Here is a 56453-nt window from a genome sequence, read left to right on the forward strand (position 1 = left end):
AGATGAGCCGCCAGCAACCGTCAATGAAAAGGGCGCTCGCTGATTCCTCACTTCTCCTGCAGTAGGCCGCTGTCCACCAGCCACTCGGTGAAGCGGGTGGGCCAGCGGGAGGCGGCGGTGGGTTTGGCGTCGTGTTTATAGCCGAAGCCGTGGCCGGCGTTGGCGAAGAGGTGGAGCTCGGCCTTCACACCGGCGGCCTTGTATTTGAGGTAGAGGGTGGCCATGCCTTCGGAGATGTCCGGGCGGTCGCTGTAGCCGGCGGCGATGAAGAGCGGGGGCATGCCTTTTTTAGCGTCAAAGAGGCCGGAGGTGCCGGGGTAGATGAGGCCCTGGAAATCCGGGCGGCTGCTCTGCTGCTCGATGGGGTCAGCGGATTCTTTGCTGCCGGGGTCGTTCGTCATGGCGGCAAAGGCGGCGAGTTCGCCGCCGGCGGAAAAGCCCAGGATGCCGATGCGGTCTGGCTGGATGTGCCATTCGGCGGCGCGGCTGCGCACGGTGCGGAGGGCGCGGCGGGCATCTGCCATGGCGTGGTCCTGGATGGTGTAGGTGCTGCCTTTTTCCCGAGCCAGGCGGTATTTCAGCACAAAGGCGGCGATGCCGTGGTCGCGGAACCATTCGCCCAGGGCGAAGCCCTCGTGGCCCAGGCAGAGCTTTGAGTGGCCGCCGCCGGGGCAGATGATGACGGCGGTGCCGGTGGCTTTGTCCGCGGCGGGAACAAAGGGCGTGATGGAGGGGTTGTGGACGTTGCAGACGTTGCTGCCCTCGGTTTTCTCCGGCTCGGCGGCACGGGCCTCGGAGCCGGGAGCGCCTTTGGGCCAGAGGGGCAGGGAGGCGGGGGTGTCTGCGGCGGTGGAGAGGGCCGGGGGCAGGAAAAGGAGGCAGGCGAGGAGGGCGCGGTTCATGGGCGAAATGTAACGCTGAGAAAGCCGAACTTTACGCGAAATGATCGCCTCATTGACAAATCGCAGAGTCCCGCTAGTTTCGCGCCCCCCTTTCCTGGGGAGGCCGTGACTTGTCCGGTCTGTCTGCTTCTCTCCTCCGACTTTCACCACCCCACACGCCCATGCCAAAGACATTCAGGACCTACCAGCCTTCCAAGCGCACGCGCAAGCAGCAGTTTGGTTTCCGCGCCCGCACGAAGACCGCGAATGGACGCGACATCCTGCGCCGCCGCCGCCGTGCCGGACGCAAGCGTCTCCTGCCGAAGGGTGTGGAAATCCACTTCAAGCGTCACACCCAGCAGCACGCTTAGTCCTGCTGCGGCGCGCTCCTCATCATGCGCCTTCCATCCAGCCTGCGGATGAAACTCGCGTGCGATTTTGCACGCGTGAAGTCCCAGGGCAGCAGCCAGGCCGGAAAATATCTGGTGCTGGGTGTCCTGCGGGTGGAAGCCCTGGAGGAGTTCCAGTTTGGCCTCATCACCGGGGGAAAGCTGGGCAATGCCGTGGTGCGCAACCGCATCCGCCGTCTGCTGCGCGAGATCGTGCGCGCCCACCGGGCGGAGATCGCCCCGGGCTGGCAGATGGTGATCATCGCCCGCTGGCGCGCCCCCCAGGCCACGCTGGCCGAACTGGAAAATGACTGGCTGCGGCTGGCGCGGCGCCTGGGCCTGCTGACTCAGAAGCCTTCTGCCCCGCCCGCACCATGAAATGGCTCATCCGAATTTTCATCCGCGGCTACCAAGTGTTCATCTCCCCCGTCATTCACGCCATTGGCGGTCCCGGCTCCGGATGCCGCTACACCCCGACCTGCTCGCGCTATTTCCTCGAGGCGGTGGAAACCCACGGCGTGCTGCGCGGCTCCTGGCTGGGGATCTGCCGCATCTGCCGCTGCCACCCCTGGGGCGGCCACGGGCATGATCCGGTGCCGGGGAAGAAATGACGAAACCCGAATGAGGAATGACGAATTTTTTCCAACAGTGTAATCGCGTGCCGGGCATCCTTCGTCATTGCTGCATTCTCCCTTCGTCACTGTTTACAGACCCCGCCTTTGCCCTGACTGTGAAGGCCCGCCTTCACAAAAAACCCCCTCTCACCCAAAGCTAAAATTTCATGGACCGCAAAAGTTGGATCGCCGTGACGCTGTGCGTCATCCTCATTGGAGTGAACTGGCACTACATGCAGGAAAACCAGAAGCTGGCGCAGGCCGAGACGGCGCGCAAAAAGCAGGAGGAAGCCGCGAAGAAAGCCACTGAGAAACCGGCCCCTGCCGCGACGGCAAATGCCGCCACCGGCACCACCCCCGGAGCTGGCACATCTCCCGCCGCGCCCGCAGCCCCGGTGCTGCCGGAAGAGACCCACACCCTGAAAGTCGGCACCGTCACGTATGAGCTCACGTCGAAGGGCGGCGGCATCGCCCGTGCGGCGCTGGCGGGTACGGACCAGGTGACCCTGAACAAGAACGGCCTGGAGCCGGTGGGCGCTCTGCGGCGCGAGCCCGGCGGGCTGGACGCGGTCGCTTACAAGCTGACCGCGAAGAGCGACAAGAGCGCGACGTTTGAAGGAACCACTGCGGAGGGCATCCAGGTCACGAAGACCTACACCCTGACCGAAGGCGCGGAAGGCGACGAGCACCTTGTTGATCTCGCGATCACCCTGAAGAACACCGGCACCGCGCAGCACCGTTCCGAGGAGTATTACCTCTACGCCGGCGCCGCCACCGCGCTGAAACATGACGAAGGCCGCTACGACGGCTTCTTCTGGAACAACTCCGGCGATGCCGACTACCAGCTCTCCAAGTACTACGGCAAGGGCTTCTTCAGCGATGCGCCGACGGAGTACAAGCACCCCTACAATGCACTGCGCTGGTCCGGGGTGATGACGCGCTTTTACACCCACATCCTCACCCGCATGGCGGCGAAGGACGCGCCGGCCAAGTTCTGGTCCTCACGCCGCAAGCTCGCGCAGCCGATCGATGCGGCGAATGTGGGCAAGTCTGGGATCGACGACTACACCTATGATGCCGCCATGAGCCTGCCGGTGGTGGATCTCGCGCCGGGCGCCTCGGTCACAGAGAACTACCAGATCTACCTGGGCCCGAAGGAGTACGACCGCCTCAGCAAGATCGGCCATCAGCGCAGCTATGCGATGTTCTACGGTTACTTCAGGTGGGTGAGCATCGGCTTGTCCAAGGTCATGCGCTGGATGCACGATCTCAGCGGGAGCTGGGGGCTGGCGGTCATCCTGCTCACCATCTTTGTGCGCCTTTGCCTGTGGCCCATCCATGCCAAGTCCACCATGACCATGAAGCGCATGGGCCTGCTGGGTCCGAAGATGAAGGAGCTGCAGGCAAAGTACAAGGACAATCCGCAGCAGCAGCAGATGGAGACGATGAAGCTCTACAAGGACTACGGCGTGAATCCGCTGGGCGGCTGCCTGCCGCTGTTCCTGCAGTTCCCCATCTTCATCGGCCTCTACAGCGTGCTGGAAGTGGCGGCGGAGCTGCGCGGCCAGTCCTTCTGGTGGGTGCGTGACCTCGCCGCCGCAGACACCCAGGGCAGCGTCCTGGGCTTCAACATCAACCCCCTGCCGCTCATCATGGGACTGACGATGGTGGCGCAGATGAAGCTGACGCCGCAGCCCGCCACGGTGGACAAGACGCAGCAGCGCATCTTCATGCTCATGCCGCTGTTCTTCCTGTGGATCAGCTATGACTTCGCCGCCGCGCTGGCGCTGTACTGGTCCACGCAAAACATCTTCAGCATCTTCCAGACCCGCATCATGAAGCTCTACATGCCGGAGCCCAAGCTGGAGAAAGTGGTGCAAAAACCCGTGTCCAGAGTCGCCCCGGCCCAGGGCAATCCGTTCTTCAATTCGGGAGCGCCGCAAAAGGACAAGAAAAAAGGCCCGAAGCCGCCGCGCCTCGGAGGCTAGCGGGGAGAAATGACGAAATCAGAATGAGGAATGACGAATGACGAATGAATGTAGAATGACGAAGCCCGGAGGACAGTTCGAACTTGTTCATTCGTTCCTCATTCGGCATTGATTCGCTTCGTTCGATTCTGGTTTTGTCATTGACCCATACCGCCACCCTCATTGTCCCAGCAACCGAGCCCCATGACCCCTCTCGAACACGCCCGCCAAATTCTCGACACCATGCTCGGTTATCTGGGCTTTGTGGTCCAGATCGAGGAGGACAACGGTCCGGACGGCCCCACGCTGCAGGTGCTGACGGATGATTCAGATGCGCTCATCGGCCGCCGGGGGGAGACGCTGGAGGACATCCAGTACCTGGTGAACCGCGTGCTGCAGCGGCACCTCAAGGACGCCCCGCGCATCCGGGTGGACGTGGAGTTTTACCGCTCCATGAGGGAGGACAAGATGGTGGCCCGCGCCAAGGAACTGGGAGACCGCGTGCGCGCCACCGGGCAGAGCGCCGACCTGCCGCCGATGAACAGCTACTACCGCCGGCTGATTCACAACGTCTTTGTGAACGACGCGGAAGTGATGAGCGTAAGCCAGGAGGGCGGCGCCCGCTTCAAGCGCATTGTGCTGAAATTGCGCCCCCGCTGAAGCTTTCCGACCCCGCGAGAGGAGGAAAATCAGCTTCGTTCTTTACTCGCGGCGCGGTTTTGAGTTATTTCTCGAAACCCGCGCAAATTGCCGCGCCGCCGTCAGCTCCGTTCCTTCCTCTTCATCCAACCCCGCATCCCCATGAAATTGAGTCGCACCCCGTCCGTCGTCCTTGCACTTGCCTGCAGCGTCGGATTTCTGAACGCCGACACCGTGACCCTCAAGAATGGCACCAAGCTGGAGGGCACCATCCTCTCCGAGACGCCGCAGTCCATCCGCATGAAGTACCGCGTGACGGGGAAGATCATGGATGACAAAGAAATCCCGCGGAGCGAGATCGCCGAAGGCGGCATCATCAAGCAGAAGCCGGAGGAGGTGGAGCTGCTGGCGCTGAAAAAGCTCGTTCCGGCGCCGGACCTGCTTTCGGCGGAGGGCTACGAGACGCTCATTCAGGACAGCCTGCGTCCCTTCCTGAACCGCTACCCCGGGACCAAGGAGGCCGCGGAGGTGGAGGAAATGATGAAGCAGGTGCAGGAGGAGAAGGAAAAGGTGGTGGGCGGTGGTGTGAAGCTGGAGGGCAAATGGCTCACCCGTGAAGAGGCAAAGGCCGAGGAGCTCAACATCAAGGCCCACGTGATTTTTACCGCGCTCCAGGAGAAGGCGGAGGCCAAGGACTACTCCGGCGCGCTGAGGGAATTCGACAAGCTGGAGGACCCGCGGAGCGGCAACCCCGCCGCCGTGGACTACCCGAAGGCCGTCACGATCATTCTCGACGTTTTGAAAAACTACGAATCGCAGGTCACGCAGATGGTCCAGCAGCAGCCCATCTGGCAGAGGACCCGTGAAGAGGGCGTGAAAAAGCTCATCGAGCCCGAGCTGAGCCGTACGAACGAGGCGATCAAAAAGGAGAGGGATAACTGGAAGACCACCTACGACCAGGAGCGCAAGACCACGCGCTGGTTCACCCCTTACAAGTACGACCCGGAGAATCTGAAGCTCCTGGCCAAGACCATCACTGAGGAAACGGACCGGCTGAAGAGTCTGGACCTCGCCGCGATCACCAAGGTCAACGAGGCCATCGCCCGCCTGCTGCGCGCAGACGCCAGGGCTGGGAAGGACAAGGCCGAGCTGACGAAGATGGGAGAGGCCATCGTGGAAGGTGAAGCGGCGGCGGCACGTGCCGATGCCAAGAGCAAAGAATTCTACAAGGCGGTCTTTACCAGCTACCGTGGGCGTCATGCCTACTGGGCCCAGCAGCTCAGCGCTACGCCTGCGCAGATGCAGGCCGCGCCCACCGGTGCGGCAGGCGGCTCCAGCGCCATCGCCGGCACCGCCACGCCTGGAATGGATGACAAAGTGGCCGCGGCGCTCGCCGCTGCTGGAGCCGGCGGCGCTCCTGCCCCGGGCACCGTGCCCGGGGCCGCGCCTGCTCCTGGTGCCATGCCGGGCCAGCCTGGCGCGTATCCTGCCCAGCCCGGTGCCTATCCGCAGCAGCCTGGCGCTTACCCAGGGCAGCCAGGGGCGTATCCTGCCCAGCCTGGAGCTTATCCGCAGCAGCCAGGCGCGTACCCAGCCCAGCCCGGGGCCTACCCGCAGCAGCCTGGCGCGTATCCGGCGCAGCCAGGTGCTCCTTATCCCGCGCAGCCCGGCGCTTACCCGGCGCAGCCTGGAGCCTACCCGCAGCAGGCAGGTGCTCCGTATCCGGGGCAGCCGGGTGCTTATCCGCAGCAGCGGCCAGGCGGCGCCCCCCAGCCCCCGGCTGCCGCGCCCACTCCGGCTCCCGCTCCTGAGGAAGAAGGCATGAGCACCATGAACATGATCCTCATCGGCATCGGTGTGGTGGTGCTGGTGCTGCTGCTCACCCTCCTGGGCGGCGGCAAGAAGAAGAAAAAATGAGCGGCCGGGAGCCGTGCGAGGACGTGATCGCTGGGTGGGTGTGGCGACAGCCCGCCCGCCCATCCCCGTGCTGTCAGGCCACCGGCCTGCGAACGCCCTCGCCGTCGGACGGTTTGGCGGAGCGGGTGTGGGCATGGAAACATCCTCAACGCCAAACACATCCGGCCAACGGCTGGCAGCGGGCTCGTCGCGTCACTCACCGGCGGCCGAGGCGGTGAACCCGGGGCGGGCGGATGAAAACCTCGGAACACAGGCACGAAAAAAGGGAGGGCCTCGCAACCCTCCCTTTTCGCTTAAGCACACACTGGAAAAAAATCAGCCTTCGCTCTGGGCCTGATCCTTCACGGACATGGCGTCCTTGCCCTGGCGCTGGCGGAGGTAGTGCAGGCGGGCGCGGCGCACGCGGCCGGACTTGGTCACTTCCACCTTGGCCACCTTCGGGCTGTGCAGGGGGAACACACGCTCCACACCTTCGCCATAGGAAATCTTGCGGACGGTGAAAGCTTCGTTGATGCCATGGCCTTTGCGGGCGATGACGATGCCGGCGAAAATCTGGATACGCTCTTTGTCGCCTTCCACCACTCGGGTGTGCACCTTGACGCTGTCACCCACGGTGAAAGCGGCGACTTCCTTCTTCAACTGCTCTTGATTGATCTTTTCGATGATGTTCATGACAGGCTCCTTGGCCACGCTGCGCAAGGCCGTCAAACAGTCAGGCCGGGGGCGAGGGGCGGGGAAGTTGCCGAGTTCCCGTCATTTAGCAACCTGTTTTTCCCCGTACTGGAATCCGCCCGGCTCCCGCCTATCCTCCCCCGCTCATGGAACCCACCGTTTTAGCCCTGATCCGCGCCGCCATCGCTGAAGATGTCGGCAGCGGAGACGTCACCTCCACCTACTTCATTCCCGCCGACTCCCGCTCCAGGGCGGAGGTGGTCGCCCGTGAGCCGGGCGTCGTCTCCGGGGCGGAGGTGGCCGTGGCCGTGTTCAAGGAGATCGACCCCTCTTTGGAGGTGGAGGTCTGCCTGCCGGATGGCAGCCCTTTTGAGCGCGGCAGCGTCCTCATGAAGATCTCCGGCAGCACGCGCTCCCTGCTCACGGCGGAGCGCATCGCCCTGAACTTCCTCCAGCGCCTGTGCGGCGTGGCCACGCAGACGCGGCGCTACGTGGAGGCGGTGAAACCCCACCCCGTGCAGATCTGGGACACGCGGAAAACCACCCCCGGCTGGCGTTTGCTGGAAAAAACGGCGGTGAAGGACGGCGGCGGCACCAACCACCGCATGGGCCTGTATGACCACGCCATGGTCAAGGACAACCACCTCGCCGCCAGCAGCGACCACGCCGCCCTCCAGGCCGCCATCCACAAGCTGCGGGCCGAGCGCCCGGGCGTGCGTGTGCAGCTCGAGGCGGACACACTGACCCAGGTGGCCGATTTCCTCACCCTGGAAGGCGTGGACATGCTGCTGCTGGACAACATGAGCCCTGACCAACTGCGCGAGGCGGTGAAACTGGCGGGCGGCAAACTCTGGCTGGAGGCCAGCGGGGGCATCACGCTTGAGACCATCAAGGATGTGGCTGCCACCGGGGTGAACGCGATCTCCGTGGGGGCGCTGACGCATTCCGCGCGGGCGCTGGATCTGGGGCTGGATTTTAAGTGAGCGGCACGAGGGGCACTCCCGGCCGCCGTTCAGCGCCTTATCACACAAGGAAAAAAACGACGGCCGCTTATTTCACGGGCTCATACTGCCAGGCCCAGTCGCCGAGGTAGTCGCGCTTGTTCAGTTTGGCCGTTCCCTTGCTGTCCAGGCTGACTTTGCCGTCGTCGTCTTTGCCGTCAAAGCCCACGGACCAGAGCTGATAGCGTCCGTCGGGTGTGGTGCGGTAGCGCATGGGCTTCCCATCGCAGGGATCCAGCGGGACCGCGGACAGAAATTCCGGAGCAAGCTCTGCCAGCGTGGCGGGATAGCGCGCGTGCTTCAAAAAGAAACGTTCGAGTGCGAGGGCTGCCAAAGCCTGGCGTTCGCGAGCCTGGGTGAGGAGGGTTTTGTTGGCGACGGTGGTGAAGGCGGGGATCATGAGATTCGCCATGATGCAGTCCGCATGCAGGATCGGGTTGCGTTTTTGCTCCAGTTCCGAAGAGATTTGGTCTCCATTCCGGAACAGTCCCGCGACACCGCCGTCCCTCAGCGGATGAAGGATGTGCTTCCATTCCATTTCGAGGATCGCGCTTTTCCAGTGGTCAAACAGCCCGCCGGGGGTGGAGCGTGATGTAGCGACGGCAAGGGGGGAGGAAGCACCGGCGAGGGAGTCGGCAGACTCCTGTCCGGCTGCTTTTTTTCCGCCGGCGGTGGTCTGAAGGTACTCCAGCGAGGTGATGCTGGCGGCCAGTTCTCCGCGGAACGACTGAAGCAGCGCTTTGTCGAGATCATGGCGTTTGAGGCATTGCTCAAGAAGGCTCAGGTCGGCCTCGGAAAATGCCTTTTCCCGCAGGCCTGTCCAGATCCCTTCCAGCACCGTGTACTCGGCGGTGGCGCCCACCAGGAAACCGATCAGCAGTGGCTCGCCCTCACAAGCCTGGCCGATCTTTTCGGCGGCCAGAAGGCTGCGTGCCGCCTCGGCTCCCTGTCCGGCATGGATGGCCGCGAGGGCACGCAGACCAAGGGCACGTGAGAGCTGCAGCGCCAGGGTGTAGTGAGGCAGCGGCAGCGTGAAAAGCATGCCAGGAAGCTCCCGCTCAGGCAGGCCAGGCGTGAACAGGGCCTCGCTGCGCTGGGGAGACAGATCGGACAACTGCTTTAGCACCGGAAATTTGGCGTCCAGGGCCGCGAGCACCTCCTTGCTGGCGACGGGAGAGGTGGCTGGCAGTTCAAGGAACTTTGTCTCCCGGAGAAACGTGGCCCAGGTTTGCATGTCTGCCGGCTGTCCCGCATCCAATCCCCTTGTGGGCGGGGCGTTGCCGGCCAGCTTCAGGGCCGAGAGCGCCTTGCGTCTGGCACCGGCCTCTCCTTTGGACTCGTCGCTGCCGATCACTTCCGTAATGCCGCGGAGAGGCTCGATGGCCAGGAGGTTCTTCGTCTCCGGCGGTGTCCGGGGCAGCAGTTTGCGGAAGTCGAGGGTTTCGCCTTCGTGTTCGATCATCGCCTTCGCAGCCGCCCAGCGGCGGCGGCCGCTCCAGTTCGTCCAGACATAGAGCAGGGCGATGAGAGTGACGAGGGTGATGAGGATCCACAGGAGGATGCGGGCGGCGCGGCTGGAAAGAAAGTGGCGGATCATGGTATGAAGTGGTAGAAGGGTGGACTGGAAGGAAGGGAGGGAGGAATGAAAGGGGTCAGTTTGCGGCCAGCAGAGCCTCGATCTGCGCGGCGCGCTGCTGCCAGAGCAGGGCCGGGGCGGCGCCGCGGCTCAGGGCGGTGCTTTGCGGTGCCTCCTCAGCAGGCGTGCCGAAGAACAGGATCACCGTGGCGGCCCAGGCCAGGCTCCAGCCGGCCACGAGCCAGCGCGGGGTGCGTGCGGTGCGCGGTGCAGCAGGTGCTGTGGCCGCAGCGGTGGTGGCGGTCTGCAGCATCTCATCCCGCCAGGCCGTGGGCAGCTCGCGTCGGCGCAGGGCGCCCAGCGCGTTTTCAAAGGGGTCGGGGTTCGGGTTCATGAGGGTTTCAGTTCATCGTAAAGGGGGCGCAGTTCGCTGCGCAGCTTCTCCAAAGCGTAGCGGTAGCGGCTGGCGGCGGTGTTCAGCGGGATGCCCTGCACCTCCGCGATCTCTTCAAAGGTCAGGCCGTCCCACAGCTTGAGCTGGGCCACGCTGCGCTGCTCCAGAGGCAGCAGCGCCAGCGCGCGGGAGAGCCGCCGTGCCAGCTCCGCCTGGTCCGGATCCTCCTGGCTGGCAAACATCTCCACCGGCGCGGCGTCCTCGGCATCCCGCCGCACGCGGTGCCGCCGCAGCCAGTCGATGGCATGGTGGTGCGCCAGGCGCAGCAGCCAGGCGCGCATGCTGGCGATGCCCGGGGGTATCTGCTGCCGCGCCAGCTTGATGCAGAGCTCCTGCAGCAGGTCCTTGGCGTCCGCCTCATTCCCGGTGAAGCTGGTGAAATAATGGAACAGGCCCGCCGCGTGGGCGTCATAGAGTTCGGGCAGTGTCGGAGCGGCGGCCATGAGAGGAGGGCAGTTTCATGGACAGGACGAATGGCGGCGAGATTTTTGTCTGTGCGAATTTCCGCCCCCGGCCATTTTCGGTGTGGAACAGCGCAAAATTACCCTTGTAATCCCTGGCGCTGGCAGCATCCTCCCGCCCAACTTTTTTCACGCATGTCACGTCCTCCCAATCGCGGCCCATCACGCAGCGGCCCCCCCAATCGCGGCTCCGGTCCTTCACGCGGTGGCCCGCCCAACCGTGGTTCCGGCCCTCCCCGCACCGGTGGCGGCCCGCCGCGCTACGCCGCCCCGCCGCCGCGCCCGCCGGAGCCGGAAGACACCGGCAAGCAGAAGGAGGAGGCCATCGAGCTGGAAGGCACCATCGCCGCCGTGCTCGCGGGCACCATGTTCCGTGTGAAGCTGCGCAACGGTCACGAAGTGCTCGCCCACATCTCTGGAAAGATGCGCAAAAAATTCATCCGTCTCGTCATCGGCGACGCGGTGAAGATTGAAATGTCGCCCTACGACATGGACAAGGCGCGCATCGTTTATCGCATCGGCTAAGCTGACGCCCAGGCAGGCCCTCGCGATCATGGCTGGAGACATTGTTTACTTCGACCTCGAAACACGGCGCACCGCGAACGACGTGGGCGGCTGGGGCAACAAGCACAAGATGGGCATCTCCGTCGCCTGCACCTTCAGCACGAAGAACAACGAGTACAGCATCTACACGCAGGAGGAGGCGCCCGCGCTCATCCGGCAGCTCAAGGAGGCGGACCTCGTGGTGGGCTTCAACCACATCGGCTTCGACTACGAAGTGCTCAAAGGCCACGACCTGCTGTTTGATCCCGCCGATCTCCCGCACAGCCTGGATCTGCTCATCGATCTGGAAAAAATTCTCGGCCACCGCATCAAGCTCGACGCCGTGGCCGCCGCCACGCTCGGCACCGGCAAGACCGCCGACGGTCTCGACGCCCTCAAATGGTGGCAGCAGGGAGAGGTGGCGAAGATCGCCGAATACTGCTGCTACGACGTGAAGGTGACCAAGTGCGTGCACGAGTACGGCATCGAGCACGGGCATGTGAAGTATCATGACCGCAATGGCCGCGAGCAGATGGCCAAGGTGGGATGGAAGAGCGTATGAAGCCGCTGCTGCGCCTGCTCCTGCGCGCAGGCTGGGCGCCTGTGGCGGTGCTGATTTTTCATCGTGCGATCATGTTCACACCCTGGCGGAAGCCGCTGGATTTTGTGATGCACTACAGCGGCGGCGTGGCCATCGCGTTTTTCCTCTGGCATGCGCTCGACTGCTTCGCGCATTGGTTCGGCCAGCTCACCGCCTTTGCGCGCTATCTCTTCACCTTTGCCCTGGCCTGCACGGTGGGCCTGTTCTGGGAGTTTGCCGAGCTGTATTCCGATGTCTTCCACGGCACGCACATCCAGCAAAGCGTGCGCGAAACCCTGCGCGACCTCATCGCCGACGCCACCGGGGCGCTGACCACGCTGGCGCTGGTGTGGCTGGTGAGATGCCGCCGCGCGAAGCGCCCGGCATAGTGGCCGTCTCGCTCCGCGAGATGAGCCCAGCGCTCACGCCAGGTCTCACGCTGCCGCTATTCGGAAAATGATTTCGCCCTGCGAAGCGCCGGGGTCCTCTCGCGGAGCGAGAGGACTACAGTACTACCCGCCAGCCAGCCACGTTTGGAACGCCGCCTCCACACGCTCCAGCATCTGGGCGCGATTCCGCCGCACATCGCAGAACTGCTGCCAGCGCGAGACATCCTCACCGCCGCCTTCGATCTCCGCAATGAACTCGGCCACCAGCCCTGCCTGATCGCGATGCTGTTCGCGCAGGTAGGCCGTGCAGTCTGCGGCGGTCTGTTGCAGTCGGTTTTTCGTGCCCAAGGCCATGAGGGTATTCATCCGGTGTTCTGCAATCCCCGGCAACTGGGAAAAGTAGTTTAGAAAAGAGGCGCCATTCAGGCTCTTGGAGCTCAGTCTTAATCTCGAAACTTGACCAACATAAGGTGCCAGCCAAGATCATGCATCTAATTATGCAAGACTATGTCTGCCGGACGCGCGCTCAAAAGAAAGCCGAAGCTGACTATGCGGCTTTGATCGCGGACACACAAAAAGCGGACCGATTGTACAACGACCTGCCTGAAACAAAGGGAGGGAGCATCATTAGCACAGATCTGGCACGCCATTTAGACGCACGTTATGCCAGCGATTCCGCCAAGGGCAGGCCCTGCGACCTCGCCCCCTCCTGGGCACATGCATGGCGCTATGCACAGGACAGACTTGACCGCGAGATCTCCCGCCGTGGCAGACGCAGCAGACTTCGTCTGATGTCCGGTGGCTGGGGCTCTGGCAAGACCTATGCACTGGAACGCCTGAAGGAAACAAACACCCAGGCCGATCTCGTCTGGGATGGTACTTTGGGAGATTTCAAATGGGCCAGAGCGACCATGAACAAAGCCCTGGCGCGAGACTGGCAGATTCTGGTCTTCCACGTGCATCGGAATGTGGAGCTGGCACTTTATGGAGCCATTCAGCGCAGTCTGGAAGAAGGGCGCTCCGTACCTCTGGCTGATCTGGCGGGAAACCACCGTAAAGTCCAAAGAGTGGTCAAAAGCCTCTACCGCCTGTTTGGAAATCATCCTCTCATTCATTTCCATCTTGTTCACAACACCGGCACCCGCGAGGTGCCTGGAAATTCACTGCTGCTCGACCTCGAAACTATTGCTTCAGGCGGCGCGCTGCATTATTCTACGAAGTATGAAAGCTACCACGCCCAAGCTGCGAAAGAAATCCACCGCCACGGCTAAGAAGGGGGCAAAGACTGGCGGCAGCGTGAGTGTGACCGTAACGAGCAAGAAGGGGAAGAAGGTGACGCATATCGATCGCATCCCAAACACCACCTTCACTGCCAGGAATTCGGCGACGGGGCAATTTATGGACATCCGTGCTGAGAAGATTCGCGGTAAACGGAATGAGCCGAGCTGGGTCCGCCTGGAAGTTAAAGGCCTCATGGACGCGCTATCGGGGCGCTGAGAACAACCGGAGTTTCGTGCGGCGGGGGTGGTCTGGGCGCATGCTTTCTGCGGAAGATGAAGAGGCACTTCGCGCAATCTCCGCCCACCTCCCGACGTTTCATCCGCTGCCATGACCACCCCCGCCTTTCTTGATGTCTCCCGCCGCCACTTCTTCCGGCAGTCCGGCCTGGGGCTGGGCTCCATGGCGCTGGGGTCCATGCTCGCGCGCGATCTCCCCGCTGCCGCCGGCATTGCGGGGCCGCGCCCGCACTTCGCGCCGAAGGCGAAGCACATCATCTACCTGCACATGATCGGCGCGCCCTCGCAGCTCGATCTGTTTGATTACAAGCCGCGGCTGCAAAAGATGGACGGCCAGAACTGCCCGGAGGAGCTCACCAAGGGCAAGCGCTTTGCCTTCATCGGCGGAGAGATGAAACTGGCGGGCACGGAATTCAAATTCCACCGCCACGGCCAGAGCGGCCTGGAGCTGAGCGAGCTGCTGCCGCACCTCGGCACCGTGGCGGATGACATCTGCGTGGTGAAGTCCCTGCACACCAATGAGATCAATCACGCGCCGGCGCAGATGTTTCTGCACACCGGCTTCGGCCAGGGCGGGCGGCCCAGCATGGGCGCGTGGGTGACCTACGGCCTCGGCACGGAAAACCGCGACCTGCCCGCCTACGTGGTGCTGCTCTCCGGTCCCGCCGGCGGCGCGGGCTCCACGCTGTGGAGCACCGGCTTCCTGCCCAGCGTGTATCAGGGCATCCAGTTCCGCGGCAGCGGCGAGCCCGTGCTCTTTCTTGGCAATCCACCCGGGCACAGTTCCAAAGACCGCCGCTATGTGCTGGATGCGGTGAAGGCGCTGAATGAGCAGCAGCTCGGCGTGGTGGGAGATCCGGAGATCGCCACGCGCATCAGCCAGTATGAAATGGCCTACCGCATGCAGACCAGCGTGCCGGAACTGATGGACATCTCGCGCGAAAACAAGGCGACGCTGGACATGTACGGCGCGCAGCCCGGCAAGGCCTCCTTCGCCAGCAACTGCCTGCTCGCCCGCCGCCTCATCGAGCGCGGCGTGCGCATGGTGCAGCTCTTCGATTCCGACTGGGACCACCACGGCGGTCTCAAGCAACGCCTCACCGCCAAGGCGAAGGACGTGGACCAGCCCATGGCTGCGCTGCTGCGCGATCTCAAGCAGCGCGGTCTGCTGGATGAAACGCTGGTCATCTGGGGGGGCGAATTTGGCCGCACCCCGCTGCGGCAGGGCGCGAACCAGGACGGCACCAAGACCTCTCCCGGTCGCGACCACCACAAAGACGCCTACACCATGTGGATGGCCGGCGGCGGCACCCGGCCCGGCACCGTGTATGGCCGGACGGACGACTTCGGCTTCAACATCGCCGAAAACGGCGTGCACACCCACGACCTCAACGCCACGGTGCTGAACTTACTGGGACTCGACCACGAACGCCTCACCTTCCGCTATCAGGGGCGCGACTTCCGGCTGACGGATGTGCATGGGGAGCTGGTGCCGGGGATTGTGGGGTGAGCAAGACATCCAGGAGCTTCTTATTTCCATGCCATCTCTTCGTGCTTTTTTCATCGCGGCAATCGTACTGGGTTCCTTTGCTCAAGGGCGCGCCCAAGATGCCACTCCAACTCCGGCCCCCATTTCTGTCTGGCCTGAGGGGAAGATGCCAGGCAAAGGCGCCGCCGCGCCCGAAGGTGTGGGCCACAGCACCAATGATGTCCTTCGCATTATCAATGTCAGCAAGCCCACGATGACGATCTACCCGGCACCGGCTTCCAAAACGGCTGAAAAAGCCGCTCCTGCCATGGTGGTATGTCCAGGCGGAGGCTATGGCCTCCTGGCCTACGACAAGGAGGGCGTCGAAATCGCCACATGGCTGAACTCGCTCGGCATCACAGGCGTTGTTTTGAAATATCGCGTCCCCGGAAACCGCGATGGTGCGCTCTGTGATCTTGAGCGGACGATACGGCTTCTGCGCGCGAATGCCGGGGAATGGAAGATCCATCCCGCAAAGATCGGTGTCATTGGTTTTTCCGCCGGAGGCCATTTGTGCGCCCGCCTCAGCACCAACTCCGGCAAGGCCTTTTATGCTGACATCGACGCCGTGGACACGCAGTCCATCCGTCCAGATTTTGCGTTGCTGATCTACCCGGGATTCATGGCGGACGCCTCAGGGAAGCCAGCGCCGGAACTGCCCATCACTCCGGCCGTCCCGCCTCTTTTCATCGCCCAGGCCGAAGACGACAAGCTCGTTGCCGGAACCAAGATTTTTTACGCAGGTCTTCGAGAGGCAAAGCTTCCTGTGGAGGCTTATTTCGTGGCGAAGGGCGGCCATGGTCATGGTCTTCGGGGCTCAGGCCCCCTTGCCGAGTGGCCGCAGCGGGCCGTGGAGTGGCTGAAGAAAAATGGGGTTCTTTGAAGGGCGCCCGCATCTCCCGGCCGCCCGGCGGGCGGTCCTTCGCATGCCACGCGCATCTCTGGAAACAGCGCGCCCCAGAGTGACCTACTACCGCTCGGTTGGAACGCTCTCGCCGTTGTCTGGCATTTGAACCCATGACCTCCACGCCACGGTACTGAATTTATTGGGTCTTGATCATGAGCGGCTGACCGCCGGTATCCGGGGCGCGATTTCCTGCTGACGGAGGCGCATGGGGAGCTGGTGCCGGGGGTTGTGGGATGAAGCTGGTAGAGCCTAATCTCGTACCCATCAAAAAAGTTCCGTTGCTTGTGCTGCGAGTTGTGTGAGGATGCTTGACCCTACGTCAAGTTTAGTTTACATCTCGAGCGAACGTTCAGCTCACGCCCAACGTGCTTCAACCCGGTTCATATGAAGTCCTGATCTTCCGACATGCTTCGGAGGAAAGTCCCTATCTGGACTGGCTGGAAACGCTGGACTGGAAAATGCAGGAACGCATTTTGGCGCGGGTGGCCCGGATGAAAAAGGGCCAGTTTGGCGACTGCAAATCTCTTGATCGAGGCCTGTACGAGCTGCGGCTGTTTTTCGGGCCGGGCTATCGGGTTTACTTTGGCGAACACAAGGGAAAAACCGTCATCATCCTTGGTGGAGGAGACAAGGCCACGCAAAGCAAAGACATCAAGCGAGCCAGGGAATATTGGAAAACGTATCAGGAGGACCATCCATGAAAGCACCGAAGAAAAGCAGCACCGTCTCTCTTGATTCCGTGAGACTGAAGCAGCTCAGCGATCCGAAGCGGGCTAAATACGCCATCAAACTGGCGCTCGAAGAATTCGAACAGGACAATGATGTGGACATGCTGCTGGATACTTTGCGCCTCGTCGCCCAGGCCCAGGGTGGCCTTGCGTCCCTGGCACGCAAGACGGATGTCAGCCGGCAGGCTCTCCACGAGGCGCTCTCACCGCAGGGAAACCCGCGCCTGCGCACCTTTCAGAATGTGCTGGGTTCCCTCGGCCTGCGCATGGCCGTCAAGCCCATGAGGGCGGCAGCCAAAAAGGCAGCGCGTTCTGCCGCCTGAGGTTATTTGATTTGGGGGGCTCTGCGCAGCCCTCCACAGAAGTTGTACCTTCATCCCGGCGTGAACCGACGGCGAATTCATTTCGTGCCGCGGAGCCTATCTCCCTATGTTCAAACCCACAGCGCTATTCTTTGAATCATGAAGCGGAAACAGGAGTTTTATCCGCATTATGAAAGCCTCATCCATCCTTCTGATTTCTTTCGCGGTCCTGGCGTTTGCCTGGCCCGCCGTGGCGCAAACCCCGGCACCGGTGGAAACCATTCGGCCGGCTATCATTCCTGCCAGCCAGACATCCGTGAAAACGCAGAGCGCCACCACTGCTCCCAAGGCTGCTGTCCCTGCACCCGAGCCAGCGAAGGGCGTGGTGACGAACCCCGCTCCGGTCAGTCCCCCGCATGCCACCCTGATCTCTGAAAACAGCGCGCCCCAGCGAGATCTCACCGTGATTTATTACCGCCCGGTGGGTGCGGTCTCGCCGCAGTCTGGCATCCGCACCTACCCTGGCACGACGGCGGCGCACATCACCCATGGCGCCACGCGGACCTCCAGCGGTGTACCTGCAGGCAGCACCTTTGCCAGACTGGCGGGAAGCAATGGATCGAGAGCCACCCGGCCCTCCACCAAGGCGGTCACGGTGGGCACGCGCTGATGCGGCTTCGGACAGCCGAAGATCCATCCACACGGGGACTTCCTTCCAATAAAGAAAAATAACCGATGCGACGAACTGCTGGCGTGGGCCCTGCGAGGAGGTATCGTACCGTCCTGCTGTGTTCCAGTTTTTCTGGCAGGCACTCATATTTCATCGATTTACCCCCCTTTCTCTCTCTTTCCCATGTGCGGCATCGTTGGTTACGTTGGCAGTCGTCAGGCAAGTTCCATCCTTCTCGATGGGTTGCGGCGGCTGGAATATCGTGGTTATGACTCGGCCGGCATGGCGCTCAATGGTGGCGGGGAGACTCTGCGCGTCGTGAAGCGCGCGGGTCGTATCGACAACCTGCGTCAGGCGGTGACGGAGGCCAATCCCCTGGGCACCATGGGCATTTCGCACACCCGCTGGGCCACCCACGGCCCGGCCACCGACGTGAACGCGCATCCGCACCCGGACCAGTCCGGCAAGCTGGTGCTGGTGCATAACGGCGTCATCGAGAACTACCAGACCCTGCGCGATCAGCTTGCGGCCAAGGGCCACACTTTTCAGTCTCAAACCGACACCGAGGTGCTCTCCCATCTCGTGGGCACCTACTTCGATGAATCCACGGAGAAGGACGGCACCCAGCGTCTGGTGAATGCGGTGAAGGCCGCGCTGGCTCGCGTGAAGGGCACCTACGGCATCGCCGTGATGCATGCAGACCTGCCCGGCGTCATTGTCGGTGCCCGTTTGGGCAGCCCGCTCATCGTGGGCCTGGGCGACCATGAGCACTTCCTGGCCAGCGACGTCTCCGCCGTGGTGAACCACACGCGCGATGTGGTCTATCTCAACGACTACGACATCGTCACCATCACCAAGGACCGCTACAATGTGCAGTCCCACCAGGGGGTGCCCGCGGAGGTGAAGGTGAGCCGCGTGGAGTTCAATGCCGACGACGCGGAGAAGGGCGACTTCCCTCACTTCATGCTCAAGGAAATCTACGAGCAGCCGAACTCCCTGCGCAATGCCATGCGCGGCCGCCTTTCCCGCGATGAATGCACCGCCATCCTCGGCGGGCTGAACATGAGCCCGAAGGAGCTGGTGCAGATCGACCGCATCATCCTCGCCGGCTGCGGCACCGCCTACCACGCCGCCATGGTGGGCGAGTATCTCATCGAGTCCCTGGCCCGTGTGCCCACCGAGGTGGAGATCGCCTCCGAGTTCCGCTACCGCAACGTGCCCACGAACAAGAACACGCTGCAGTTTGTGATGAGCCAGAGCGGCGAGACTATCGACACCCTGGCCGCCATGCGCGAAGGCCAGCGCAAAGGCATCCGCTGCCTCGGCATCGTGAACACCGTGGGCAGCACCATCGCGCGCGAGAGTGACGGCGGGGTGTACATCCACGCCGGGCCGGAGATCGGTGTGGCCGCCACGAAGACCTTCACCTCCCAGGTCACCATCCTCACGCTGCTGAGCCTGCTGCTGGGCCGCATTCACCATCTCTCCAGTGTCGATGGTTTGGAAATGATCGACCAGCTCGAGGCCATGCCGGACAAGATCGTGCAGATTCTCAAGCAGGCGGACAAGATCAAGGCCATCGCCGAGAAGCACGCGCACGCCGAGGGCATGCTCTTCATGGGCCGCCAGATGAACTACCCCGTGGCGCTGGAAGGCGCGCTGAAGATGAAGGAAATCAGCTACATCTACGCCAGCGGCCACCCCAGCGCGGAATTGAAGCACGGCGTCATTGCCCTCGTCAAACCGGACATGCCCTCCATCTTCATCGCTCCGGACGACGCGGTGTTTGATAAAAACGTCAGCAACATCGAGGAAGTGCGCGCCCGCAAAGGCCCGGTCATCGCCGTGACCACCGAAGGGCGCACCGAGCTGGAGCGCATCACTGACGACGTCATTTACGTGCCGGACTGCCCGTCCTACCTGACCCCGATTTTGAATGTTGTTCCGCTGCAACTCCTGTCCTATTACACCGCCGTCGCCCGGGGTTGTGATGTGGATAAGCCAAGAAATCTGGCCAAAAGTGTTACAGTAGAGTAAAATATGTCATTCTCTGCCTGTCATGTCCCCTCCTCCGCCACTTTCCCGCCGCACGATTTGCCTCGCTGCGCTCGGGCTGTGCCTGGGCGGAATGACCTCCCGGGCGGCCGTTGAGCCGGCTGTGGATGACGCTGCTCCCACCGTGGCGGATCAGACGCCGGCGGATTTTCTCGACACCGTGGCCTCTCGGGCCAAGGCCCGCTGGCGCCTGCTTTTCCGCCCGCCGCCACCCACTCCGCCCACGGACCGCGGCCGTGCGGCGCTGATTTTGGGCAGCCTGCTGGCAGACAGCTTCCTCATCTGGCAGGCCGGCGACTCCCAGCAGTTCCGCAACAACAACCAGGAAGTGCTCAGCTACTGCCGCATGATGGGCCTGGGAGAGAAGCTGATGCCGCGCCTGATGGCGCAGGGGAAGATGGCCGAAAGCAACGAGTGGAAGGATCTGCGCCACGAGATCGTGGACGGCCACCAGGAGCTGCTGCGCCTGCTGCGGGAGCAGAAGGACGATGATCTGGCGGTGCTGATCGACCTCGGCCTGTGGCTGCGACTTCTGGAAATCTCCTCCAGCGTGGTGGTGGAAACCGGCAGCGTGGAGGCCCGGCCGCTGTGCATCGGCTCTCCCACGATCCTGCAGGACATCCGGGATGACTTCAACCGCCTGAGCATGGCCAAGCACGATGAGGCCCTGATCAAGCGCATCGGCACCGCCATTGAAGAGATCAGCAGCCTCTGGCGCGGCACCCAAGCCGAGCCCACGGAGGAGCAGGTGACCAAGACCAATGACAAGCTGAAGGAAATCGTGCTGGCCCTGGTGGAGAAACAGTCATCCTGACCTCCCGCCCTCCTCTTCCTCCTGGAAGGCCTTGAGAATGAGGCGAAAAGCCACAGCCTGAGGGAAGGGGAAGATTCAAGAAAACAGTCCTGCATGTCCGCTCCCCGCTTCCTCATCATCGGCCAGGGACTCGCCGGTACGGCCCTGGCTTGGCACCTGTGGGAGCGCGGCGTCCCTTTTGTCATCGCGGATCGTGATGAGCCCGTCACCTGCTCCAAGGTCGCGGCAGGATTGATTACGCCGATCACCGGGATGCGGCTAACGGTGAGCTGGAGTTATACAACGTTTTACCGCGAGGCCATTCATTTTTATCGGCGCTGCGGAAAGAAGCTGAAGCAGCACTTCTTCTTCCCACGCGGGTACGTCCGCCTGCTGAAAAACGAGGCGGAAATTGCCAAGTGGCACAAGCGCCGGCGCGATCCGGACATGCAGCCCTTCCTGCACCCCCGGCCGCCGAAGATGGACGCCGAGGTCATCCACGATCCCGCCAACGGTTTCCAGCAGCGCCATGCCGCCTGGCTGGACACCACCGCCTACCTGCAGGCCAGCCGGGACCTCTTCACCACGCTCGGCTCCTGGATTAAGGCCGATGTGCAAGCCACTGATGTTCAGGACGATGCGACTGGGGTGGAGTGGCGGGGCCAGCGCTTCAGCCACGTCATCTGGGCGCAGGGCTGGAGCGCGGAAAAGCATCCCCTGCTGTCCTGGGTGCCTTTTCAGTCCGCCCGCGGCACCATCCTCACCGTGCAGGCCGACTTGCGCGGGGAGCGCCGCATCCTCAACCGCTCCTGCTGGCTCCTTCCACGACCCGATGGCAGCCTGCGCGTCGGCTCCACCTACGAGTGGAAGTTTGACGATCCCCACACCCCCGCTGCCGAACAGGTACAGCAGCTAGAAACCAACCTGCACAGCCTGCTCAAAACCCCCGCGCAGATCACCGGCATGCAGACCGCCGTGCGCCCCATCATCAAGAACCACCAGGCCCTCATGGGCACTCACCCCACGCACCCACGCGTGGCCTTCCTCAACGGCCTCGGCTCCAAAGGCTCCCTCCGCAGCCCCTGGCTGGCGCGGCATCTCCTCGAGCATCTGCTGGACGGCACAGCACTGGACCCTGAACTCGATCTGCAACGCAACGAGGTGTGAGGTGCAGCAGCGCCACCTTTCGTCTTTCCCCTGATCTCGCGGGAGTTGACAGTCACGACCCTTTGCCAGCTAATACGCGGCATGTCAGCGCGCATTCATCTCTCCTTCCGCAGCCTTGTATCCGCCACGGTTTTCATTGGCGCCGCGGCTTCTCTCACCGCCGGCGATTTCGCCACGGCCGTCAGCGAGGCCCGGAAGGAGCACTACAAGTTCGCGCCCATCGCCGCGGAGACGCTGGTCATGGAGGACAAGCTCGACGAGGCCCTGCAAGTGTTTGTCAAAGCCGTGCCCGACGCCCAGCTCACGGCTGCCGACTGCATGGTGCTGGGCGAGTTTTTCGTCCGCCTGGATGACGCGAAGTCGCTGGCCTATTACCGCCGGGCCAATGATCTCCTGCCCGATGAGCCTGAGACCAATCTGGCGCTGGCGCAGAGCGTGCACCGCGCGGGCCGGTACACGGAGGCCAGCATTTATTACAAGCAGTTCCTCGCCGCCGTTCCCGATTCCGGAAGGTTCGCGCCTTATGCGCTGCAGGCGGAGTGCCTCGCGCGGGCCCGGAAGGACAAAGAGGCCGTGGAGCACTGGGAAAAGGCCGCGCCTGCGGACAACGAGACTGGAATTGCCCATGCCATTTTTGAGGTGCATGGCCCTGCCAGCCCCCTCCGCCGCCGGGCCGATCTGCTGAAGGCGGTTGCCGAGGGGCAGACCGCCAAAGTGGAGGACCTCATGGTGCTCTCCGCCACATGGGACCTCGACTGGTGGAACTCCCAGGTCAACCAAGCCTTCCTCCGCCGCGACCTGGAGCTGGCCAAAAAAGTGCTGGCCTCCGAGCCGCAGCGTCTTGCGGAGCTCACCCTCTACGCCAGCACCTACCTGGAGCCAAACATCACGACGGAATGGCTCAAAAAAGAACTGGAGAGCGGTGGCTGGCTCATCGGTGAAAGCGGGAAACTGCCCGCCAGCACCCGTGTGGCGGAGCGCCTCATCAATCTAGCGGTCAAACATCGTTTGACGGATGTCCCCGCACTGACGGCCCGGTTTGAAAAAGAATTGCGCATGCGTTCCTTTGGCGAGGGCGCGAAGGATCCGGCCGCAGTCCACCTGCTGGCGGGTCTCATGATGAACTCCGGCAAAGCACGTCCTGCGGATCTCACCGCCTTGAAGCGCGCCGGATGGCAGTACTACCACGACCCCGTGCTGGCCGGTGGCTACTTGGCGGACAAGCTCAACGAAAACAAACTCACCACGAAGAACTTCGATTTGCGCCACGCCCTCACCGAATTTCCCCAGGACAGTCTGCTCTGCATGCTCGAGGTCATCCTCGCCAAGGAGGAAAGCGAGCCTCTGCGCGATCCCCTGCTGGCCGCCATCCCGGCCGAATTCGCCCAGCTCTCCGCCAGCGTCGGCACAGTACGGGACATCTCCCGGTTGAATGGCCTTTTCAATCTGCTCAAGGAGGACCTGGCTCTGCCAGGCCGGCAAATCAAGTAGCCCTGTTCCTGCGGAACAGGAGAAATGGGGCGGCTCAAGTACCGCAAAACGTCTGGTATTCCCCCGGCTGCGCCCCTGAAGGCGTGGTGTACTCTGCGGGGATCTCCCCGCTCGGGTCGTACGGCCTCGCAAGCACCTCCAGCAGGCGCTGCATCACGCCCAGATCATTGCGTTCCGCCGCGGCGGCCAGCGCCTCTTCCACCTTGTGATTGCGGGGAATCACCGCCGGGTTGTTGGCCCGCATTCGTGCCTGGACTTCCTCCGCCGACTGCGGCTGCTGACCGAGGCGCCGCTGCCATTGCACGTGCCAGTCTTTAAATGCAGCCTCATCGTATAACAAGGTTTTACCATCCTTGCTCAGCTCGCGGAAGGTATTGGTGAAATCCGCTTTCTTCTCCCGCATCCAGAGGAGCAGTCCCTCGGCCAGCGCACGGTCTCCCTCCTCTGCGGTGAAAAGCCCCAGCTTGGCGCGAATGCCGGCCAGCCAGCGCTCTTCAAACAGCGCCTTAAACCTCTCAATCTCAGCATTCGCCAGCTCGATGGCCTGCTTTTCCTCTGCATGCAGCAGGGGCAGCAGGGCCTCCGCCAGCCGGGCCAGATTCCACTGTGCGATTTGAGGCTGATTGCCATATGCGTAACGCCCGTGACGGTCGATGCTGCTGAACACCGTGGCGGGGTCAAAAGCGTCCATGAAAGCGCAGGGACCGTAATCGATCGTTTCGCCGCTCAGGGCCATGTTGTCGGTGTTCATCACGCCGTGGACAAAGCCCACGCACTGCCATTGCGCGATGAGCCGGGCCTGCCGTTCCATCACCGCCCGCAGGAGTGCCAGGGCGGGCACTTCCGCTGCCGCCTGGTCCGGGTAATGACGTCGCAGGGTGTAGTCCACCAGGGCCCGCAGCGCCGCGTGGTCCCCATGCGCCGCCGCCCATTCAAAGGTGCCCACCCGGATATGACTGGCCGCGATGCGCGTGAGCACCGCCCCCGGCTGGACCCCCTGGCGGTACACCGGCTCCCCCGTGGTCACCACCGCCAGACTCCGGGTGGTCGGAATGCCCAGCGCCTCCATGGCCTCGCTGACGATGAACTCTCGCAGCATCGGTCCCAGCGCGGCGCGGCCGTCCCCGCGCCGCGAAAACGGCGTGGGCCCCGAGCCCTTGAGTTGTACGTCCCACCGCTCGCCGTTGGGTGTCACCTGCTCCCCCAGCAGGATGGCGCGGCCATCGCCCAGCCCCGTGAAGTTGCCGTACTGATGCCCCGCATAGGCCTGCGCCAGCGGCTTCGCTCCGTCTGGGAGCACATTTCCCGCAAACACCTCCGGCTGCCGCGCCAGCGCCGAGCCGTTCAGCCCAAGTCGTTTGGCCAGTTCATAGTTAAACACCACCATCCGCGGCTCCTTCACCGGCGTGGGATCGAGGTGCTCATACAACATCCCCGGCAGGCGCGCGTAGGAATGCTCCAGATTCCAGCCCAGGGAGCCGGGCGCGGGCGTGGGGGAGGCGGAGGATGAAATCACAGACTCAGACATGCAGGGAAGGAATACGCCCCTCATCCGCCATGCGGGGCGGCAAGTCCACCGCGCAGGTGCAGTAGCCATCTCGCTCCGCGAGATGAGCCCAACGCCCCCGCCCTGCTTCACAAATTCTCAGTCGTCCGCAGCAGTCTCTCCCCTGCGAAAGCGCTGAGCACCTCTCGCGGAGCGAGAGGGCTACTTTACTCCCAGGACTCCAGCGCTCCGAGTTTCCGCAGATGCAATCCTCCGATTCCTTTCCATGGATGCCCTCCGCTCCATGACACCTCCTCCCGCCAAACCTCTTCTCGCCAGCCCGAATGGCGGCCTCCCCTCCTCCGTGTTGTGGGCGCAGCTCATGCTGAAGGACCGCCTGCGCCCGGGAGATGTTGTCATCGACGCGACCATGGGAAACGGCCACGACACTCTCTTCCTCACGCAGTGCGTCAGTCCCGGCGGCCACGTGTATGCTTTCGACGTGCAGGCCACCGCCCTGGTGGAAACCGCCAAACGCGTGCCTGCGGAGATGACCACGCTCATCCACTCCGGGCATGAAACCATGCGCGAGAAGGTGCCGGCGGAGCAGCATGGGAAAATCAGCGCCATCATGTTCAATCTCGGCTACCTGCCCGGCACGGACAAAACCCTCATCACCCGCACGGAGACCACGATGGTCGCCGTGCAGGCGGCGCTGGAACTGCTGAAGCCGGGCGGGCTGCTCACCATCGCCGTGTATCCCGGGCACGAAGGCGGAGCTGAGGAGGGCCGCAGCATCGCCGCGTGGGCTGCGGGGCTGGAGTCACGACGGTATGAGGTGCAGCACCTGCGGCCGATCAACCGCGCTGCATCTCCGCCGGAGCTGTGGGTGGTTTGGAAGCGCGGATAGACAGTCTTCCTCCTGTTCAACGGCTCCCAATCCAGGGAGGAGGAGTAGGAGGAAGAGGAAGAAAAATACACATACGATTATGCGCGAGGTGCACTCCTCGGCCCCCTCGCACTTGCACAGCGTCCCATCTCCGCCTAGCTGAGGGCAGCCCCCCTTTCGCGCGCGCAATGGCCAACCTCGACTACCTCAACATTCTCTCCGTGGCTGTGCCCGTCTATCTGACGATGGCCGCCGGAGCGATGGCACGGCGCACGGGTCTGCTGAAGCCGGAGGCGGATGTGAGCCTCATGAAGCTCTCCGTGATGCTGCTCACGCCCGCGCTCATCATCGAGCGCGTGGTGGGAAATCCCGCCGTCATGCGGCTGCCGCCGGTGCTCATTGCCGCCGGGTTGGGCTATGCGCTCGTCGCCCTTGGCATCGCCTTCACGTATCTTGTGGCGCCGCTCATCGGTCTGAAAAAAGGCGAGGGCCGCCGCACCTTCAGCGTGGCCTGCGGGCTGCAGAACTACGGCTTTGTGGCCATCCCCATCGTCACCGCGTTGTTTCCGGACAAAGGCACGCTCGGGGTGCTTTTCACCTTCACGCTCGGGGTGGAGCTGGCCTGCTGGACGGCCGGCGTCGGCCTGCTCACGGGCCTGGACAAAGCCCCCTGGCGGCTGGCGCTGAACGCCCCGGTGCTGACCATCCTGACTTCGCTCATGCTCAACTTCACCGGCCTGCATGCCCACGTGCCGCAGGTGGCGCACAACACCTTTGCCATGCTCGGCGCCTGCGCGGTGCCGCTGGCCGTGCTGCTCATCGGCGCCTCCATCGCGGATCTCTGGGGCCAGGGCGCCATGCAGTGGAAGGTGGCCATTTCCAGCCCCGTGCTGCGCCTGGGCATCATCCCGATCGCCTTCCTGCTGGCGGCCTACCATCTGCCGCTCAGCCTGGAGCTGAAACGCGTCATCGTCGTGCAGGCGGCCATGCCCTCCGCAGTGTTTAACATCATGATCGCGCGCCTCTACGGAGGCCATGCCTCCACCGCCGTGCAGGTCGTCATTGCCACCACGGTGGTGAGCTGCATCTCCACGCCGCTGGTGATCGCGTGGGGTTTGAAACTCGTCGGCGCATGACCCTTCCCTGGTACCTCCTCTTCCCGCTCGTCGCCGCCATCGGCTATGCCATCGCGTCGTTGCTGCTGAAAAAGGCCCTGGTGGAAGGCGCGCACCCGATGGCCTGCTTTCACATCAACAACTGGACCAGCACGCTCGCTTTTGTGCCGCTCGTTTTCTTTGAGACGCAGCCGGTCACCTGGCATCTCTGGTATGTCCCCGTGGGGCTCGGCACCCTGTTTTTCATCGGCGGCTGGTTCACCTTCATCGCCATGCAGCGTGGCGATGTCTCCCTCGTCACGCCGGTGCTTGGCTCCAAGGTGGTTTTCGTGGCGGTCGGCGCCAGCCTCTTCATCGCGGACAGCATGAAGCCCCTCATGTGGGTGGCTGCCATCATCACCACCGGCGGCATCTTCCTCATGAGCGCCACGGATTTTAAAACGCCGAAAGGCGCGCGCCTCGCCGGGCCGGTGGTCATGGCGCTCATCAGCGCCGCGCTCTATGCCTTTGCCGATGTCTTTCTGCAAAAGTGGGCGCCCGCATTCGGGCCGAAGACCTTTCTCGCGCTTCTGTCCGCCACCACCGGCGTGCTCTCGCTCATCGCCATGACGCTGCTGCCCAGTCCTCCGCCCATTCCGTGGAATCGTGCCACGCAGTGGTCCCTCGGCGGCAGCACGCTCATTGCCGCGCAGTCGATGACCCTCGGCCTCTCGCTCGCGTATTTCAATGATGCCATCGGCGTGAACGTGGTCTATGCCACGCGTGGCATGTGGAGCCTCGCCGTCGTGGCGCTGCTGGGCCCGCTGCTGGGAAATCGCGAACGCCACGAATCCGGCAAAGCCTACGGCATCCGGGTCGTGGCCGCGCTGCTCCTCATGGTGGGTGTCGTCTGCGCGGTGATTTCCCGCCTGAAGTAGTTTTTTCTGCTGCGGCGCCCCCGCAACAAGGCTGCTCTGACCCGCGTAGAGGTCGCATGCGTCACCTCATCCTCCCGCTCTGGATCTGCGCCACCTCGATCGCCTGCAGTGCCGAAAGCGCCATCGACATCGGCTCGCGCCGCGAATTGTTTATCGATGATTTTCTCATCGGCCAGCTCACCGGAAAGGCGGAGCAGCGCCTGCATCATCCGCAGATTCAGGAGATCGTGCTGACGCATGACGAGCCCTGGGAGGGCAGCGGCAGCGGCTACCACAGCGTCTTCAAAGACGGCGACAAGTACCGCATGTACTACAAGAGCTGGCAGCTCACCGTCACGCCTGGAAAGGTAAACACCAGCGAGCATCCGCTCTTCACCTGCTACGCTGAGAGCGACGACGGCATCCACTGGCGCAAGCCCGCGCTGGGCCTGCATGAGTTCAAAGGCTCGAAGGCCAACAACATCGTCATCCCCAGCGGCATGATGGGCAAGGTGAACCCGGATGGCGGACATCCCGCCGTGTTCAAGGACGAAAATCCCGCCGCCCCAGCCGAGGCGCGCTACAAGGCCCTCGTCCGCTCGAATTCTCCCAAAGGCCTGCTCGCGCTGCAGTCGGCCGACGGCGTGAACTGGTCACCCATGGCCGATGCGCCCGTCATCACGGCCGGCGCGTTTGATTCGCAGAATCTCGCGTTCTGGGATGCGCACAGCGGCCAGTATCGCGCCTACTGGCGCATCTTCACCGGAGGCGTCACGGATGAAAAGAACTGGAAGCCAGCCGGCCACCGCGCCATCCGCACCGCCACTTCCAAAGACTTCCTGCATTGGGAGAATCAGCAGGACCTCAGCTACGTGGACTCCCCCAGCGAGCAGCTTTACACGAACCAGGTGAAGCCCTACCACCGTGCGCCGCACCTGCTCATCGGCTTTCCCACGCGCTACGTGGAGCGCGGCTGGTCCGACAGCACCCGCGCGCTGCCGGAGCGCGAGCACCGGGAGTGGCGCTCCAAGGCCAATGACCGCTACGGCATGGCCGTCACCGAAGGCCTCATCATGGCCAGCCGCGACGGCGTGAAGTTCAAGCGCTGGAACGACGCCTTTCTCCCGCCGGGCATCGAGCGCCCCGGCACCTGGAACTACGGGCATCAATACATCGCCTGGCATCCGGTGGAGACCAGATCCGCGCTGGAAGGCGCGCCCAATGAGCTCAGCTTTTACGCCACCGAAAGCTACTGGACGGACAAGAGCAGCGCCGTGCGCCGCTACACCCTGCGGCTGGACGGCTTCGTCTCCATCCACGCCCCCATGAGCGGCGGCGAGCTCCTCACCAAGCCGCTCACCTTCACCGGCAAAGCGCTCACGCTGAACTGCGCCACCTCCGCCGCCGGCGGCATTCAGGTGGAGATTCAGGATGCGGAGGGGAAAGCGATCCCGGGATTTGCGCTGGCGGATTCCCAGCCTGTGTTTGGGGATTCGATTCAGCGCACGGTGACCTGGAAGAATGGCGCCGATGTGAGCACGCTCTCCGGCAAACCTGTGCGCCTGCGCTTTGTGCTGAACGATGCGGATTTGTACGCGCTGAAGTTTGAATAGAGCAGCCCGCGGAACTGAAAATTCCCTGTCCGGTTCCCCCTGCTCGTGTGAGATACTGCGACGCCCATGAACACGCATGAGACCCAGGCCGCGCAGGTTTTCCTCGCCCATCACGATTTTGTGAAGGGGGTGGCGCTGAAGTATGCGCCCTGGCCCGGGCTGATGGAGGACATCACGCAGCAGGTGTTTTTGGAGTTTCTGGCCAAGGAAGCGCAGTGGGACCTGAGCACAGATGCACGCCCGCTGCTGGCCACCATGACGCGCCACATTGCGCTGCGGCAGTGGCGGGAGCGCACGCGGCAGCAGCCGGAGGTGGTGCAAAAACTCGCCGACCACATCCGCCTCCTCGCCGAAGAGCGTGAGGCCCCGCCGCGCTACGAGGAGGAGATCAGCGTGCTGCGCGGCTGCCTGCAAAAGCTGCCGGAAAAAAGCCGCGAGCTGGTGGAGCTCTACTATTACAACGACATCGGCACCCCGCAGATCGCCGACCAGATCAACATGAAGGCGGACACCGTCTGCCGCGCGCTCTCCCGCGTGCGCGAAAAACTGCGCGAGTGCATCGAGCGCGCCACCGCCACCAGCCAGGGAGGACCCGCGCATGCGTGAGCTAAGTGGCGGCACGTTAAGAACCCAGCGCCCCGGGAGCGCGGGCCTCCGAGCCCGCAGCAGGTCGTCCGCGCATAACGACTGTCTTTTCATGGTACAGACAGCAAACACGCTGGCCCTGTCCGGTGCGGTGTGGCCCAGCGGGGCGCATCCTGCTGGCGGAGTGCTGCGGGCTCGGAGGCTGACCTTTACCCACAAAGTTGAAGATAAAAATTGTACCCCCGCTGTGAGGGGTATCTTCGGGCGGGTGTCCACATCCTCCACTCGCACGCTGCCCGGTCTCTCCAATGCCGTCCAAACCAACGCCCGGTGGGCGGCAGAGGAGCTGGGCTCCATTCAATTGGGTGACGCGCGCAGCAACCGGCGCATGGTCAAGGTCTTCAGCCAAATGCTCAACTCTCCAGGCAAATCCATCCCTCAATGCTCCCGCAGCGTGGCCGAGGCCAAGGCTTTCTACCGTCTGCTCGACGTGGAGGAACTCACCGACACCCTGCTCTTCGACGTCCACCGGCAGGCGGTGCTGCGCCGCGCCCAGCACAGCGGCTGCCGTGTCTTGCTGGCCATCCAGGACACCACGGCGTGCAACTTCAACACCCGTGATTCGCTTGAGGGGCTCGGCTCGATCTCCAGCAACAAGCTCCGGCCAAACATCGCCGGGCTGCACGTCCACAGCACCCTTTTGAGCGCCGCCGATGAGGATGCCGTCTTTGGCCTGCTGGGGGCCAAGCTCTACGCCCGCAAGCCCCCAGGCAAGGAGCGCGGCGCGGGGGCGCGCAACCGGGAACCCATCGAGGCCAAGGAAAGCATACGCTGGCTTGAGAGCCTGGCACTGGCGCGTGAGGCCCGGCAATGGTTTGAGCCCCCTGCGCAGGCATCCGCATCCCAGGCCAAGCCCGCGCAGCCTCCGCTCATTGTCAGCGTTGGAGACCGCGAGGCAGACATTTACGAACTGCTGGTGGAGGCGCAGCAGCACCGTGAGCAAGGTCTCGGGCTGCTGGTGCGCTCACAGCACAACCGCAGCCTCAAGGACGAGGAGGCGCAGCTATGGCAGCACCTTGAGCACAGCAAGCAGGCGGGCAGCCTCACCCTGGAACTCCCGCGCAGCCAGGGGCAGAAAGCGCGGCAGGCCACGCTGAGCGTGCGCTTCACCGCGGTGACCCTCGCCGTTCCGGTGAACCAGGCGAAGTACATGAAAAAGGACACGCCGGTGGAGGCCAGCATCGTGGAACTGCGCGAGCAGGATGCGCCGGAAGGCCAGGGCAAAGGCATCTGCTGGCGGCTGCTGAGCACGCTGAAGGTGGATACACTGGAGGCGGCGCTGCAGATGGCGCGGTGGTATGCGAAACGCTGGCAGATCGAGGAGTTCCACCGCATCCTCAAAACAGGCTGCCGGGTGGAGGCGCGGCAGATGCGCAGCCTGGAGCGGCTCAAGCCGATGATGGCCCTGGACATGCTGGTGGCGTGCCGGATCATGGGCATGAGCGCAGGAGCGCGGCAGAGGCCGCAAGATCCGGCCACAGACTGGCTCGATGAAGACGAGATCAGCGCGCTGGAGGCGTATGAAAGCGAAGGAAAGAAGCCCGTGAAGACTAACAGTGCCCCGCCGATGAGCCTGGGGGCAGCGGTCAAAAGCATCGCCCGTCTCGGTGGACATCTGGGACGCAAGGGCGACGGCCACCCAGGAGCTCAGGTGCTATGGCAGGGACTCAACAAGCTCGACATGATCACCGATGTCTGGCGCAGGCTTCGGCCCCGGCAAACTTATGGGTAAAGATCAGCTCGGAGGCCCGCGCTCCTGCGGTCTTTTCTTCCTCGGATGCCAATGAACGAGGTTCCACCTCCACGGAGTGTCCCCCATGCCTGACACCGACACCCTCATCCAGCATTACCTCGAAGGCACGCTGACCACCGGCGAAGCCGAGGAGCTGCACGAGTTGCTCAAAGCCCGGCCCGAACTTGGCGAGCGCCTGCTGCAGCACCTGGACATGGACGCCATGCTGCGTGCCACGAAGCCGCTGGTGGCAGACAGCCACAGCATCCGCCCCGCGCTGCTGCCGCGGCGCCGCTTCACCTTCGCCACCCTCACCAGCGTGGCCGCCATGGCCGCCTGCATCACCCTGCTGGGCGCCTGGTTGATCAATGAGACCCTGAACCTGCCGCCCGAGGCCGAGGAAGAAACCACCGCCTCCGTGGCCGTGCTCACGCGTGGGGTGAATCTGGAGTGGGACTCCGCCGCCGTCGCCCCCGGCACGCCGCTTTCCCCGGGTTGGCTCAAACTGAAATCCGGCATCGCCCAGATCGAGTTTTATCAAGGCGCGCGCGTTTTGATCGAAGGCCCCGCCGAGCTCCAGCTCGTGTCTTCCGGCGAGGCCACCTGCACGCGTGGCAAGCTCAGCGCCCAGGTGCCGCCTCAGGCCAAGGGCTTCCGCATCAACACGCCCAAAGGCACCATCGTCGATCTCGGCACCGAGTTTGGCCTGGATGTGGGCGCGCAGAATGCCGAGGTGCACGTGTTCAAAGGCGAGGTGGAGCTGCACCAGCCCGCCGTGGACATGAAGTCGCTCAAGGAAGGCCAGGCCATGGCCATCGCGGGGAACACCGCCGTGCTTCCCGCCAACGCCTCCAGCTTCGCCTCGCTCAATGAGATCGACGCCCGCAGCGCCATGTCCCAGCGCTTCCAGTTTGAGAAATGGCTGGCCGCCAGCGCCAGGCTGAACGCCGACGCCGGCCTGCGCCTGCGATTTGATTTTCAGGACGACGAAGGCTCGCGCTCCCTGCGCAATCATGCCGTGAACGGCGCACAAATCGAAGACGGCAGCATCGTCGGCGCTTCCTGGACCACCGGCCGCTGGCCGGGCAAACGCGCCCTCGATTTCCGCAATGTGAGCGACCGTGTGCGCCTCAACATCCCCGGCGAAACCAAGGCTCTCACCCTCGCCGTGTGGGTGCGCGTGAACGGCCTGGACCGCGCCTTCAACTCCCTCTTCATGTCCGAACGCTGGGGCGACCGCAAAGTCCACTGGCAGATCACCCGCGATGGCAAAGTGCGCCTCGGCATCGCCGGCGGCAGCGGGGCAGGGCATGTGGACCACGACACGCCCGTGCTCTTCACCCCCGAGCGCTTTGGCCGCTGGACCCACCTCGCCGTCGTGTATGACCCTGCCGCGAAAGAGGTCCGCCACTATGCCAACGGCGAGCTGCTGACCCGCTCCGCGCTCAACGACACCACCCCGCTGAAGATCGGCATGGCGGAGCTCGGCAACTGGAACGACCGGTCCACCAAAGGCGTGGCCATCCGCCATCTCAGCGGCGCCATGGATGAGTTTGCCCTGTGGGATCGGGCGCTGGGCGGTGAGGAAATCGCTGCGCTGGCGAAGTGAGGCACGCATTGACAAGTCCGGGGTAAAACATAGTTTTACGCCATGCTCAAAACCATCAGCAAGATCGGCAACTCCCAGGGCCTTATCTTCGATTCCGCCCTGCTGCAACTGGCCCGGCTCAAGGTGGGTGACGAGGTAAATGTGGAGGTGCATGCCGGTGGCACGATCACCATCACGCCCATGAATCCCCCGGTCATTGAGGCCGCCAAAGCCGCTGAAACGGTCAAACGCCTGATCCAGAAAAACAGCGAGCTCTTCCGCCGCCTGTCATGAGCACGCCGCTTCTGCATCCCACCCTCGACGCGGTGCTCGCCATTCATGCTGAGGTTCTCGGAAGGCCCGGCAGCAACGCCAGCCTTCGCTCCCACGACCTGCTGGAATCCGCGTTGGCGGCCCCGCACGCAGGGATGCCGGGAGCTCCCCTCCTGTCAGATCCCATCGAAATCGCGGCTGCTTATTTGTTCTATTTGGGCCGCAATGATGCCTTCATGGAAGCGACCAAACCTGCCGCATTGGCCACCTGTCTGGTGTTTCTGAGTGAGAACGGTTTGCTGAAAAGTGAGGAGCTCAATGTGGATGCCTGGGAAAGCCTGACCCTCGAAACCGCTGCTGGTGTGCTGAGGCGGGACGAGGTGACTTGTAAACTTCGCGGCTTGCTGACTTAGCTGATGCGTGTTTGGAAGCACCCGCTCCCAGATGCGTGACCACAGATCAGTTTCGCCGGTCATCCAACCGTTGCCGCAAGTGGATCCCAAACTCGGTTGAACCCGAACCCCTGAAAATCTTTCTCGTTCACCGTGGCAAATTCGGTCACCCCCTGCTGGATCAGACTGAGAGCTATGCGCCAGTCAAAGGCACGGCGACGGGCAAAATTCGGGGTGCGCAGACGAGGCCAGAAGGTATTGTGGAAGAGACGGCTGTCGGGCGGGAAGCCGATGATTTGCCACCTCGGGTGATGCCGAAAAGATTCGCATACGTCCACGGCGGCGCTGGCAGCGAGCGGTTCGCGCATGACCACCGAGTTCCGCAGTAAAATGTAAAGCTCCGTCAGAACCAGTTCGCTGATAGCAATGTCACTGCGGTCTGCCAAGGAGTCGATGAAATCAGCCGCTTGGGAATGCAGGGCATGATCCCCATCCACAGCAGCAAAGAGGATGTTGGTATCGATGGAGATCATCGCCCGCCGAGGCCGCGCATTTCCTCATCCTCGGCGGCTATCCGGTGCAGATCTTCCAACGGAACGTGAGCACCTCCGCTATGCACCTTCGGCAGCTTCCAGGCTCGTTTGCGCGGCTTCTCTTCCGGAAACCGGGCAAGGAAAAGTTCCAGCCCTCTCCGCGTCATTTCAGCCAGGGAGATTTCGCGCTCCGTGGCAAAGGCCTTGGCCCGCTCGTAAAGCTCGTCCGGGAGCTGAATCTGGGTGCGTGTCATGATGTCAATCTTACATCACCTGCATTGGCGATCAATCCGTCTTCCGCCCATTTTTTTATTGTCCGGTTTCACCGCGTCGTGCGGTATAAGCATTCCCCGTCCGTTTTTTCCCAACCATGAAGCATCTCCTGTTCTCCCTCGCACTCCTCGGCTCCGTCGCATCGGCGCATGCCCAGGAATACCTCGAAGTCGCGGCCAATCCGGTCGGTGCCGGCAAAGGCAAAAAGATCGTCCTCGTGGCGGGTGACGAGGAGTACCGCACCGAGGAGAGCATGCCCATGCTGGCGAAGATCCTGGCCAAGACCCACGGCTTCAACTGCATCGTGCTTTTCTCCACGGATGAAAAAGGCGGCTACATCGATCCCAACAACCAGAAGCACATTCGCGGCACCGAGGTGCTGGATGATGCAGACCTGCTCATCATCGGCACGCGCTTCCGCCAGCTTCCGGATGAGAGCCTGGCGCACTTCGCCAAGTTTCTGAACGCGGGCAAACCGGTGATCGGCTTCCGCACCGCCACGCATGCCTTCACCGGCAGTGCGAAAACGGGCGACTTCAAGTGGGGCGAGTTTGGCCTGAAAATTCTCGGCGAGAAATGGGTGAGCCATCATGGCCAGCACAAGAAAGAAGGCACTCGCAGCGTGGTGGTGGAGGCCAATGGCAAAAATGAAATCCTGCGCGGCGTGGGCGAAATTTTCTGCACCACGGATGTGTACGGTGCGCCGGATGTGAAGCCGGAGAGCGACACGATTTTGCTGCGTGGCGCGGTGACCGAATCGCTCGACCCCAAATCCAAAGCCGTGACCGGTCCGAAGAACGACCCCATGCAGCCCATCGCCTGGCTGCATGACTACACGTCCCCAGATGGCAGGGGCAAGGGCCGCTCCTTCTGCACCACGATGGGCGCCTCGATGGATTACACGGACGAAAACCTGCGCCGCCTGATTGTGAACGCGGTGCACTCCCTGCTGAAACTGCCGGTGCCTGCGAAGGCGGATGTGGCCTTCATCGATCCCTTCAAGCCTAGCGCCTACGGTTTCATCAAAGACTCCGCCTACTTCAAGCAGCGCAATCTGAAGCCCGGCGACTTCGCCACCGGCAGCAGCCCCTCCATGGGCACGCCGGATGACAAATCCAAGCAGACCTCCGCCAAGAAAGAAGAACCCAAAGCCCCGCACCAGCCCAGCGCCGAACCTTCCGCAGTCACCTCCGCGCGTTCGCAAGCCGTCGCTCCGCCTAGCAAAGGCGAGCACATTGTGCTCATCGGCAATGGCCTCGCCGAGCGCGACACCTGGTACAGCCAGATCGAAACCGAGCTGCAGCTCCGCTATCCGGACCGCGAGCTGTTCTTCCGCAACATGGGCCATGTGGGCGACACCCCCGGCTTCCGCCCGCATCCTTCGCGCGGCTCGCAGTGGGCCTTCCCCGGCGCGGAGAAGTTCCACCCGGACAAGACCATCCACAACGGCCAGGGCTTCTTCTCCACGCCGGACCAGTGGCTCACCCATCTGCAGGCAGACACCATCGTGGCCTTCTTCGGCTACAACGAGTCCTTCGACGGTGCGAGCAAAGTGGGCAACTTCGAGGCCGAACTGGACGCCTGGGTGGCGCACACGCTGAGCAAAGCCTACAATGGCAAGGCCGCGCCGCGTGTGGTGCTCGTCAGCCCCATCGCCTACGAAAACCAGAGCGCCAAACGCGACCTGCCGAAGGGTGACGTGGAAAACGCCAACCTGCTGCTGTATGCGGCTGCGATTGAAAAGGTGGCCAAGAAACACGGCCTCACCTACATCGACCTCTTCACCCCCACACAGGAGATCGAGGCCAAGGGCGGCGAGTTCTTCACCACCGGCGGCTTCATCCCGACGGAGAAAGGTTATGTAGAGATCGGCAAGCTGCTGGCCACCGGCCTCTATGGCCACGCCAGCCATGAGTCGAAGGCTGACCCCAAGCTGGTGCGCGAGGCGGTGAAGGAGAAGGACTGGTTCTGGAACACGGACTACAACATCCTCAACGGCGTGCACGCACATGGCCGCCGCTACAATCCCTACGGCCCGCAGAACTATCCCGATGAAGTGCAGAAGAGCCGCGAGATGACCGCGCTGCGCGACAACCTCATCCACGCCGTGGCCACCGGCAAAACCACCGAGCTGAAGGTGGACGACAGCAAGACCCACGTGCTGCCGCCCGTGCCGACCAACTACGTGCCGAGCGTGAAGAACGGCAGCGAGAAGTACCTCTACGGCGAAGAAGCGCTGAAGTCCCTCAAGGTGCCCGAAGGCTACAAGGTGGAGATGTTTGCCAGCGAGAAGGAGTTCCCCAATCTGGCGAACCCGATGCAGATGTCCTTTGATAACAAGGGCCGCCTGTGGGTGGCCACCATGCCCACCTACCCGCATTACCGCCCCGGCGATGCGATGCCGGACGACAAGATCCTCATCTACGAAGACACCAACAACGACGGCAAGGCCGACAAGGAAACCGTCTTCGCTGACAAGCTGCACCTGCCCATCGGCTTCGAGTTTGCCACGGAAGGCGTGTATGTGACCCAGGAGCCCAACCTCGTGCTGCTGCGCGACACCAACGGTGACGACAAGGCAGACAGCATGGAGATCGTGCTCGGTGGCTTTGACACGCACGACACGCACCACGCCATCAGCGCCTTCACCGCCGATCCCAGCGGCGCCTTCATCCTCTGCGAGGGTATCTTCCTCCACTCCAACATCGAGACGCCCTACGGCCCGGTGCGCTGCGTGGATGGCGGCTTCTTCCGCTACAGCCCGCAGCGCGGCATGCTGGAGCGCACCATCCAGATGAGCATCCCGAATCCCTGGGGCTTTGTCTTTGATCAGTGGGGCCAGGACTTCCTGCTTCACACCTCCGGCACCACCATGAACTGGGCCCTCCCCGTGGAGGTGAAGCCCTCCTTTGGCAGCAAGACCCCCTCCGCGCCCGACCTCGTGCCGGACGGCCACAAGGTGCGCCCCACCAGCGGTCTGGAGGTCGTCTCCTCCCGCCACTTCCCCGATGAAGTGCAGGGCGACCTCATCTACTGCAACGCCATCGGCTTCCTCGGCATCAAGCAGGTCAAAATCGAAGACAACGGCACCGGTTGGAAGACCGCGCACCGCCACGACCTCCTCGTCAGCACGGACGGCAACTTCCGCCCCGTCGATCTCGAATTCGCGCCCGATGGCTCGCTCTATGTCATCGACTGGCACAACGTCCTCATCGGCCACATGCAGCACAACGCGCGCGATCCGCTGCGCGACCACGTGCATGGCCGCATCTACCGCATCACCTATCCGGGGCGTCCGCTGGTGAAGCCTGTGCCCGTGGCCGGTGCTCCGCTGAAGACGCTGTTTGAAAACCTCAAGGAGCCCGAGCTGCGCACCCGCTACCGCACCCGCCGCGAGATCCGCGCGCACGATGCCAAGGAGGTCCTCCCTGCCGTCAAGGCCTGGGCTGCCGAGCAGAAGGATACGCACGCCAAGCTCGAAGCCCTCTGGGTCACCTGGGGCCTCAACAAGGCCGATGAAGGCCTGCTGCGCGAAATGCTGGCCTCTCCCGACTTCCACGCCCGTGCCGCCGCCGTGCGTGTGCTGCGCTACAACACCCACCGCATCGCCGATCACGTGGCGCTGCTGGAGAAAGCCGCCGCGGACGAGCATGGTCGTGTGCGCCTGGAAGCCGTGGTGGCCGCCTCCTGGCTGCCGAACATTCCCGCGGCGAAGAACATCGTCGCCATCGCTGCCAAGCTGCCGCAGGATGACTGGAACAAAGCCGCCATCAAAACCGCCGCCGACCGCCTCGCCGGTGTGGCAGAAGTCGTCAAGCCCGAGCATCCGGTCGTGCCTGCGCCTGCCTACCTGAGCGACGCCGCCAAGAAGCAGTTCAAGCTGGGCCAGGAGATCTACAACCGCGAAGGCCACTGCGTGACCTGCCACCAGCCGAACGGCGCCGGTCTTGACCCCGCCTTCCCCAGCATCGTGAACAGCCCCTGGGTCACCACCGACCGCGACCGCCTCATCAAGATCGCCATGTACGGCCTGATGGGCCCGATCAAAGTCGGTGGCAAGGAGTACAACGGCCAGGTCCCCATGACCCCCTTCGGAGGCATGCTCAAAGACGAGGAAATCGCCAGCGTCCTCACCTTCGTCCGCAACCACTTCGGCAACAAAGCCGAACCGGTGACCGCCGCCGAAGTCAAAGCCGTGCGAGATGCCAACCCCGGCCGCATGATGCTCTTCACCACCGATGAGCTGCTGAAGCTGCATCCGATGAAGTAGTCTGATTCACGAGAAGGGCGGCAGCAGCCGCCCTTCTTTTTTATGGATGCACGATCTCTGGATCGCCTTTGCGATAGAAGGCTCGGAAGTCCGAGACGTTTAGGGTGTAAAATCGCGCGGCTTTGGCCTTTCGTGCCGCCACGAGATGCAAGAAGTCGAAAATGGCTCCTCCTCTCACTCCGCGTGCCTCCGCTTCGCGCATGGCGCGCAGCATCTCCGTCGGAGTCAACGCTGTGATGGCGAGATCAGGCAAGTAATCTTCCTCAAGCACTGCCGCTGCGACTGACGCAGCCAGACGGAAAGATTTTCTTCCGCCGGTGAGCGTGCTGAAGGTCTCCGTGAGCGCATGCGCATAAACACCAAGTGCTTTACGGTTCAGCAAAGCATCACACTCCATGTGAAAAGGCTCAGTGGCAACCATGGTCGCCACGAGAACGGAGGTATCGATGAAATCGCTCACGAGCCAGATGAGGATTCAAGGCGGGCAACCTGCTCTTCACGCATTTCACGCACAGCTTTGGCAGCATCAAAGCCTTCCCAGCCTACCACCACGCGACGCTTTCCACGCCTTACGATCTTCACCTCGGGCACCTCCTGCGTAAGTTTCATCTCGTCGCCGTTAAGGTCGAGGCGCAGCTTGGAACCTGCACGAAGGTGCAATTGATCCCGCACAGGCTTGGGAAGCACAAGCCTTCCGGCTTTGTCGAGAGTGAGGGTGGCAGTCATGGAAATAAGGATGGCATCACAAATGCCATTTTCAATGGCATTTGTGATGCCATCTGTCCTAAAAGCTTTGAACTGATGAGCCGTGCTCATCCATACACTTGCTGAATCCGACACATCCTTTGCCGGTAGTTTTTGACAGAAGGGTGCGTTTAACCACGCGCCCAACCATGAACCGTCTCCTTCTTTTCTCCCTTCTGTTCTCCTCCATCGCTGCTGCGCAGGAGGGCTTTAAACCGCTCTTCAACGGCAAGGATCTCACCGGCTGGGATGGCAATCCTGAGCTGTGGAGCGTGGAGGACGGCTGCATCACAGGCAAAACCACAGGGCCGGAGCAGCTCAGCTACAACCAGTTCCTCATCTGGCGCGGCGGCAAGGTGAAGAACTTTGAGCTGCACGCGAAGATCAAGCAGAGCGGCAACAACACGGGCATCCAGTACCGCAGCAAGGAGCTGTCGGAGAACGGCAAGTGGTCCATCGGCGGTTATCAGTGCGACATCCACCCGGCCACGCCCAACAACGCCATGGTGTATGAGGAGAAGGGCCGCGGCATCATCGTGCAAAACGGCCAGGGCGTGGTGGTGGATCCTGAGGGCAAGCGCTGGCTGACCTCCGAGCATGAGCCGGTGGTGGTGGACATTGCGGAGTGGCATGAGTACACCGTCATCGCTCAGGGGAATCATTTGATTCATAAGATCGACGGCAAGGTGACGATTGACCTGCTCGACTTCGAGGAGTCGAAGCGCGCGTTTGAAGGCCTGATCGCCTTCCAGATTCATCGCGGCCCGGCCATGAACGTGCAGATCAAAGACGTGATGCTCAAGGAGCTGCCAGACGGCGGCGTGATCTCCTTTGAAAAATCGGCGATCCCCAGCGATGCGCAGATCATCGAGACCAAGGCACCGGCGAAGGGCAAGGGTGCGGGCAAAGCGAAGGCCCAGCCGCCGGCGGCTCCGGCTCCTGCACCAACGCCAGCACCTGCCCCGGCTCCTGCCAAGGGCGATGCGAAAGGCAAGAACGCCGCCAAGGCCAAGCGTCAGGCGGCGGTGGGTCCGGCCATCGGCGCGAACGTGGCCACGCCGGTCAGCAACATCAAAACGTTGCCGGATTTCAAAGTGGAGCTGCTCTACTCCGTGCCCGGCGGTGAGCAGGGCTCATGGGTGAATCTGTGCACGGATGACCAAGGCCGCATCTATGCCAGCGACCAGTATGGCAGCCTCTACCGCTTCAATGCACCCGCCGAAGGCCAGCCGCTGAAGGCTGAGGATGTGCAGAAAGTCCCTGCGGAGATCCGCGGTGTGAACGGCATGCTGTTCGCCTTTGGCGCGCTGTATCTCGGAGTGAATGATTACGAGAAGAAGGTGCCAAACGGGCTCTACCGTGTGACGGACAGCAACAGCGACGACATGCCAGACAAGGTGGAACTGCTGCGCGAGTTTGATGCGGGCAGCGACCACGGCGTGCATGCCGTTTTGAAAACACCCGACGGCAAGGGGCTCTACCTCATCACCGGCAACAACGCCGTGCTCAAAGAAGGCCCGAAGGCCGGCACGCTGGACACCTCGCCCGTGGCTAAGTTTTGGGGAGACGATCACCTGCTGCCCCGCATGCCGGATGGCCGCGGCCACAATCGCCACGTGATGGCTCCCGGAGGTATCGTTTACCGCGTGTCACCGGATGGAAAGCAGTTCGAAATCTTCGCCTCCGGCTTCCGCAACATCTTCGACGGCGGTGTGAACCGCGAGGGCGAGTTGTTCGTGTATGACGCGGACATGGAGTATGACTTCAACACCTCATGGTATCGCCCCACCCGCGTGAATCACGTCGTCAGCGGCGGCGAGTACGGCTGGCGCAATGGCGCGGGCAAATACCCCGAGTTCTACTATGACAACCTGCCCGCCACGCTGAACATCGGCCCGGGCTCGCCCACTGGCACCACCTTCGGCTATGGAGCGAAATTCCCCGCGAAATACCAAGAAGCCTTCTATGTGCTCGACTGGAGCTGGGGCAAGATCTACGCCGTGCATCTCAAGCCCAGCGGCTCCACTTACACCGCCACGAAGGAAGAGTTTGTCACGGGCGGCCCGCTGCCGGTGAGCGATGCGATCATCGGCAAAGATGGCGCGATGTATTTTACCATTGGCGGCCGCCGTGTGCAGAGCGGGCTGTATCGGGTGACATATACGGGGAAAGAGAATGCGGAGCCTCAATGGAAGCTGTCGGGACGCAATGCCCTTCCAAAAACCGACATCGAGAAACTGTTCGACCTGCGCCACGAACTTGCCGCCTTCCACGGCAAAGCAGACCCGAAAGCCGTGGCCTTTGCCTGGCCGCACCTGAGCGACAAGGACCGCTACATCCGCAGCGCGGCGCGCACCGTGCTGGAGCACAACCCCGTCTCCGAATGGGAAGCGAAGGCCCTCAATGAAAAGAACGCCACCGCACAGCTCGAGGCCCTGCTGGCCCTGACCCGCGCCACCGGCGTGTGCCCCACGCACCGTGCCCCGGACCATGTGGTGAACACCGCCATGCGCGACAAGCTTTGGGCCGCACTGCTCAAGCGCGACTTCACCAAGCTGAACAACGAGCAGCGCATGGCCTACGTGCGGCTCTGCGAGATCGTGCTGCACCGTTTTGGCAATCCAGACGATGCCACCGTGGCGGCGATCATTGCCAAGCTGGACCCCGCCTATCCCGCGGACAACTTTGAGCTCAACTGGCTGCTCACGGAAACACTCGGCTATCTGCAGGATCCGAAGGCCGCCGCCAAAGGCATGGCCCTCATCGCCGCCGCAGAAAGCCAGGAGCCGCAGCTCGAGTACGCCCGCAGCCTGCGCTTCTTGAAAACCGGCTGGACCAAGGAGCTGCGCACGCAGCAGCTTGAGTGGTTCCTCAAGGCCGCGAACTACAAGGGCGGCGCCAGCTTCGACAAGTTCATCGAGTTCATCCGCAACGATACCCTGACCACCTTCAAACCGGAGGAAAACACCCAGCTTGCCGAGCTCATCGCCAAGAAGCCCGAGCGCAAGACTGCCATCGAAAACGTCGGCGCCATGTTTGTGGGCCGCACGCCCACGATGTGGACGCTGGAGGAACTCAGCGCTGCAACCAAGACCGGCATGAAGAACCGCAGCTTTGAAAACGGACGCAAAATGTTTTCCGCCGCCGCCTGCTACACGTGCCACCGCTTTGGCAATGCCGGCGGCATGACCGGTCCCGATCTGACTGGCGCCGGCGGTCGTTACAGCCCGCATGACCTGCTCGACAACATCATCAATCCCAGCAAGGTCCTCAATGAACAGTTCATCCCCATCATCGTCACCAAAAACGACGGCACGATCATGAGCGGCGTGGTGGTGAATCTCAGTGGCGACGGCGTGACCCTGAACACCGATCTCACCGACCCCAACCAACGCGTGAATGTGGACCGCAAGGAAGTGAAGAGCATTGAGCTCAGCACTGTCTCCCCCATGCCGCCCATGCTTCTTGCCATGCTCAAGAAGGACGAGATTCTTGATCTTGTGGCCTATGTGCTGAGCGGGGGCGACAAACAGAACAAGATGTTTGGGAAGTGAGCCTTTGCTGAGAGCGGGGGCTTCAAGGCTTCTTCTTTTTCTTCTTCGCTTTCGCGGCCTGCGGAGTTGCATCCGCGGGCAGCCACTTGGCGAGATCTGCCTTCACAGCGGCGTGCTCGGGTTTGTCTGCGAGATTGGTCCATTCGTGTGGATCGGCCTGCTCATCGTAGAGTTCTTCGCCGCCGTTGGCGTAGTGGATGTAGCGCCAGCGTTCGGTGCGGATGGCGTGATTCCCATCGTGCATGGTGCTGATGGCGGGACGATCCCACGCGGCCTGCGGATCGGCCAGCAGGGGCTTGAGGCTCGTGCCTTGCAGGTGCGGCGGCAGCGGGAGTCCGGTGAGATCGCAGAGCGTGGGGTAGATGCCGAGGAAATCGACGGGGCGTGTGCAGACGCCGCCGGGTTTTGTCACGCCGGGCACGCGCCAGATGAGTGGTGCGCGCGTGGCCTCCTCCCAGAGCGTGGATTTGCGCCAGTGCTCCTTTTCGCCGTGATGCCAGCCGTGGTCGCTCCACAGGCAGATGATGGTGTTGTCTTTGTGCGGTGATTTTTCCAGTGCATCCAGCAATCGGCCCACCTGCGCATCCGTGAAGGCGATGCATGCGAGGTAGGCGCGCACGCATTCGCGGTATTTGCCGAGGTCGCGGATGGCGGCGAATTCGCCGGCTTTGGCCATCATCACGCCTTCCTTGGGCAAGTCGGCGAGGTCATCGGCCTTCAGCTCGGGCAGAGTGATGCTTTCCAGTGGAAAGAGGTCGAAGTATTTGCGTGGCACATTCCACGGCAGATGCGGCCGATGGAATCCGCAGGCGAGGAAGAAGGGCTTGCCATGCGTCTTGCCGAGCTGCGCCACGCCGAAGCTCGCGGTCTTGTAGTCAACGAGCTCCTCCTCGGGCGAGTCGAGCGGTGCGATGTCGTTGCTGCCGATGATGAAGCCGCCTTCCGTTTTGCCGGGCCTGAGCGACCAGTCTTTTTTATCGGTGTCCTTTTCCTCACGCTCGCCGTCTTTCGCATACTCGTCCCACTCTTCCTTGCGCACTTTGCTGCCGTGGAAAATTTTGCCCTGCCCAAGCGTGAGGTAGCCCTGCGCATGCAAATAACCTGGCAGCGAAGGCCGCTCCGCAGGCACCGCGACGCGCCAGTCGTCGCCATTGGTGATCACGCCGGTGGTGCTGGGACGAAGGCCGGTCAGCAGGGCGGCACGCGAAGGATTGCACAAGGCATACGCCGTGTAGGCCCGTGTGAAAGCGACGCCGGATTTCGCCAGCCGGTCCAGGTTAGGCGTCTTCGCCTGTGCTGAACCGGAGTAGCCGGTCCAGTCGCGCATGTCATCGATGGCGATGAAAAGGATGTTGGGCTTGTCCGAGGCAGATGCTTTGGCCGCGCAAAGCAGCAAACCGAATGCGGCGAGGAAGATGAGCTTCATGGGGGTGAGGAAGGGTCAGCGCAACAAAGCGAGAATGCCCGCGGTCGGGGCCACGGCATGCACGCCGTCCATGCCTGCGTTGCCAAAGTCAAAATGCTGCAGCGAGGCGTCCATGATCTTGACGCCTTCATCCAAAAAGCCGCCGCCAATCAGCACGATGCCGAGCTGAAAGCCGCGCTTGGGTTCTTCCGCCAGCGTGTAGTGCTTCGGTGTCGAAGGCGTGGTGTGCGCAGCGCCTGCGGTCCCGGTGTTGGGGTCGGTCATGGGCGCGATGCTCTGGAGCGCAAAGCCCTGCGCCTTCTTCAGCGCGGCATCGAGCTTCGGCTCGCGATACGCGGGGTTGAACAACTGCAGCTCCATCAGCTCCTGAATGGTGAGCATGAAGTAGCCGAGGATGTCCTTGTCCTTCGGGTCATTGCCAGAGAGGCTGTAATGCCAGAAACCGTCCTCAAGCTGCGCGGGAATGATCTGCGCGTAGAGGCATTTGTCGGTCTTCTGCTTGAGCCGTGCGGAGAGTCCCGGAGCGACCTCGTGCAGCGCTTCGCTTAGCATGCCTGCGGCCATCGCGACCGCCGCGCTCTTGTTGATGATGGAGGGTTTCGTCAGCGGCTGCTTGGACTCGCCCGTCTTCACATCAATGTCCGCCGACCACCAGCCTTCTTCGCTCCATGGATATTCATCGAGCACCTTGCCAAGATATTTGAGGTCTTCGGCGCGTCCGCCCTCTTTGTGGAGGATGTAGGCGACATTCGCCGTGTAGAAGCCGAATGCCGGCGGCCCACCGCCGATGAAGACTTTGCCCGTGCCCGGTTTTTCCTTCTCCTTGATCGGGAGCACACCAAATTTCATCTCGCGCATGTCATGCAGCACCCGGTCTGCCAGGCTCAGAGCGGCCTTGCGGTAGCGCTGATCTCCGGTGAACTCAAACGCCCGGTAAAATGCCAGCGCCTCCTCGCCATCTCCCCCCTTGCCTTTGAGCTCGGTGACGGTGCCGTCTTCTTTCAGCAACAAGTCCAGGTGCTTCGTCGTCGCCGCGAGCAGGCGGGATTTGAAGGCGGTGACATCGGCTGCAAAAGTATGCCCGCAGAGAACATAAAGAAATAGGATTAAGACGTGGGTTTTCATGCGAAGAGGACTGCGAATCGCCGAACAACCGCTTCAACGCAGCTTTGTGCTCCCGCTTGCGGCAAAATTAAACGGTTTCGGTAGGGTGGACGTGCTGACAAAGGTGATCACCTAGCAAAGTTACAAAGCACGCTCGACGAACAGCCTGATCAAGGCACAGTCATGGTCTGATGACCCTAAATGCTAGGCCATATTTTAGTTACAAGATCGCTGAACTAGAGGCGCTTTTTAAAGCGCATATAGATGATGTGGCAATTCTTGCAGAAGTGCAGCGTGAGCTATCTCATCGCAAAACACCGAGTGCACTGCGGCTTTTGGAGAAAGTGGAAGCTCAACGGGCTCTCAAAAAATCGTCACCAAGTGGGCCTGACGTGATTCCACCGCGCAACGCAATCGACCCTCCACCGGCTTCCAAACCTGACAGCATAGAGGTCTCTCCAAGCCTCAAACCTGTTCGCTACGAGTCGATTAACAGCATTGTTCGTCAATCTCCAGCGCTGCCAATCACGGATACTCCAGACGGGATCTTGTCCAGTTGGATCGCGATGGAGGTGCTCTCACCGCAGGCATTTGTGAAGCCAGAGGAACTAGCTAGTGGTGATCGTTCTCGGATAGCACCAATTACTGGTGCGGTTTTGCCGTGGGAACGCGGCGAGAGGTCACGCCCGAATTATCGTCTCTACTATCAGGTAGTCCTTGGAACAATTGCATTGGAACCGGCAATGGAACAGCTTACTGAACGATATGCCGACTTGCGAATTGAACGGCCAGGAGTGCGTGGGCGCGCTGCGATGGCTTTGGTCGTCCTAGATAGCAAAGGTTGTCTTGTTGAATTAACGGCAATTGGGATTTCGAGTTTTCCTTGGGGAGTAGTGACCGCTTTGCGTGGAGAATTGGGTGATCTTGCAGGCTGGCCCGATGCAGAACCCAAGTTGGTGAAAGCGGTTGAAAAGGCTTTGCTCGATTCGAACTCAGACGGAAAAGATGACGGCCACAAAAAAGTGCCGATCTCGCGGTTATCTCTGAATCGTGCCTATCAAGCCCTCATTGGACAATTGGGTGTCCCAGAAGGGTGGACTGAACCCCCAGAGTTCGCCATCCGTAGCTATGCCTATTTCAAAGATCCGACTGCTCCTGAGCCATTGCTTTTGAACAGCTTCTTCCTTCAAGATCTTGCCGAAGCTCGAAGGTTATGCGCTGAAAACATGGCTCCAGTAAATCTTCTACGCTATTTAGGTGCTGTTCGCCCTTCAAAGGCCGTCGATTTGTTGCACAACCATTCCTCGCTGGAACAAGCCGTTCAGCCGTCGCTTACTCCGCTTGCCAGATGGCCAGGACCAGATCGGCATTCTCTTGTCTTGCTTCAGCAGGCAGCGGTCAATTTAGCCTTTAGCGAAACAATAAACGGCGGAGTGCTTGGCGTGAACGGCCCTCCGGGCACAGGTAAAACGACACTGTTAAGAGATATCGTGGCTGGTGTGGTTGCGGCACGAGCGGAGAAACTGGCCGCTTTCGATGATCCAGAAGTCGCATTTGAACACTCGGGACAAAAGCTCAAAGCTGGAAATGGCTGGTTGCACCTTTACCGGGTTAACGAAGACCTACGAGGCTATGAAATGGTGGTAGCGTCTTCAAACAACAAGGCGGTCGAGAATGTCAGCGCTGAGCTTCCAGAGCTGAACGCGATTGCAGAAGATGCTGATGGGCTGCGATACTTTAAAACATTGTCCGATGCTTTTAGACAAACAAACACTTGGGGTGCCATCGCCGCTGTTCTCGGTAATGCTCAAAATCGAGGTCGATTCAAACAGACCTTTTGGTGGGATGAAGATTCTGGGATGAGCAGTTACCTCTTCGCGGCAACGGGTGGGCCACGGGAAGTGGAGATCACAGATTCCGATACAGGCAAGATCGAACGGCGCGTCCCCAAGATCATTCAGGCTGAAAATCCACCTTTAAACCGGGATGTAGCACTTTGCCATTGGGCTGAGGCGCGCAAAAGATTCAACGCCGCTTTGGCCAAGTCCCGACAATGGCAGCAATGGCTAGACGCAGTCCGTGACGACCTGACTCGCATAGACACTCTGGCGGCCTCCGAAATCGCCGCCACTCATCAGTTAGAATTGGCCAAAACCGGATTACAAAAGGCGAAAACCGCGGCTATTCGCGCTCGTGACGACGAGTTCGTTGTCTCGCAGCAGAGCAAATCGGCACATGCAGCAGTACACTCTCACCAGATGAATCGCCCCGGCTTTTGGTCTCGTCTTTTTCGAACACAACGGGCGCAAGCATGGGCTGCCATTGCACTAATGCTTAGCCAGAAGGCATCTGTCGCTGGAGTCGCTTTGAAAGCCGCAGCAAAGGAATTCGCTCGCTGTGAAGAATGGTGCATACAAACTTCAAGTGAGAAGGCCGCCGCAGAGCGCGAAGCCGAGAAAGCTGCTAAAGAGCATCAGACGGCACTACGGCGATTGAGCGATGCAAGACAGAAATATGGTGTCCTGTTTGCTGATAGTGATTTTTTCGGACTTTCCCACAATGACGTACATCAATCTACGCCTTGGTATCCTAAAGTGGCTCAACGAGTAAGAGACGAAGTCTTTGTTGCTGCCATGGAGCTGCACAGAGCGTTCATTGATGCTGCCGCAAAGCCACTCAGGCACAATCTTGGTGCTTTGATGAGTGTGTTCACAACTCAGTCGTTACCCGACGCTCAGAAGCAAGCCCTCTTGGTCGATTTATGGACTTCCCTGTTTCTCGTCATTCCCTTGGTCTCAACGACGTTTGCTTCGGTGCAACGCATGCTGGGACGAATACCGGTGGGCGGTTTTGGATGGTTATTCATTGATGAGGCTGGACAAGCACTGCCACAGGCTGCTGTGGGAGCAATCATGCGCAGCAAGCGCGCGGTCATTGTTGGAGACCCTATTCAGATCGAACCGGTAGTTGTGCTGCCTGAGACCCTGACACATGCGATGTGTCGTCGTTTTGGCGTCGATCCTGATAAATACGCAGCACCTTCCGCATCAGTGCAAACACTGGCGGATTCAGCGTCATCGTTCATGTGCGAATTTCAGACTGCGAGCGGCAGTCGTACTGTCGGAGTTCCGCTGCTCGTTCACCGTCGTTGTGCAGAACCGATGTTCGGCATTTCGAATGCCATTGCATATTCAGGTCAGATGGTAGCAGCAAAGCCTGCGAAGCATTCTGAAATTCGCGATGCCCTTGGGCCATCTCGGTGGATTCATACTGAGGGCAGCGGTGACGACAAATGGTGCGACGCGGAAGGTGATGAAGTCATAAAACTGTTGCAGCGACTGGCTCGGGGTCGAATTGCTCCCAATCTCTACATCGTCACTCCGTTCGTCATCGTTGCCGACCGTTTGCGCCATTTAATTCGAAATAGTGGAATCCTCAAAGGCTGGATCGATGATGACCCATGGCAATGGACGGCTCAACGAATTGGCACGGTTCATACGGTTCAAGGCCGAGAGGCCGAAGCTGTGATCTTCGTGTTGGGGGCGCCAATGCCCGCCCAAACCGGGGCGAGACAATGGGCGGGAGGCCGACCCAATCTTCTGAACGTGGCCGTAACTCGCGCAAAGGAAGCTCTTTATGTAGTTGGTAATCGAGAGCTCTGGCGAGTAGCTGGCTTCTTTGTAGAACTCGATAAGCGTCTGAGATAAAATGGCGCTCACTCTTCCGCGTTCTTCTTTTTGCCTTTCTGCGCACCGGGCAGCTTGCGGCCGGTGGCGGTGGCCCAGCGGGTGTAGGAATCGCTGAGTTCTTTGACGAGTTCGGGCTTGGCGGAGGCGAGGTCGTTGAGCTCGGTGCGGTCGGTGGAGAGGTCGTAGAGCTCCCATTTGACGGGCTTGGCGGCGGTGTCCCAGACGAGCTTCCACTGGCCGTGGCGCACGGCGCAGTTGCCGCTCCATTCCCAGCAGAGTTCGGCGGGCTCGGGGCGTGTGTCGCCACGCAGAACTGGTGTGAGGCTGCGGCCTTCGATGGGAGGTGCTTTTTCGCCGTGGATTTCGGCGAGTGCCCGGGCGCCGGCGAGTTCGAGGCAGGTGGGCAGCACATCGATGATGTGGCCCATCTGATTGGTCTTGGTGCCAGCCTTCACATGGCCGGGCCAGCGCGCGATGAAGGGGGTGCTGATGCCGCCTTCGTTGACCCAGCTTTTGTAGCGGCGGAAGGGGGTGTTCTGCGCCCAGCCCCAGGAAGGACCGACGGCGGTGTAGGTGCTCACGATGCCGGGCTGCTGGGTGGGATCGCGTCCACCGGGCTCTTCGGTGCAGCCGCCGTTGTCGGAGAGAAAGAGGATGAGGGTGTTGTCGGCGATGTGGAGTTCCTCCAGCGTCTTGAGCACGCGGCCGATGTTTTGATCCATGCGATCCACCATGGCGGCGTAGGTGGCCATGCGCAGATCTTCCCAGTCCTGGTTCGCGCCGTCCCAGGCGTAGGCTTTGGAGTCGGTGCCGGAGAGCGCGGGCATGCTGTCCCACAGGCCCATGGCCTTCTGGCGCTCATAGCGGGCCTGGCGCATGGCGTCCCATCCGGCTTTGTATTTCCCGCGGTATTTGGCGATGTCTTCCGGCGGCGCATGCAGCGGGTAGTGCGGGCAGGTGAAGGCGAGATGGAGGAAGAAGGGCTTCGATTCTCCGGTGAAGCGCTTGATGGTTTTGATGGCGTGATCGGTGAAGGCGTCCGTGGTGTAGTAGCCGGGCGGGAACTCTTTGATGAGCTGGTCATTGTGGCCAAAGACACGTGTCTTGCCGCCTTTGGCATCCGGGTCCGGCTGCGCGGGGTTGAAGAAATTGCAGCAGCCGTCCATGAGGCCGTAGTACTCATCGAAGCCGCGATCGAACGGGCGCTGCGGGGCGCTGCTGCCGTGATGCCACTTGCCGCAGAGCGCGGTGCGGTAGCCTGCGGCGCGCATCTGCTCGCCCACCGTGGCGATGTTTTGCGGGATGCTGTTGCCACTGTTGCGCGGATACATGCCGGAGAGCAGGGAGGCGCGTGTGGTGGTGCATTTGGCGTTGTTGTAAAACTGCGTGAAGCGCAGGCCTTCATCCGCGAGGCGCTGCAGATTCGGCGTGTGGATCTCGCCGCCGTAGGGGCTGATGCAGGAGAAGCCCATGTCGTCCGCCATCATGAGAATGATGTTGGGCCGCGGGGCTTCGGCAGCCTTTGCAGGAAGGACTGCGGCGAAAGCCAGGAGTGCGAGGAGGGTGGGCTTCATAAGCAAAGTGAGTGATCAAGGCGCCTGCGCGGCGTCGCGGACTTCGTGCAGCTTTTTCCAGATGTCTGTCTCAGGGGCCTGAGGCGAGAGAAGCAGGATGATCTGCGTCTTTTTGCTCTCGGGCAGCGGGCGCACATCGATCTCAAGATTCAGCGTGATCTGGCGGCCGTCGGTGAAGGTGTCGATGTAGGGCACCTTGGCGGAGAAGAGGCGCGCTTTGTCGCGAAGCTTTACTTCGGCATTGAAGACGGCTGGATCGGGCTGGATGCCCTTGCCGCGGCCCACGAGGGTGCTGAGGCCTTTGAAGTATTTGTCGAGAAAGTCCTTCAGCTCCTTCTCGTGGATTTCCGGTGTGCCGTCGATGCAGATGGAGAGCGCGTACGTGAAATAGGTGGGCGAACCTGTGCGGAACATGCCCGGTGAAAAGCGTGCCTCTTCATAGCCCGACCATGGAATGTCCCGCGCAAAGCCTGGAGGGATGGGCAGGCGCTCAAAGCGCCAGTCCGCAGGCCCGTGCAGCATGGTGGGCGCAGGCTGCGCGCGCTGGGCCATGAGCGGAGCGGCGCAGATGAAGAGCAGGGAGAAGGCAAGATGTCTCATGGCGCAGGTGCGTGTGAAAAGGCGGGTCACGAGTGGCGTGACCGCATCACTCATTTGGCCTGCTGCTGCTGTTGTTGCAGCTGCTGCATTCTTTTCTTCCGCTTTCCCTTTCCAGGTTTTCCGACCTTTCCGTCGCCGCCATCCGTCTTGCCGGCGGCGGGGTTCAGTTCGCCCAGCACGGCGGTGAGGCGGGTGCGGGCGGCTTTGCTGGCCTCGGTATCAGCGGCGGGGAGCACGAGTTTTTCCACAAAGGGGGCATCGCTCATGTCAAAGAGCTCGCCGCTTTCATTGAGCTTCCAGCCCTGGCTGCGCACATACCAGTGCGCGCCGAGCTGCACATAGGCCCACTCACGCGGCGTGCCTTTCTCCCCGCGCAACTGCGGGGCGATGCTGACGCTGTCGAACTTGAAACCCTCGGGGGCTTTGGCTCCGGCGAGTTCTAAAAAGGTGGCCTGCATGTCGGTGAAATTCACGAGGTCTTTGTTCACCTTTCCTGCCGGTGTGACGCCGGGCCAGCTGGCGATGAGCGGCACGCGGGCTCCGCCTTCCAGCATGGAGGCCTTTTTTCCATTGATCATGCGGCCGCCGATGGTGCTGGGGTAGTTCAGCGCGGTGCCGTTGTCTCCGGCGAAGAGGATGAGCGTCTTTTCACGCAGGCCGAGCTTTTCCACCTCTGCCACGAGCGCGCCCACCTGCTTGTCCATGTAGGCGATGTTGTCGTTGTAGAAGTCCGCTCCTTTGGCCGCGTCCGCAGCGGAGTCTGGCGTGCGCAGGATGGGGCCGTGCACGAGATGCATGGGGTAGTAGAGGAAGAAGGGATGCTCCTTGTGCCGGTTGATGAAGTCGAGGCTGAAGGCCTGGATGATGTCCGGGTTGTACTCCTCCTTGGGGGTGTTGATCGTCTCGCCGTTTTTCTCGTAGCTGGTCTTCCAGAACCAGCCGCCGGCGACCGGATCGGTGCAGTATTCGTCAAAGCCCCAGTCCTTCGGCGTCTCGCCCACCTGCCGCCATTTGCCGGACTCGCCGGTGGCGTAACCGGCCTGCTTCAACAGTTTGGCCATGGGCTGCTCATCCGCAGCCTTCGCGCCGGGGCCGCCCGCGCGCCAGGAGCCATTGCCAATGCCGCCGGTGCGGAAGGCGTAGCGCCCGGTCATGAGCACGCAGCGCGAGGGGCCGCAGAGCGGGGCGGAGTAGCAGAGGTCAAAGCGTGTGCCGGAGGCCGCGAGCTTGTCGATGTTCGGCGTCTTGCGCACATCGGAGCCGTAACAGCTCAGGCCGTCATGGCCGAGGTCATCCGCAAGGATGAAGATGATGTTGGGCTGCGCCGCTGCCGCAGGCTGAAGCAGCAGCGCGAAGGTGGAGAGCAGAGAGAGGAGCAGGGTCTTCATGTGAAGGGCTGGGCTGAGGTTGGTGAGAGTGACGAAGGCTGGTTCTTGAAGGAGCTATTGACCGTTCTTCTGCGGCTTTTCTTTTTGCTTCACGATCATCTTCTCCGGCTCCTTTGACCCGGGCGGCTTCTCGGTACTGATCTTGGCGCGCAGCTCCGGCGGGAGCTTGCTCTCATCGATCTTCGTACCGGTGATGTCGATGGTGGCGCGCATGGTGGCAAACCCGAGGGGCAGTGCGGTGATGGGGCAGTTCTTCACACGGAGCTGATTGACGATCTGCACCTTTCCGAACGACTCCGGCAGTGTGGTGAACGGATTGTCAGACAGATCACACACACGCAGCCGCGTGAGGTTTGAGATGCTCTCCGGAATGCTTGAGATCTGGTTGTGCGCCATGTTGAGGTGCCGCAGCTCGGTGAGATGGCCGATGGCGGCAGGAAGCTCGGTGAGGTGATTGCCGGAGAACTGCAGCTTCTTCAGCCGCGTCATCCCAAACACAAAGGCGGGGATCGCCTTGAAATCGCAGTCGGTGAAATACATGCCCTCGAGTGCATCCATCTGCGTGACCGCCTCGGGGAGGTCGTGCAGGCGCTTGTTATGCTCAAAGTACATGAAGGTGACGTTGTCGAGCTGGCCGAGTTCTTCCGGCAGAGAACCGAGGTCGTTCTGGTTCAGGAAGAGGTGCACATTCTTCACGCTTTTCAGCGGCACCTGCCGGCCTTCATCCTCGACGATGAGGCTGCTGATGCCGGTGATGTCCGTGAGCCCGGTGTCAGACAGCAGCAGGGCGCGGTCGTCTTCCTTAAGGTTGTTCGTCTGATCATGATGGCTCGGCATTTCGACGCCCTTTTTGGCAACGAAGAGCGTGGGCGGCCCCTTGGCGGCCAGTTCGCCCAGAGTCACAGCCTGTGCGCTGCCTGCGGCAGACAGCAGAAGGAGTGCGAAGGCGGTCTTCATGGCTGGCTGCGAAACGTGGGCGAGGCCCTCTTTTATCATTCATCGGTGCTCAATCGCCCTTGTCATCGCCATGCTCGTAGGTCTTGGGCAGGGTGGCTGCCCATTCCGCAAGCTGCTCGGTGAGGCGTTTCAGTACTTCGGGCCGCTTTTCGGCGAGGTTGTTTTGCTCCCCCGGGTCCTTGGCCAGATCGTAGAGCGTGACCTCGCCATTGCGGCGGTGGGAGCCGTGCAGCTTCCAGTTTTCCACCAGCAGGGTGGGATCGCTCCGCTCCGAGCTGGTCTTCCAGAAGAGCGGCTTCGTGCGCACATGCACGCCGCCGAGCAATGCCTTGGATGAATCTTCCCCGTCGAAGTCTGATGCATTGATGGAAATGCCGGTGATGCCGCAAAGCGAGGGCAGCCAGTCCGCGCCGCTGATCACTGACTTGTCGTCCACCCGGCCAGCGGGCACCTTCGTGGGCCAGCGGGCGATGAAGGGGACGCAGACGCCGCCTTCGAGATCGGTGTGCTTGCCGCCACGGAAGTTGGGCCCGGCATAGCCCATGGCGTTGAGGCGGGTTTCTTCGATGTCGCCGCCGGACTTGTCTTTCTTCTTCTTTTTCGGCTTTGCGTCGGCGCCTTCGGAATCGCGCAGCGGGGCGGCGCCCTGATCACTGGAGAAAACCACGAGCGTGTTCTCGCGCAGGCCCAGTTCATCCAGTTTTTGCAGCAGGCGGCCGATTTCAGCGTCCATGGATTTCACATCGGCAAGGAAGGCGCGCAGGTGGGCTGCGGGATCGCCGCCGAGTTTTTTGCAGAGCGCGAACTTCTCCTGCATGGCCGGTGTGAACTTCGACTCGTCCAGCTCCAGAGGACCAAACGCATCCAGCACCGCCTGCGTGGGGTGGATGGGATGATGCGAGATGTGGTCCCAGATATTCACGTAAAACGGCTCCCCTTTGTGCTTCTCGATGAAGCTGATGGCCTGGTCATACATCGGCGCATCGCGGCCGCGACTGTCCTCGGGTTGACGATGCTTGTTGGGTGCGCCCTGGTCGGAACCGATGACATCGATGCCATAGGTGCCCGGCTCCAGCACGGTGCCGATGTGCCATTTGCCAAAGTGGCCGGTGGCGTAGCCGTTCTTCTTGAGCAGCTCCGTGATGGTGACGCGGCTGCCGAAACCGAAGCTCGCAGGGTACTTCTGAAACGTAGCGGGAAACTTGCCGGTCATGAGCCCCGTGCGCGCCGGGCAGCAGGTGACGCCGGTGGCGTGGAATTTGGTGAAGCGCGTGCCGTCCGCGGCGAGCTTGTCGAGGTTGGGCGTCTGCGCATAGGGATGACCGTAGCAGTGCGGGTCTCCCCAGCCGAAGTCATCGGCGAGGATGAAGATGATATTGGGCTTGTCCGCCGCATGGCAAGACAGCGAAAGAGCCAAAGTCAGAGTCGCGAGCAGGAGGGGCTTCATGCAGTGCGCGCGGAAACGATGGAAACATGCCGGTTCATACAGGCTCTGTGAGAGAAGGGATCATCCAACAAGCCCTCTTGCTCCCCGTTGCAGAGGCGCGGTGGCCATCTGCCGCATCCCATCATGAGCGCGACAGACATCCAGGCATCGTGCCGACATTCCAGCCGTCGGGACTTTCCCCGAACGGCTTCTCGTCATTCGCAAACGTTTGAAGAGCATGGGCTTCGTGATTCTGCTGAATCTAAACGGAAAGGTGGTATTAGCTTGCCGTATTCATGAGCCATTATCCTAGTTATCTCAGTCAGGTCACCCAGAAGTGTGTTTCTCAGGCTGAGAATGCGTTGCGCGCAGCTGTCTCCGAGAAATACCATTCACTCAATGAGGAGATGATCACCCACTTGTTCTGGTGTGAACTGGTTCATGAAGCGAAAAAATTTAACAAGGCTGGGCTGTGGTCTTCAGCACTCGCCCAAGATCTGCACTCGGTTTTTTATCAGGTGCAAAGCCATGAGTTTGAACGTGACTATCATGGGTTGTTCTGCGAGGTGCAGTTGCACAACCATGCGAAGGAAGCAAAGTCGGGCGGAGATTTCGGGCTTTTTGCCAGCCTGCCACAGTTGCATCATGGCTATTACGGGAGTGGCCAGACCTGCACAATCAAGTTTGTTGATCGCGCGCTGCTCGTTCAGGCCAAGCTTCGATCCAAAGGCCGGAGACGGCCCACCTTTAAAGACAAACAGGCGGAGAATTTATCATCGAATGCCGGGTTCTCGGCCTTGTTGCTCTATTCTTATGAAGACAAGGAGCAAAAGGACCTCAGTCCTTTTATTTGGCAGTCTTGTGCAGGAACAGACACCGCCTTGATGAATGAGTGGTTGAGAGATATGCATTTCCCATCTCCAGCAAACTCCACTGAGGTGATCGATGGCCTGTATCGTGAAAAACTGGGAACCGCGAACCAAAATTTGATCAACACCGTTATTCGTTCCTCATCAAGACCGAGAATAGAGTTAAGGCTCCAGTG

At 61.8% G+C, this 56453-nt stretch carries 51 protein-coding genes and 1 pseudogene (1 of these 52 running past the window's edge); 34 read left to right on the forward strand and 18 right to left on the reverse strand.

All coding sequences use genetic code 11. The features are described 5' to 3' along the window. Positions 1-47 precede the first annotated feature (47 nt). On the reverse strand, positions 48-902 hold the full coding sequence (locus tag ACILSQ_RS03630) for an alpha/beta hydrolase (protein WP_395742219.1): 855 nt from the start codon (positions 900-902) through the stop codon (positions 48-50). Positions 903-1063: 161 nt separating this feature from the next. Here ACILSQ_RS03630 and rpmH point away from each other — a divergent pair. From rpmH to ACILSQ_RS03660, 6 genes and pseudogenes are all read left to right on the forward strand, one after another. Beyond that, positions 1064-1198 (forward strand): annotated as a pseudogene (gene rpmH, locus ACILSQ_RS03635) (50S ribosomal protein L34); the annotation flags it as partial. Between the two features lie 78 nt (positions 1199-1276). Further along, a complete protein-coding gene (gene rnpA, locus ACILSQ_RS03640; protein ID WP_395742220.1) occupies positions 1277-1648 on the forward strand; it encodes a ribonuclease P protein component in 372 nt (123 codons plus the stop codon). Continuing rightward, the gene (gene yidD, locus ACILSQ_RS03645) at positions 1645-1881 is read left to right on the forward strand and encodes a membrane protein insertion efficiency factor YidD (RefSeq protein ID WP_395742221.1); all 237 of its coding nucleotides are present in this window, start codon (positions 1645-1647) and stop codon (positions 1879-1881) included. The genes rnpA and yidD overlap by 4 nt, the downstream gene beginning before the upstream one ends. A 170-nt stretch (positions 1882-2051) precedes the next feature. Next, positions 2052-3872 carry a membrane protein insertase YidC gene (gene yidC / locus ACILSQ_RS03650; protein WP_395742222.1) on the forward strand — a complete coding sequence of 607 codons (1821 nt, stop codon included), beginning with the start codon at positions 2052-2054 and terminating at the stop codon, positions 3870-3872. Between the two features lie 183 nt (positions 3873-4055). Then, a complete protein-coding gene (locus ACILSQ_RS03655) occupies positions 4056-4511 on the forward strand; it encodes a protein jag (RefSeq protein WP_395742223.1) in 456 nt (151 codons plus the stop codon). Positions 4512-4652: 141 nt separating this feature from the next. Beyond that, positions 4653-6407 (forward strand): PTPDL family protein, encoded by a 1755-nt coding sequence (locus ACILSQ_RS03660; protein ID WP_395742224.1) that lies wholly within the window; start codon positions 4653-4655, stop codon positions 6405-6407. 315 nt (positions 6408-6722) lie between these two features. Here ACILSQ_RS03660 and rplS read toward each other — a convergent pair whose 3' ends face one another. After that, a complete protein-coding gene (gene rplS / locus ACILSQ_RS03665; protein WP_395742225.1) occupies positions 6723-7079 on the reverse strand; it encodes a 50S ribosomal protein L19 in 357 nt (118 codons plus the stop codon). A 146-nt stretch (positions 7080-7225) separates the two neighbouring features. On the opposite strand from rplS, the gene nadC reads away from it, so the two are divergent. Further along, positions 7226-8062, forward strand: a complete 837-nt coding sequence (gene nadC, locus ACILSQ_RS03670; protein WP_395742226.1) for a carboxylating nicotinate-nucleotide diphosphorylase — start codon at positions 7226-7228, stop codon at positions 8060-8062. A gap of 67 nt (positions 8063-8129) precedes the next feature. Here nadC and ACILSQ_RS03675 read toward each other — a convergent pair whose 3' ends face one another. Genes ACILSQ_RS03675 through ACILSQ_RS03685 form a run of 3 tightly spaced genes read right to left on the reverse strand, consistent with a single transcriptional unit; the run spans position 8130 to position 10553 of the window. Then, positions 8130-9677 (reverse strand): hypothetical protein, encoded by a 1548-nt coding sequence (locus ACILSQ_RS03675; RefSeq protein WP_395742227.1) that lies wholly within the window; start codon positions 9675-9677, stop codon positions 8130-8132. A 55-nt stretch (positions 9678-9732) separates the two neighbouring features. Next, positions 9733-10050, reverse strand: coding sequence for a hypothetical protein (locus ACILSQ_RS03680; protein WP_395742228.1), 318 nt, complete (start codon positions 10048-10050; stop codon positions 9733-9735). After that, on the reverse strand, positions 10047-10553 hold the full coding sequence (locus ACILSQ_RS03685; protein WP_395742229.1) for an RNA polymerase sigma factor: 507 nt from the start codon (positions 10551-10553) through the stop codon (positions 10047-10049). The genes ACILSQ_RS03680 and ACILSQ_RS03685 overlap by 4 nt, the downstream gene beginning before the upstream one ends. A gap of 153 nt (positions 10554-10706) precedes the next feature. Here ACILSQ_RS03685 and infA point away from each other — a divergent pair, with 153 nt between their 5' ends. From infA to ACILSQ_RS03700, 3 genes are read left to right on the forward strand one after another with little or no spacing between them, the layout of a single operon-like run. Continuing rightward, positions 10707-11096, forward strand: coding sequence for a translation initiation factor IF-1 (gene infA, locus ACILSQ_RS03690; RefSeq protein WP_395742230.1), 390 nt, complete (start codon positions 10707-10709; stop codon positions 11094-11096). A 28-nt stretch (positions 11097-11124) separates the two neighbouring features. Continuing rightward, positions 11125-11676 (forward strand): ribonuclease H-like domain-containing protein, encoded by a 552-nt coding sequence (locus ACILSQ_RS03695; RefSeq protein ID WP_395742231.1) that lies wholly within the window; start codon positions 11125-11127, stop codon positions 11674-11676. Further along, entirely contained in the window at positions 11673-12083 is a 411-nt protein-coding gene (locus ACILSQ_RS03700) for a hypothetical protein (protein ID WP_395742232.1), read from the forward strand. Before ACILSQ_RS03695 ends, ACILSQ_RS03700 begins: the two co-directional genes overlap by 4 nt. A 123-nt stretch (positions 12084-12206) precedes the next feature. Here the strand turns inward: ACILSQ_RS03700 and ACILSQ_RS03705 are convergent, their stop codons facing one another. Next, on the reverse strand, positions 12207-12437 hold the full coding sequence (locus tag ACILSQ_RS03705; RefSeq protein ID WP_395742233.1) for a hypothetical protein: 231 nt from the start codon (positions 12435-12437) through the stop codon (positions 12207-12209). A gap of 116 nt (positions 12438-12553) precedes the next feature. On the opposite strand from ACILSQ_RS03705, the gene ACILSQ_RS03710 reads away from it, so the two are divergent. The 11 genes from ACILSQ_RS03710 (at position 12554) to ACILSQ_RS03760 (ending at position 23241) form a co-directional block, all read left to right on the forward strand. Beyond that, positions 12554-13354, forward strand: a complete 801-nt coding sequence (locus tag ACILSQ_RS03710) for a zeta toxin family protein (RefSeq protein ID WP_395742234.1) — start codon at positions 12554-12556, stop codon at positions 13352-13354. Next, positions 13305-13580: a hypothetical protein gene (locus ACILSQ_RS03715; protein ID WP_395742235.1), complete on the forward strand. Its 276-nt coding sequence runs from the start codon at positions 13305-13307 to the stop codon at positions 13578-13580. Before ACILSQ_RS03710 ends, ACILSQ_RS03715 begins: the two co-directional genes overlap by 50 nt. A 111-nt stretch (positions 13581-13691) precedes the next feature. Next, positions 13692-15110: a DUF1501 domain-containing protein gene (locus ACILSQ_RS03720; RefSeq protein WP_395742236.1), complete on the forward strand. Its 1419-nt coding sequence runs from the start codon at positions 13692-13694 to the stop codon at positions 15108-15110. Positions 15111-15255: 145 nt separating this feature from the next. Beyond that, a complete protein-coding gene (locus ACILSQ_RS03725; protein WP_395742237.1) occupies positions 15256-16011 on the forward strand; it encodes an alpha/beta hydrolase in 756 nt (251 codons plus the stop codon). 389 nt (positions 16012-16400) lie between these two features. Next, positions 16401-16736, forward strand: coding sequence for a type II toxin-antitoxin system RelE/ParE family toxin (locus ACILSQ_RS03730; protein WP_395742238.1), 336 nt, complete (start codon positions 16401-16403; stop codon positions 16734-16736). Next, a complete protein-coding gene (locus ACILSQ_RS03735; protein WP_395742239.1) occupies positions 16733-17086 on the forward strand; it encodes a DNA-binding protein in 354 nt (117 codons plus the stop codon). The genes ACILSQ_RS03730 and ACILSQ_RS03735 overlap by 4 nt, the downstream gene beginning before the upstream one ends. Positions 17087-17255: 169 nt before the next feature. Continuing rightward, positions 17256-17735 carry a hypothetical protein gene (locus ACILSQ_RS03740; RefSeq protein ID WP_395742240.1) on the forward strand — a complete coding sequence of 160 codons (480 nt, stop codon included), beginning with the start codon at positions 17256-17258 and terminating at the stop codon, positions 17733-17735. 183 nt (positions 17736-17918) lie between these two features. Continuing rightward, positions 17919-19772, forward strand: a complete 1854-nt coding sequence (gene glmS, locus ACILSQ_RS03745; RefSeq protein ID WP_395742241.1) for a glutamine--fructose-6-phosphate transaminase (isomerizing) — start codon at positions 17919-17921, stop codon at positions 19770-19772. Between the two features lie 22 nt (positions 19773-19794). Then, positions 19795-20604, forward strand: a complete 810-nt coding sequence (locus ACILSQ_RS03750; RefSeq protein ID WP_395742242.1) for a hypothetical protein — start codon at positions 19795-19797, stop codon at positions 20602-20604. Between the two features lie 93 nt (positions 20605-20697). Continuing rightward, positions 20698-21750 (forward strand): NAD(P)/FAD-dependent oxidoreductase, encoded by a 1053-nt coding sequence (locus ACILSQ_RS03755; protein ID WP_395742243.1) that lies wholly within the window; start codon positions 20698-20700, stop codon positions 21748-21750. An 81-nt stretch (positions 21751-21831) separates the two neighbouring features. Continuing rightward, positions 21832-23241 carry a tetratricopeptide repeat protein gene (locus ACILSQ_RS03760; protein WP_395742244.1) on the forward strand — a complete coding sequence of 470 codons (1410 nt, stop codon included), beginning with the start codon at positions 21832-21834 and terminating at the stop codon, positions 23239-23241. 34 nt (positions 23242-23275) lie between these two features. Here ACILSQ_RS03760 and ACILSQ_RS03765 read toward each other — a convergent pair whose 3' ends face one another. Then, on the reverse strand, positions 23276-24769 hold the full coding sequence (locus ACILSQ_RS03765) for a YdiU family protein (RefSeq protein WP_395742245.1): 1494 nt from the start codon (positions 24767-24769) through the stop codon (positions 23276-23278). A gap of 244 nt (positions 24770-25013) precedes the next feature. Between ACILSQ_RS03765 and ACILSQ_RS03770 the strand changes: the two genes are divergently transcribed. From ACILSQ_RS03770 to ACILSQ_RS03810, 9 genes are all read left to right on the forward strand, one after another. Beyond that, positions 25014-25637, forward strand: coding sequence for a class I SAM-dependent methyltransferase (locus ACILSQ_RS03770; RefSeq protein ID WP_395742246.1), 624 nt, complete (start codon positions 25014-25016; stop codon positions 25635-25637). A gap of 167 nt (positions 25638-25804) precedes the next feature. After that, positions 25805-26752, forward strand: a complete 948-nt coding sequence (locus tag ACILSQ_RS03775) for an AEC family transporter (RefSeq protein ID WP_395742247.1) — start codon at positions 25805-25807, stop codon at positions 26750-26752. Further along, positions 26749-27648 carry an EamA family transporter gene (locus tag ACILSQ_RS03780; protein WP_395742248.1) on the forward strand — a complete coding sequence of 300 codons (900 nt, stop codon included), beginning with the start codon at positions 26749-26751 and terminating at the stop codon, positions 27646-27648. Before ACILSQ_RS03775 ends, ACILSQ_RS03780 begins: the two co-directional genes overlap by 4 nt. Positions 27649-27704: 56 nt before the next feature. Then, positions 27705-29240 (forward strand): hypothetical protein, encoded by a 1536-nt coding sequence (locus tag ACILSQ_RS03785; RefSeq protein ID WP_395742249.1) that lies wholly within the window; start codon positions 27705-27707, stop codon positions 29238-29240. Between the two features lie 66 nt (positions 29241-29306). Beyond that, a complete protein-coding gene (locus ACILSQ_RS03790; protein WP_395742250.1) occupies positions 29307-29846 on the forward strand; it encodes an RNA polymerase sigma factor in 540 nt (179 codons plus the stop codon). A gap of 247 nt (positions 29847-30093) precedes the next feature. Continuing rightward, positions 30094-31617 (forward strand): IS4 family transposase, encoded by a 1524-nt coding sequence (locus ACILSQ_RS03795; protein ID WP_395742251.1) that lies wholly within the window; start codon positions 30094-30096, stop codon positions 31615-31617. 85 nt (positions 31618-31702) lie between these two features. Beyond that, complete coding sequence (locus ACILSQ_RS03800) at positions 31703-33226, forward strand: LamG-like jellyroll fold domain-containing protein (protein WP_395742252.1); 1524 nt, start codon at positions 31703-31705, stop codon at positions 33224-33226. A 42-nt stretch (positions 33227-33268) separates the two neighbouring features. Then, the gene (locus tag ACILSQ_RS03805) at positions 33269-33499 is read left to right on the forward strand and encodes an AbrB family transcriptional regulator (protein WP_395742253.1); all 231 of its coding nucleotides are present in this window, start codon (positions 33269-33271) and stop codon (positions 33497-33499) included. Beyond that, entirely contained in the window at positions 33496-33891 is a 396-nt protein-coding gene (locus tag ACILSQ_RS03810; protein WP_395742254.1) for a type II toxin-antitoxin system death-on-curing family toxin, read from the forward strand. The genes ACILSQ_RS03805 and ACILSQ_RS03810 overlap by 4 nt, the downstream gene beginning before the upstream one ends. A gap of 59 nt (positions 33892-33950) precedes the next feature. Here the strand turns inward: ACILSQ_RS03810 and ACILSQ_RS03815 are convergent, their stop codons facing one another. Together ACILSQ_RS03815 and ACILSQ_RS03820 are read right to left on the reverse strand one after the other, a co-directional pair. After that, the gene (locus ACILSQ_RS03815) at positions 33951-34403 is read right to left on the reverse strand and encodes a type II toxin-antitoxin system VapC family toxin (RefSeq protein ID WP_395742255.1); all 453 of its coding nucleotides are present in this window, start codon (positions 34401-34403) and stop codon (positions 33951-33953) included. Beyond that, positions 34400-34657 (reverse strand): CopG family transcriptional regulator, encoded by a 258-nt coding sequence (locus tag ACILSQ_RS03820; RefSeq protein WP_395742256.1) that lies wholly within the window; start codon positions 34655-34657, stop codon positions 34400-34402. Before ACILSQ_RS03820 ends, ACILSQ_RS03815 begins: the two co-directional genes overlap by 4 nt. A 116-nt stretch (positions 34658-34773) precedes the next feature. On the opposite strand from ACILSQ_RS03820, the gene ACILSQ_RS03825 reads away from it, so the two are divergent. After that, complete coding sequence (locus ACILSQ_RS03825; RefSeq protein WP_395742257.1) at positions 34774-38946, forward strand: PVC-type heme-binding CxxCH protein; 4173 nt, start codon at positions 34774-34776, stop codon at positions 38944-38946. Positions 38947-38986: 40 nt separating this feature from the next. Here the strand turns inward: ACILSQ_RS03825 and ACILSQ_RS03830 are convergent, their stop codons facing one another. Beyond that, positions 38987-39406: a PIN domain-containing protein gene (locus tag ACILSQ_RS03830; RefSeq protein WP_395742258.1), complete on the reverse strand. Its 420-nt coding sequence runs from the start codon at positions 39404-39406 to the stop codon at positions 38987-38989. After that, positions 39403-39762: an AbrB/MazE/SpoVT family DNA-binding domain-containing protein gene (locus ACILSQ_RS03835; RefSeq protein ID WP_395742259.1), complete on the reverse strand. Its 360-nt coding sequence runs from the start codon at positions 39760-39762 to the stop codon at positions 39403-39405. The genes ACILSQ_RS03830 and ACILSQ_RS03835 overlap by 4 nt, the downstream gene beginning before the upstream one ends. A 77-nt stretch (positions 39763-39839) precedes the next feature. Between ACILSQ_RS03835 and ACILSQ_RS03840 the strand changes: the two genes are divergently transcribed. Further along, positions 39840-43244: a family 16 glycoside hydrolase gene (locus tag ACILSQ_RS03840; RefSeq protein ID WP_395742260.1), complete on the forward strand. Its 3405-nt coding sequence runs from the start codon at positions 39840-39842 to the stop codon at positions 43242-43244. A 22-nt stretch (positions 43245-43266) separates the two neighbouring features. Here ACILSQ_RS03840 and ACILSQ_RS03845 read toward each other — a convergent pair whose 3' ends face one another. Together ACILSQ_RS03845 and ACILSQ_RS03850 are read right to left on the reverse strand one after the other, a co-directional pair. After that, positions 43267-44670 (reverse strand): sulfatase, encoded by a 1404-nt coding sequence (locus tag ACILSQ_RS03845; protein ID WP_395742261.1) that lies wholly within the window; start codon positions 44668-44670, stop codon positions 43267-43269. Positions 44671-44685: 15 nt separating this feature from the next. Continuing rightward, positions 44686-45795 carry a hypothetical protein gene (locus ACILSQ_RS03850; protein ID WP_395742262.1) on the reverse strand — a complete coding sequence of 370 codons (1110 nt, stop codon included), beginning with the start codon at positions 45793-45795 and terminating at the stop codon, positions 44686-44688. A gap of 170 nt (positions 45796-45965) precedes the next feature. Here ACILSQ_RS03850 and ACILSQ_RS03855 point away from each other — a divergent pair, with 170 nt between their 5' ends. After that, a complete protein-coding gene (locus ACILSQ_RS03855) occupies positions 45966-49481 on the forward strand; it encodes a DEAD/DEAH box helicase (protein WP_395742263.1) in 3516 nt (1171 codons plus the stop codon). 8 nt (positions 49482-49489) lie between these two features. Here the strand turns inward: ACILSQ_RS03855 and ACILSQ_RS03860 are convergent, their stop codons facing one another. From ACILSQ_RS03860 to ACILSQ_RS03880, 5 genes are read right to left on the reverse strand one after another with little or no spacing between them, the layout of a single operon-like run. Next, entirely contained in the window at positions 49490-51037 is a 1548-nt protein-coding gene (locus ACILSQ_RS03860; RefSeq protein WP_395742264.1) for an arylsulfatase, read from the reverse strand. Between the two features lie 15 nt (positions 51038-51052). Next, positions 51053-51637: a hypothetical protein gene (locus ACILSQ_RS03865; RefSeq protein WP_395742265.1), complete on the reverse strand. Its 585-nt coding sequence runs from the start codon at positions 51635-51637 to the stop codon at positions 51053-51055. A gap of 50 nt (positions 51638-51687) precedes the next feature. Continuing rightward, a complete protein-coding gene (locus ACILSQ_RS03870) occupies positions 51688-53025 on the reverse strand; it encodes a sulfatase-like hydrolase/transferase (protein ID WP_395742266.1) in 1338 nt (445 codons plus the stop codon). Between the two features lie 54 nt (positions 53026-53079). Beyond that, a complete protein-coding gene (locus ACILSQ_RS03875; RefSeq protein ID WP_395742267.1) occupies positions 53080-53982 on the reverse strand; it encodes a leucine-rich repeat domain-containing protein in 903 nt (300 codons plus the stop codon). Positions 53983-54031: 49 nt separating this feature from the next. Then, positions 54032-55429: a sulfatase gene (locus tag ACILSQ_RS03880; RefSeq protein WP_395742268.1), complete on the reverse strand. Its 1398-nt coding sequence runs from the start codon at positions 55427-55429 to the stop codon at positions 54032-54034. A gap of 275 nt (positions 55430-55704) precedes the next feature. On the opposite strand from ACILSQ_RS03880, the gene ACILSQ_RS03885 reads away from it, so the two are divergent. Next, positions 55705-56453 carry the 5' portion of a hypothetical protein gene (locus tag ACILSQ_RS03885; RefSeq protein ID WP_395742269.1) on the forward strand. 91 nt of this gene lie beyond the right edge of the window, so the window shows 749 of its 840 coding nt (coding positions 1-749); it begins with the start codon at positions 55705-55707; the stop codon falls past the right edge of the window.

The organism is Prosthecobacter sp., from assembly GCF_044227185.1.
Taxonomy (GTDB): Bacteria; Verrucomicrobiota; Verrucomicrobiia; order Verrucomicrobiales; family Verrucomicrobiaceae; genus Prosthecobacter.

Coding starts and splice junctions, on each gene's coding strand:
- ACILSQ_RS03630 (WP_395742219.1), bottom strand. CDS start 902: ATGAACCGCGCCCTCCTCGCCTGCCTCCTTTTCCTGCCCCCGGCCCTC.
- rnpA (WP_395742220.1), top strand. CDS start 1,277: ATGCGCCTTCCATCCAGCCTGCGGATGAAACTCGCGTGCGATTTTGCA.
- yidD (WP_395742221.1), top strand. CDS start 1,645: ATGAAATGGCTCATCCGAATTTTCATCCGCGGCTACCAAGTGTTCATC.
- yidC (WP_395742222.1), top strand. CDS start 2,052: ATGGACCGCAAAAGTTGGATCGCCGTGACGCTGTGCGTCATCCTCATT.
- ACILSQ_RS03655 (WP_395742223.1), top strand. CDS start 4,056: ATGACCCCTCTCGAACACGCCCGCCAAATTCTCGACACCATGCTCGGT.
- ACILSQ_RS03660 (WP_395742224.1), top strand. CDS start 4,653: ATGAAATTGAGTCGCACCCCGTCCGTCGTCCTTGCACTTGCCTGCAGC.
- rplS (WP_395742225.1), bottom strand. CDS start 7,079: ATGAACATCATCGAAAAGATCAATCAAGAGCAGTTGAAGAAGGAAGTC.
- nadC (WP_395742226.1), top strand. CDS start 7,226: ATGGAACCCACCGTTTTAGCCCTGATCCGCGCCGCCATCGCTGAAGAT.
- ACILSQ_RS03675 (WP_395742227.1), bottom strand. CDS start 9,677: ATGATCCGCCACTTTCTTTCCAGCCGCGCCGCCCGCATCCTCCTGTGG.
- ACILSQ_RS03680 (WP_395742228.1), bottom strand. CDS start 10,050: ATGAACCCGAACCCCGACCCCTTTGAAAACGCGCTGGGCGCCCTGCGC.
- ACILSQ_RS03685 (WP_395742229.1), bottom strand. CDS start 10,553: ATGGCCGCCGCTCCGACACTGCCCGAACTCTATGACGCCCACGCGGCG.
- infA (WP_395742230.1), top strand. CDS start 10,707: ATGTCACGTCCTCCCAATCGCGGCCCATCACGCAGCGGCCCCCCCAAT.
- ACILSQ_RS03695 (WP_395742231.1), top strand. CDS start 11,125: ATGGCTGGAGACATTGTTTACTTCGACCTCGAAACACGGCGCACCGCG.
- ACILSQ_RS03700 (WP_395742232.1), top strand. CDS start 11,673: ATGAAGCCGCTGCTGCGCCTGCTCCTGCGCGCAGGCTGGGCGCCTGTG.
- ACILSQ_RS03705 (WP_395742233.1), bottom strand. CDS start 12,437: ATGGCCTTGGGCACGAAAAACCGACTGCAACAGACCGCCGCAGACTGC.
- ACILSQ_RS03715 (WP_395742235.1), top strand. CDS start 13,305: ATGAAAGCTACCACGCCCAAGCTGCGAAAGAAATCCACCGCCACGGCT.
- ACILSQ_RS03720 (WP_395742236.1), top strand. CDS start 13,692: ATGACCACCCCCGCCTTTCTTGATGTCTCCCGCCGCCACTTCTTCCGG.
- ACILSQ_RS03725 (WP_395742237.1), top strand. CDS start 15,256: ATGCCAGGCAAAGGCGCCGCCGCGCCCGAAGGTGTGGGCCACAGCACC.
- ACILSQ_RS03735 (WP_395742239.1), top strand. CDS start 16,733: ATGAAAGCACCGAAGAAAAGCAGCACCGTCTCTCTTGATTCCGTGAGA.
- ACILSQ_RS03740 (WP_395742240.1), top strand. CDS start 17,256: ATGAAAGCCTCATCCATCCTTCTGATTTCTTTCGCGGTCCTGGCGTTT.
- glmS (WP_395742241.1), top strand. CDS start 17,919: ATGTGCGGCATCGTTGGTTACGTTGGCAGTCGTCAGGCAAGTTCCATC.
- ACILSQ_RS03750 (WP_395742242.1), top strand. CDS start 19,795: ATGTCCCCTCCTCCGCCACTTTCCCGCCGCACGATTTGCCTCGCTGCG.
- ACILSQ_RS03755 (WP_395742243.1), top strand. CDS start 20,698: ATGTCCGCTCCCCGCTTCCTCATCATCGGCCAGGGACTCGCCGGTACG.
- ACILSQ_RS03760 (WP_395742244.1), top strand. CDS start 21,832: ATGTCAGCGCGCATTCATCTCTCCTTCCGCAGCCTTGTATCCGCCACG.
- ACILSQ_RS03765 (WP_395742245.1), bottom strand. CDS start 24,769: ATGTCTGAGTCTGTGATTTCATCCTCCGCCTCCCCCACGCCCGCGCCC.
- ACILSQ_RS03770 (WP_395742246.1), top strand. CDS start 25,014: ATGGATGCCCTCCGCTCCATGACACCTCCTCCCGCCAAACCTCTTCTC.
- ACILSQ_RS03775 (WP_395742247.1), top strand. CDS start 25,805: ATGGCCAACCTCGACTACCTCAACATTCTCTCCGTGGCTGTGCCCGTC.
- ACILSQ_RS03780 (WP_395742248.1), top strand. CDS start 26,749: ATGACCCTTCCCTGGTACCTCCTCTTCCCGCTCGTCGCCGCCATCGGC.
- ACILSQ_RS03785 (WP_395742249.1), top strand. CDS start 27,705: ATGCGTCACCTCATCCTCCCGCTCTGGATCTGCGCCACCTCGATCGCC.
- ACILSQ_RS03790 (WP_395742250.1), top strand. CDS start 29,307: ATGAACACGCATGAGACCCAGGCCGCGCAGGTTTTCCTCGCCCATCAC.
- ACILSQ_RS03800 (WP_395742252.1), top strand. CDS start 31,703: ATGCCTGACACCGACACCCTCATCCAGCATTACCTCGAAGGCACGCTG.
- ACILSQ_RS03805 (WP_395742253.1), top strand. CDS start 33,269: ATGCTCAAAACCATCAGCAAGATCGGCAACTCCCAGGGCCTTATCTTC.
- ACILSQ_RS03810 (WP_395742254.1), top strand. CDS start 33,496: ATGAGCACGCCGCTTCTGCATCCCACCCTCGACGCGGTGCTCGCCATT.
- ACILSQ_RS03815 (WP_395742255.1), bottom strand. CDS start 34,403: ATGATCTCCATCGATACCAACATCCTCTTTGCTGCTGTGGATGGGGAT.
- ACILSQ_RS03820 (WP_395742256.1), bottom strand. CDS start 34,657: ATGACACGCACCCAGATTCAGCTCCCGGACGAGCTTTACGAGCGGGCC.
- ACILSQ_RS03825 (WP_395742257.1), top strand. CDS start 34,774: ATGAAGCATCTCCTGTTCTCCCTCGCACTCCTCGGCTCCGTCGCATCG.
- ACILSQ_RS03835 (WP_395742259.1), bottom strand. CDS start 39,762: ATGAGCACGGCTCATCAGTTCAAAGCTTTTAGGACAGATGGCATCACA.
- ACILSQ_RS03840 (WP_395742260.1), top strand. CDS start 39,840: ATGAACCGTCTCCTTCTTTTCTCCCTTCTGTTCTCCTCCATCGCTGCT.
- ACILSQ_RS03845 (WP_395742261.1), bottom strand. CDS start 44,670: ATGAAGCTCATCTTCCTCGCCGCATTCGGTTTGCTGCTTTGCGCGGCC.
- ACILSQ_RS03850 (WP_395742262.1), bottom strand. CDS start 45,795: ATGAAAACCCACGTCTTAATCCTATTTCTTTATGTTCTCTGCGGGCAT.
- ACILSQ_RS03855 (WP_395742263.1), top strand. CDS start 45,966: ATGACCCTAAATGCTAGGCCATATTTTAGTTACAAGATCGCTGAACTA.
- ACILSQ_RS03860 (WP_395742264.1), bottom strand. CDS start 51,037: ATGAAGCCCACCCTCCTCGCACTCCTGGCTTTCGCCGCAGTCCTTCCT.
- ACILSQ_RS03865 (WP_395742265.1), bottom strand. CDS start 51,637: ATGAGACATCTTGCCTTCTCCCTGCTCTTCATCTGCGCCGCTCCGCTC.
- ACILSQ_RS03870 (WP_395742266.1), bottom strand. CDS start 53,025: ATGAAGACCCTGCTCCTCTCTCTGCTCTCCACCTTCGCGCTGCTGCTT.
- ACILSQ_RS03875 (WP_395742267.1), bottom strand. CDS start 53,982: ATGAAGACCGCCTTCGCACTCCTTCTGCTGTCTGCCGCAGGCAGCGCA.
- ACILSQ_RS03880 (WP_395742268.1), bottom strand. CDS start 55,429: ATGAAGCCCCTCCTGCTCGCGACTCTGACTTTGGCTCTTTCGCTGTCT.